We start from the raw sequence: 57,671 nt of genomic DNA on the forward strand, positions 1-57,671 counted from the left end.
GCAACAGCAACATTAGTATAAATTTTGTTTTCATATTCTATTATTTTAGACTTAAGAAATTTAGATTGATTACCTATTAATGTATAAATATCCTGCTTTCTCGAAACTTGTTCCTGCATTATCTTTATATCTCAAAATATAATAATAGGTTGCTTCAGGTAGCTCTTCAGCTTGTTTTACTGTTACTCTACCTTCTGAAACTCCTCTAAAAGCTCTATCGTCATTGTTGTATCCTGCTCTTTCAAATACCAATACTCCCCAACGGTTGTATATTTCTACTGTGTTATCAGCATAACATTCTAAACCTCTGATGCGGAAAACTTTGTTGTCACCGTTTCCATTTGGAGCTACTGCATTAAACACTTCAATTACACATCCTTGAATAGCTAGAACAGTTGGTCTATCACTAAGATTATTTGAATCATCTGATAAATCACTTACTATAGCACCAAGAGGTGTTACTCCTGTTGCCTTGGCTTGATTGGTTACACTTCCCAAATTGATGTCGGCTTGTGTCAATCGATACACTCCTTGATAGGCCGTATTGTTTGTCGCTCCTACTAGTAATAAAGGTATGCTATTACCTGATAATATCAAACCTGGTAGCACATCTGTTACCGTTACATTGCTTAATGGCGTGTTTCCTAAGTTGGCTACCGCAAAGCTATAGGTTATACTCTCGCCTGCTTGTGCAAATCCATCTCCATTTTCGTCATTGAAAACAGCTGTTTTAATGATGGCTATTGCTGGCACTTCACCTACAACTACAGTAGCTTGGGCTGTAGTACAGATCAACGGGTTAGAGCCTGTTTCACAAACTTGGTAAGTAATCGTGTAGGTTCCTGCTATTGTATTAGGTGCTACTGTCAAGTTTCCATTTGCGTCTATACTTAATGGACCATTTGTTACTGATGTAACATCAGTATTAGCTATGGTAGCTGGTGCTCCGTTAATGGTATCATTTGCAAGTACGCTTCCTCCTGTGGCCGGTATTGTATCATTAATAGCAACAATTGCATTGTTTACCACCACAGTTGCTGTAGCTCGTGTACAATTTGATGGTTTTGCTCCTGCTTCACAGATCTCATATGTAATGGAGTATGTTCCACTTGGTGTGTTTGGCGCTACTGTTAAGTTTCCATCAATATCTATACTCAATGGGCCATTTGTTACTGGTGTCACATCAGTATTGGCTGCGGTAGCTTGCATTCCATTAACCGTATCATTTCCTATTACATTACCCCCTGTTGGCGGGAAAGAATTATTATTGGCAGTAATTAAGTTATTGACAACTACCGTTACTGTAGCTGTGGTGCAATTTGCAGGTGTCATTCCTGTTTGACAAATTTCATAAACAATAATATAGGTCCCACTTGGTGTGTTTGGTGCTACTGTAAGGTTTCCAGACAAATCTAAACTTAATGGGCCTGCGCTTACTGGCGTTACTACAATATTGGTCATCGTAGCGGGTGCGCCATTGACACTGTCATTCCCTAATACATTTCCTCCTGTTGCTGTAAAAGTATCATTACTAGCAACTAATGGATTTACATAATTAATCGTTGCTGTAGCAGTTTTGCAATTTACTGGAATTGCACCTGCTTCGCAGATTTCATATACTATCGTGTACGTGCCTGCTGGCGTGTTTGGAGCTACTGTCAAATTCCCGTCTGTATCAATACTCAATGGACCATTTGTTACTGGTGTCACGTCAGTATTAGCTGCAGTTGCTGGCACTCCGTTTAAAGTATCGTTTGTTGTCACGTTTCCTCCTGTAGATGGAAATGTATCATTATTGGCTACCAATGGATTGCTTACCACTACTGTTAGCGTAGCTGTGGTACAATTCGATGGGTTTACATTAACTCCTGTGGTGGTGTCTGACTCACAGATGGTATACGTAACCGTGTAAGGTCCCGTTGGGGTATTCGCCGCAATGGTTACATTTCCGTCTGCATCTACTAAAATTGCTCCCGTAGTGATTGGTGTAACATTCGTGTTTGCAATCGTTACGGCAACTCCGTTTAAGGTGTCGTTTCCTATCACACTTCCTGCTGCTACTGGTGTAGTGCCTGAAGCTAATGGTGCTAATGGTGTTCCTAAAGTATCGTCATTTGCAATGATTTGACCCACTACGTTTACGGTTAGCGTAGCTGTGGTACAATTCGATGGGTTTACATTAACTCCTGTGGTGGTGTCTGACTCACAGATGGTATAAGTAACCGTGTAAGGTCCCGTTGGGGTATTCGCCGCAATGGTTACATTTCCGTCTGCATCTACTAAAATTGCTCCCGTAGTGATTGGTGTAACATTCGTGTTTGTAGTGGTCACGGCAACTCCGTTTAAGGTGTCGTTTCCTATCACACTTCCTGCTGCTACTGGTGTAGTGCCTGAGGCTAATGGTGCTAATGGTGTGCCTAAAGTATCGTTTCCTGCAATGATTTGACCCACTACGTTTACGGTTAGCGTAGCTGTGGTACAATTCGATGGGTTTACATTAACTCCTGTGGTGGTATCTGACTCACAGATGGTATAGGTAACCGTGTAAGGTCCCGTTGGGGTATTGGCTGCAATGGTTACGTTTCCGTCTGCATCTACTAAAATTGCTCCCGTAGTGATTGGGGTAACATTTGTGTTTGCAATCGTTACTGCAACTCCGTTTAAGGTGTCGTTTCCTATCACACTTCCTGCTGCTACTGGTGTAGTACCTGAAGCTAATGGTGCTAATGGTGTGCCTAAAGTATCGTTTCCTGCTATGATTTGACCTACTACGTTTACGGTTAGCGTAGCTGTGGTACAATTCGATGGACTTACATTAACGCCTGTAGTTGTATCGGACTCACAGATGGTATACGTAACCGTGTAAGGTCCCGTTGGGGTATTCACCGCAATGGTTACATTCCCGTCTGCATCTACTAAAATTGGTCCTGTAGTGATTGGTGTAACATTCGTGTTTGTTGTGGTTACGGCAACTCCATTTAAGGTGTCGTTTCCTATCACACTTCCTGCTGCTACTGGTGTAGTGCCTGAAGCTAATGGTGCTGCTGGTGTCCCTAATGTATCGATTCCTGCAATGATTTGACCTACTACGTTTACGGTTAGCGTAGCTGTGGTACAATTCGATGGGCTTACATTAACTCCTGTTGTAGTATCTGACTCACAGATGGTATAGGTAACCGTGTAAGGTCCCGTTGGGGTATTCGCCGCAATGGTTACATTCCCGTCTGCATCTACTAAAATTGATCCCGTAGTGATTGGGGTAACATTTGTGTTTGCAATCGTTACTGCAACTCCGTTTAAGGTGTCGTTTCCTATCACACTTCCTGCTGCTACTGGTGTAGTACCTGAAGCTAATGGTGCTGCTGGTGTGCCTAAAGTATCGTTTCCTGCTATGATTTGACCTACTACGTTTACGGTTAGCGTAGCTGTGGTACAATTCGATGGGCTTACATTAACTCCTGTAGTCGTATCGGACTCACAGATGGTATACGTAACCGTGTAAGGTCCCGTTGGGGTATTCGCCGCAATGGTAACGTTTCCGTCCGCATCTACTAAAATTGGTCCCGTAGTGATTGGTGTAACATTCGTGTTTGCAATCGTTACGGCAACTCCGTTTAAGGTGTCGTTTCCTATCACACTTCCTGCTGCTACTGGTGTAGTGCCTGAGGCTAATGGTGCTAATGGTGTGCCTAAAGTATCGTTTCCTGCTATGATTTGACCCACTACGTTTACGGTTAGCGTAGCTGTGGTACAATTCGATGGGTTTACATTAACTCCTGTAGTCGTATCGGACTCACAGATGGTATACGTAACCGTGTAAGGTCCCGTTGGGGTGTTCGCTGCAATGGTTACATTTCCGTCTGCATCTACTAAAATTGCTCCCGTAGTGATTGGTGTAACATTCGTGTTTGTAGTGGTCACGGCAACTCCATTTAAGCTGTCGTTTCCTATCACACTTCCTGCTGCTACTGGTGTAGTGCCTGAGGCTAATGGTGCTAATGGTGTGCCTAAAGTATCGTTTCCTGCAATGATTTGACCCACTACGTTTACGGTTAGCGTAGCTGTGGTACAATTCGATGGGTTTACATTAACTCCTGTAGTTGTATCGGACTCACAGATGGTATACGTAACCGTGTAAGGTCCCGTTGGGGTATTCGCCGCAATGGTTACGTTTCCGTCTGCATCTACTAAAATTGCTCCCGTAGTGATTGGTGTAACATTCGTGTTTGTCGTCGTTACGGCAACTCCGTTTAAGCTGTCGTTTCCGATCACGCTTCCTGCGGCTACTGGTGTAGTACCTGAAGCTAATGGTGCTGCTGATGTTCCTAAAGTATCGACTACCGCATCTAACGAATTTAAAACTTTAATGGTTGCCACAGCGCTATTACAATTCGTTGGTGTTACAGCCAATCCTGTTGATGGATTAACTTCACACAATTCATAGGTAATACTATAGCTTCCGCTTGGTGTATTTCCTGCTAATGTTACTACTCCATTCGAATCGATACTCAATGGTCCTGCAAAAACTGGGGTAACATTCGTATTGGTTGGACTTACTAAAACAGTATTCAATGTATCATTGTCTGTTACATTAAACACTACTTTTGGATTTACTCCTGTGTTTACTGCAACTGGATTATCATCAACTGCATCAATTGGATTTAAAACAACTACTGTTGCAGTTGCGTTTGTACAATTTACAGGGTCTGCTCCTGCTTCACACAATTTATAAGTGATGGTATACGTACCTGAAACAGTATTTGCAGCTAGAGTCAAATTTCCATCTGCATCAATACGCAATGGTCCAGTGGTTACCGGTGTCACATCAGTATTTGCCGATGTAACTGCTATTCCATTTAAATTATCTGCTCCATTACCATTATTAGAGAACACACTTCCAACTGTTGTAACCACTGTAGTGCTTGGCGCTTTTGGAGGGAAGGCATCATCAAATGCATTAATTTGATTACTAATACGAATTTTAGCGTTGGCTATATCACAATTGCCCGGATTTATCGCTTCACATATTTGATAAAAAACCATATAGGTACCCGAAACTTGTCCAGAAGGTACTGTTATCGTACCATTACTATTAAGCACAAATCCTGTAGGCGCTGTTCCACTTAATGTTAAATTAACATCTGCTGGATTTAAGACAGCTCCATTAAGGGTGTCATTATTCAATACTGATGTAGTAGTTCCTCCATTTCCTCCCGTATATGGTACTGCTGTAAAATCATCAACAATGGCATCTACTGCAGATTGTAAAACATTTACCGTTACTGTTGCTGTACTGCAATTAGCTGGATTCGAACCAATTTCACATATTCGATACTCTAATGTTTGAGGTCCTGCAGGTGTACCTGCTGCAATAGTAATAGTACCATTTGCATTTAAAGTTAATACCGGATTTAAAGCTGTTGTTGTCAAAATCACGTCTGCGGGTTCAACTGGTGGAATTCCACTTAATGTATCATTCCCTAATACAGAACCAGTTGTAGCTCCTGGAAGTCCTCCTGTTATATCCGGGTTAGCGATAATAGCATTTAGAACTACTATTGTTGCTGTTGCTGTTGTACAATTAACAGGGTTTGCGCCTACTTCACATATTTCATATGTAATACTATAAGTGCCGGAAACTATGTTTGCTGCTAAAGTAATCTCTCCATTACTTGTTATACTTAATGGACCTGATATTTGTGGAGTAACATTAGTGTTTGCATCTGTAACTGGATCTGCATGTAACGTATCATTTATAGTTACATTTAAAACAACTTTGGGAACTTCAGCAGTCGCTACTGTAAGTGGTCCATCATTTACTCCTACTAATGGGTTCTGTACCACAACAGTCACTATAGCCGTATTACAATTTGCTGGACTTGCCCCAGATTCACACAACTCATAAGTAATTAGATAAGTTCCTGAAGCTGTGTTGGCTGCTAATGTTAAATTACCATTAATATCAATACTCAATGGTCCTGTAGTAATTGGTGTTACATCAGTGTTTGCCCCTGTTACTGCAATAGTATTTAAAGTATCATTATCTGTTACATTTAAAATAACTGTAGGTGTTGTTGCTGAAGCTACAGTTGCTGGACCATCGTTTACAGCGTCTATTAGATTTAAAACTACTACTGTAGCCGTTGCATTATCACAATTCGCAGGGATCATATTTAATCCAGTTGATGGATCGGCCTCACATAATTGGTACGTGATGCTGTACGTACCACTTGGAGTATTGGCCGCTAAGGTTACTATTCCGTCAGCATCAATGCTCAATGGACCTGTGGTTAATGGTGTTACATTCGTATTGGTGGTAGTTGCTGCAACTCCATTTCTAGTGTCATTCTCTAATACGTTTCCTGCTGTTACTGGACTGGTACCTGATATTAACGGTGCAGCTAGCGTACTCAAGGTATCGTCATCAGCAACAATAACTGCTAATACCGTCACAGTTATTGGCGTTGTTGCTGATGATTCACAAGCGACAGTATTTAATGTTGATATAGTAATTCTTCTGTATTGAGTGGTGGATGTTAAACCTGTTGGCGCATCATATGTGACTACTGTTGCTCCTGATATTGTATTCCAAGTATTAAACGGACTTACCGCACTTTCCCATCTGTATGTACTTGTAACATCTCCAGTGCCTGCTGTTGTACTGGTAAAGGCTGCGGGGTCACCTTCATAATAAATTGTTTGATTGGCGGAAATAGCTCCTGCAGTTGGCGTTGATTGTACCGTTACGGTAACTGGCGATGTAGCTGCTGATTCACATGCTATTCCACTTAAAATAGACACCGTAATTCTTCTATATTGAGTGGTGGCTGTTAAACCTGTTGGAGCATCATAGGCTGCTACTGTTACTCCTGATATGGCACTCCAAGTGCTAAATGGGCTTACGGAACTTTCCCACCTGTACGTAATTATTCCATCTCCCATTCCTGCTGCTGTGCTGATAAAAGTCGCTGGATCACCTCCATTACATATTGTTTGACTATCCGCAATTGATCCTGCAGTTGGCGTTGCTTGCACCGTTACGGTAACTGGCGATGTAGCTGTTGATTCACATGCTACACTATTTAAAGTTGAGATTGTGATTCTTTTATATTGAGTGGTGGCTGTTAAACCTGTTGGCGCATCATAGGTGGCTGTTGTAACTCCTGATATGGCACTCCAAGAGCTAAATGGGCTTACGGCACTTTCCCATCTGTATGTAATTGTTCCGTCTCCAGTTCCTGCTGTTGTGCTGGTAAAAGTCGCTGGATCACCTCCATTACAAATTGTTTGACTAACCGCAATTGATCCTGCTGTTGGCGTTGCTTGTACCGTTACGTTAAAAATAGTTGTGCTACTTGCACATCCACCTGCATTTTTTACGGTAAGGTTTCCTGTATAAGTGCCAGATGTAGCATTCGCAGGAACTGCTATACTAATTGCACTTGCAGGTAATGCGGCATTTGTAACAGCAACAAAACTATTAGTTGGCGTTGCGTTCCATGTTATGCTATAAGTTGTAGGAGTTCCAGTTGTTGAGCTGTACGATAAAGGTGTAGTTTGAAGACTTGCACTAGAACAAACACTTACAGAAGCAGCAGCCGTCGTAATAGACGGTGCTGGTGCTACCGTAACTGTTGTTGTTATACAACTGGTTACCGAACAAACATTTTTATAACGAATATAATATGTGGTGTTTACAGTAGGGCTTACTACTAAAGAATTACCTGTACCTACAAGGGTTCCACCACAAGAACCAGTAAACCATTGTGCATAACCGCCACCGCCGCCTTTGTTACCGCCGCTAACAGTTAAGGTAGTTGAGGCACCAGAGCAAATAGACGTTCCACCTGTTATCGTGGTTGGTGCTGTTGGATTTGTGTTCACTTGAACCAGCACAATTGTAGTGGTATAATACATACCCGAAGTTACCGTTCGTCGGTACCATGTAGTTTGCGTGATACCACTAGGTATAATATAATCTTTAGAGGTACTTACACCAGGTGTCGTGGCATAAGGTGAATAAGCCCCAACCGTATTAAATTCCCATAAATAAGAATACACATTATTTCCTCCAGTGGGTGTTGAGCCAGTTATAGTTCCAGGATTTGTGCCCGAACATATTGGCTCTGCATACGATGCTACCACGTTTATTCGTTTCGGTGTACCTCCACAAGGATCGCCATATGCTCCATTAAATGTTGGAACTTTGCCTGTAGTGACACCTAAAATAACTTTATTAACTTCTGTAATACTAGTAAGTGCGTGGCAAGCTCCTAATACATAATTTGGGCTTGTACCTGTTGGCGTGCCGTAACTTGCAAAGTTTACATTAATAAAAACAAGACCATCAGGAGCGGTAACTGGTGATGAAGTTGCGCCTTCAGGATAGGATGCGCCTACCGTTCCAGAAGCACCACTGGTGTAGGATGCAAAATTATTTTCTATACGTGGGTACGGTGGCGTTCCAGTTACAGTAATTCTACCCGGACCTGTAAAATAAATGTTATTCCCATTTGAAGCTCCTGTATTTGAAGCACCCCATGTACTTAAAAGGGCTCCGTCACCACCTAAAGTTAAAGTGCCCGTTTGATGCGTGTTAATTGCATTTAAATTCATCTTAACACCCGCCACGACCATTAAATTAGTAGTTATAATAGTATTGGCTGCAAAGGTTTTTGTTCCGGTACCGCCGAGCGTTAAATTACTATAAGTCACTCCGGCAACTATTTGATTAGCACCAACAAAGCTGATAGTGCTGGCTCCTACTGAAGTGAAAGTCCCATTGTTTACAAAATTACCGCCTATGTTAAGTAAGCTAGTAACGCTATTTGTTAAGGTTAAGGATGATAAAGCATTAATAGTTAAATCAGCACAAGCAGCTGTTATACCTGTAATTATCGGTTTATTTGTTACGTTGGGTATCACAACAACATCTATGGCTGTTGGCACTGCGCCTGTACTCCAGTTTGAGGGGGTGTTCCAATCGGTATTAATTGCACCAGTCCAAGTGGTTTGACCAAAGCCATACTGAAAAATCGTTAACAGTAGTAAAAGTAAAAATTTCTTCATTTGTATTGTATATTTTTATTTGTCTAATTTAAGTCTGTTTTTTTAAATAAAAAAAGTAAATTTAACATATTTATTTAATAAATTCATTAAATCTAATTGGTTTTTATATTAATAATCCTATTGTAGGTGAAAATAGACAAAATATTACTAGTTGTATTGAGCTATTTTTAATAAATATAGTGTGTGTTATAATTTGTTAATTGACAAAGAAAGTATGTTTTTATAATTGCTACTGGAAATCTTTGAATATATTGAAATTTAGTACAATAGAAAAAGGAGATATTCTGCTTTGAATTATGCGACTATTGTAAAATTTAACAATCAAATTAATTACAAAAGTGTAGCTTTATGCTACAGGTTTTATTTGTATATCCAGAATCGAAAGAATTTAACAACCTTGAAATCGAAAAGAGATATTTAACCCATTTAGTGATGAAATTCTGGCATTGTATTTTAAAGAACAATTTAGAAAACGACAAAGCTGTAACAAAGTATTTCGATCAGGTTTTTAATTTCTATTATAAAGTGTAATTAGAATATTTTTAACGAACAATTTCCATTGCTAATTTAAAAGATGGTCTGTCTTCTGAACATTCGGGAAGATATGAGCAAATTAGGATATGCAAAAAGAACTTTTTAGTATCTGGAATTTTTTTCTTATATTGAATGTTGAAAGATTTTATAATAGAAAAGTCAATGACAAAGCTATGCATCTACAACAAGAAAATATTATTAATCAAAATAATGTTTCTTGAGACCTCTTATTGACATTCATTCATCAGCTATAATCAGTATTCTTAATTTATTCATTGATTTTGGAGAATTACAGAATGCTAAAAATTATTTGAAATTAGTTCTAGGACAAATTAAGTGTGCAAAAGAAAATTTAGACTTTAATCCTGTTGCGAATAACAGTATTGAAAATGTGATTAGATTCACTGTTACCGGTGTCAAACCGGTCTATTTTTCGGATAGTACTTCTCCTATTCTTATGATTATAATGAAATATCTTACTTTATTGGATATGGAAGAAGAATACGTTGTCATGAAAGAATTTATTCTTGTAAATAAAATTGATTTAGGATTATTTGTACCTTACCATTGCATAAATTCGGCTTCTAACCATTTAATCTCTGCTAAGGAGAATGACTTGGAAGTACAATTGTTTTCAAAATCCTTTCGGCATCGTTACCAATCAGAAACAAGACTGAAAAAAAACTTTGATAAAAATTTAAATTTTGAAGAAGTTAAAATAAAGATCGTTTATAAGGAAACAGAATTTGAGTATAATTATCGAAGCTATCAAGCAGGATACCCTTTCTTAAAAGATTTGGCTCATAATTATTTCAAAGCACCTTTCTTTCCTGATAAATAGAGGGATTTAATTATATAGTAAAAACATCACTGGCAATCAATAGGTCTCCCACCGGTCGTTCTCTTTGTTCGGCTTGGCATCTCCAAGCGATCGTCGGCAGAAAAAGCCTCCCCCCCCGATTACGCAAACACTATGCAGCACAATAAGAATAGCAGCTTGAAAACACGCCGTTGTTTTCATTACGGCGCTTTGTTGCTCATTTTTAAATGTTTTCTGGTAGTTATGATAATGATTTTGATTTAAGATATTCAACATTGCATGACAAGTACATTATCATTCAATGTTGAATAGTATTAAGATTACAAATCGCTTTTATCTAACTTAAATAAAGAAAAATGGTCAAATCAACTTTTAGTTTAAATAAGTTATTTTATTATGATTTTTTTTACTGATTTATTTTTTCCATTTTGAATTTTTACAAAATAAATTCCCGCTGTTATAGTATTGACTTGAAATTCTTGATTAAACATACCTGAATTTTGAAATATTTTGTTGTAAATATTCCTTCCAATGACATCATTAACAATAACTTCAATTACGTCATTTGTTTCTGGCTTAAACGATATTTTGAAACTACCATTATTTGGGTTTGGATATAGTACAAAATTTTCAAATTCGAAATCATTTGTTGCTAAATTCGTTGCAATTGCAAACTTTGTAGTATTGACTGCATAAAATATATTACCAACAGATTGCACCATTAATCTACAATCCAACGAATTAATAGTGTTTGGAATTGTAATCACTTGCAAACCATCGTTGGGTGTATTTGCCAGAAGTGTGGTTGTAAATGTTAATCCTTTATCTGTTGATAATAATATATTTACCAACGAAGTATTTATATTATTGGCTGTTGTTCCTGCTACATCCCATGTAATGGTTTGCGATGAGTTTCCCGCCCACGTTATTCCGGTTGTGTTTTGTGATGTTATTACAAATGGCCCTGCGTTGGCATTTACTGTCAGTATCATATCATCGCGTCTCACATTTGAACCCCGAATAACGGCATTGTCTCGAACAGTTACTGCAAAATTCTGTACTCGAGACACACTCGAAAGACGTTCCATTCTAGTGTTTAATTCTCCTGCAATAACTTTTTCAAGTTTAGGCATGTATCGATTGGGAGAAGCTGTAGGTTGGTTAAATTTAAAATTTGGTCCAGAGGTAGCCGTTGCGCTAGTTTCAGGTTGTACACCAGTATCTAAACCTTCCCATGAATACGTGTAACCTTCTGCATTTGAATTAGTAACTGCGGCTTTCAAAACGTAAGGTGTATCTTTTGGAATAGTGTAATCTGGACCAGCATTAACAACTGGTGGCGGCGTGCTTATAGTCATTAAAGTACCAGTATTTGATTCAGCCATAGCATCTTGCATTTCATTTATACTTGCCGTGTGATAATATGGATCGGAAATAGGTTGCCATCCATCTGAATCAACTGCTAATCCAGCGCATAACCTATTATAAGATAAATAAGTATTGCCTGCGTAAGGTTCTATTTGTATTGTACTATCTAAATTCTTACAGTCACTATTAGAATAGGTGTGATTCGCTCCTAAAACATGCCCCATTTCGTGAGCGAAATTGTTACTAAATTTGTCGTTATTTATACCTTGTTGTCCGTCATATTCGGTTACTCCGCGGGTTTTTGTGTCGCTATATCTAATTGCGCCAAGACTTGCTACTCCAGCACCACCTGTACCCAACACGTGTCCTATGTCAAAATTGGTAATACCAATAATTGGAGTAATTTGAACTGATTCTTCTAATAAGGTAAACTTATTTCCATTAGTAAAATTATCAGAGTCTACAAAAATTATGGCTTCTTGGTTGTCTACCAATTTCATTCGTACCGATAAGTCTCTCTCCCAATCACCATTTAATCGTGTAATCAAATGTGCCAATGATGCAATAACTACCGCTTTTTTCTGAGCTACTGTACCTGAACCCATTCCTGCTTGAGAAGCAATTGTATTCGAAAATTCGACAGTTGTAGCTACCGCTAATCTGTAAACTCGCAATTTTCCATCGGCAATTCTTTGGTTCGACTTTGGTAAATTTTTTAATTTATCGTAATTTAATTTATCTTTTTCATCAGCAAGACCGCATACAAAATCAGAGCTTTTTGCTGATGAATTTGAATTTCTATAATAAATTGAGTTACCTGGTGCTCTAAAATGTCTGTAAACAACGTAGTTAATGAGCGAATTGCTACGGTGCTTCTTTATTAAAAATGAGCCTACTTTACCAGAATTTGTTACTGCATCAAAGCCAAGTGGTGTAATACTAAATCGAATGGCTTGGGTTTTATCGTTAATCCCTTTTCCTATGTACGATTTTATATTCGGATACTTGTTTGCCAAAGATTGTTCCATTATAGCTACTTCAAAGATTTTGTAACTATCTTGACCGCCATCAGGATTTGGAAAGCTTACAATCACGTTAGAATCTGTGGCAGAATCCATTGGTGCCATTGATAGTTGAGTGCTTAAAACAGAAAGATCTAAAGTAAAAACCTTGTAGCCAGTTCGAGGCATATCTGAGAAAGGAAAAGCTGGCAGTTGATTAACTTGAGTTTGTGTCATGACCGTCCAAGGTGAGGTTTGACTTAAAGCATTTAATATGGAGAGCAATAGTATTGAAAACAGTAATAGTTTTTTCATAATTTATTTTTTAGTTTGGGGATGTTTTTAAAAGATTTATGGCCTCCTGACCATTTAAAAGTCCTGAACTAGCAGGATGTTTTTTAGTTGCAATTGATAACCGTTCATTAAACGTACCCTAATTAGTTCCTATATAGATAGCTTGTACTTGAGGAGTCCACAATGCAACATCTGCATTTGTTGCATTACAAGCATCATTCAAAATATCAATTTTATTTTGTGCCATTTCCCGCAAGAATCGCCTGTCTGGCGAGTTTGAATCAACTTCTGTAAAATAAACCGCAACTGGTATAATAATTTTTGCATTGGTACTTCTAGCCAATTCACTTTGTGAATTTTGAAGTTTTGCAAATTCAATTTCAAATCTATTTTGAAAATCAAAGTGTTTTTGTTTTGCTATTGGGTCATTCATCATTTTTTGTATGTGCATATCGGTTCCGCAAGTTCTTTGTTGTGAAAATCCCAATTAAAATAGGAGTAAAACGATGATTAATTTTAATTTCATATTTTGACTATTAATTGGTTGATAATTCTGCTTTATTTTTTTGACTTTTTGTAAAAATCTCTTTTATTCTACAATAATTCTTTTCACCATTTTATTTTCACCGTTCTGTATATTTATAAAATATACTCCCGATGAAGCAGTCTTTATTTGTAATTCTTGATCAAACATACTAGAATTTTGAAATGTTTTATTATAAATTTTTCTTCCACTAATATCGTGAACTACTATTTCAATATCGTCGTTTATCTCGCTTGTAAACGATATTTTGAAACTTCCGTTATTTGGATTTGGATACAATGCGAAATCTTTAAACTCAAAATCTTCACTACTTAAAACATTTGTATTAAATTGATTGGCAACTGTGTTGTAATAGGCTTTCATTCTAACGACCTGCCCTGTTGTAAACATCCATCTATTACCATCTAATGTATAGTCCATAAAATTCATTGTTAGTGCTTTAGTTCCAGGCACACAACCAGGTATAGAACCAAGTACGGGACCCCAATCTCTGGTCATTAAACATTGTGGTGTGTCTTCAACATAGTCTGTGTTTGAAGGCAAACATACATCATCTCCCGGAGATTTTCCAAAAGTATGTTCTAAATTAAAGTAATGTCCCACTTCATGCAATAATGTTTGTCCTAAATGCCATCCATTGGTAGGTACATGTCCAGGACATCCGTCGCCACTGCCGAAACAAATATTCTTTATAACAACCACATTACCCTCATTTGGAGTTCCTCCTGTATAATATCCTGCATAATTAGTATCTCTAACAACAATATTCAAACAACCTCTCCAATTAATGTCTCTAATTGCGCCGTTAAGAAAACTAGTTCCAAATGTTATTGCTGACTGTCCGTTGGTCAGACCTGTTCCAGCAGGATGGTTTCTGGTTGCTAAAACAAACTTCATATTTGAATTACCCACAGTAGTTCCTGGATAAAAAGCTTGCACTTGCGGAGTCCACAAAGATAGAGCAGGGTTTGTTGCGGTAAAAGCAGCATTTAAAATATCGAGCTGATTTTGCACCAATTGTATCAAACAAGCTTTATTGGGTGAATTTGCAGCAATTTCGGGAAAGTGAACCGCCACAGGGATGAAAGTAATTGCGTTGGTACTTCTAGCCGATTCATTTTGTGAATTTTGAAGTTTTGCTAATTCTATATTAAATCTTTTTTGAAAATCTAAATGTTTTTGTTTTGCTATTGGATCCGACATGATTTTTTGCATTTGCGCATCGGTTCCGCAAGTTCTTTGTTGTGAAAACCCTAATTGAAATAGTAGTAAAGCGATGATTAATTTTAATTTCATAATTTGATTAAAAATTGGTTGACAATTCTGCTTTATTTTTTTGACTTTTGGTAAAAATCTTTTTATTCTACAATAATTCTTTTCACCATTTTATTTTCACCGTTCTGTATCTTTACAAAATATACTCCCGATGAAGCAGTCTTTATTTGTGATTCTTGATCAAACATACCAGAATTTTGAAATGTTTTATTATAAATATTTTTTCCACTGACGTCATAAATTGTGATTTTAATTTCGTCGTTAGTTTCTGGTTTAAACGATATTTTGAAACTTCCATTATTAGGGTTTGGATATAGTACAAAATTTTCAAATTCGAAATCATTTGTTGCTAAATTTGGTGCAATTGCAAACTTTATAGTATTTACTGCATAAAATAAATTACCAACAGATTGTACCATTAATCTGCAATCTAATGCATTGATGTTATTAGGAACTGAAATAATTTGTGTACCATCATTTGGAGTATTTGCCAGCAGTGTTGTTGTAAAAGTTAACCCTTTATCTGTTGAAAGTAGTATGTTGACTAATGAAGTATTAATGTTGTTTGCTGTAGTTCCTGCCACATTCCATGTAATGGTTTGCGATGAATTTCCTGCCCAAGTTATTCCAGCACTGTTTTGGGATATTACCTCAAAAGGTCCCGCATCGGCATTAACAGTAAGTTTCATATCATCTCGTCGAATATGTGAACCCTGAATCATTGAGTTATCACGTACAATAACAGTAAAATTTTGTATTCTTGAAACGCTCGAAAGACGTTCATTTTTACTACTTAAATTTCCAGTAAGTACTTTTGCAAGTTTTGGCATATAACGAATCGGTTCGTTTGTAGGTTTAAAAAATTTAAAATTTGGTCCAGTTGTAGCGGTCGCACTAGTTTCTGCTTGAATACCCGTATCAGTGTTTTCCCAAGAATAAGTATAACCATCTGAATTTGAATTAGAAACCGTAGCTTTTAGCATATATGGTGTATCTTTGGGAATTGTGTAATCAAGTCCGGCATTTACAACAGGTGGGGTACTATTTAAAAGTATATAAGTACCACTGGTAGCTTGTGATAGAAGATTTTGCATCTCTTTGATACTTTCTGAATGATAGAAGGGATCATTAACAGGTTGCCAAACATCAAACAATGATGCTAAGTTTGTTGGTTGCAAACTACTGCATTTTCTGTTATATGACATAATCGTAACCCCAGCATACGGCTCTATTTGCGAACTACCACTAACATTTTGACAGTCAGAAGCAGAATAGGTATGGTTCGCTCCAAAAAAATGTCCCATTTCATGAGTAATACTATTCACAAATACGGCACCTGTTATTCCCTCTGTTCCATATTCAGCGACAACTCGTGTTTTTTGATTGTCCTGAAGAATACCCTGACTTGCTATACCACCACCACCAGTGCCAAGTACAAGTCCAATATCAAAATTAATATTTCCTATAATGGGTGTAATTTGGGTCGACTCATCTATCAGAGTGTACATATTTCCGTTGGTAAAATTATCAGTCTCAATAAAAATGAGTAATTCTTGGTTTGCTACTAATTTCATACGTACTGACAAATCTCTTTCCCAGTCACAATTTAAGCGTGTTACTAGCTGAACTAAACCCGCAATAATTGCGGATTTTTTTTGAGAAGTTGTACTAGCATTCATACCTAATTGGTCTATAATTTTTGACGAAAACTCAACTGTTGTTGCTATTGCCAACCGAAAAACTCTCAATTTATCCACCGTATTTATTTGATTTGACTTATGTTGTTGATGTGCTTTGTTGTTAATTATTTTTTTACTAATATTTTCAACACCACACACAAAGTCTGTTTTTATTGATGACGGAATTGAATTTCTATAGACAGGATTAATTGCTGATTGAGAATGTTTATATATAATATAAGTGCTAAACAAATTACTTCGGTATTTTTTTATAAAAAACGAATCTACTTTTCCTGAATAAGTTACGGCATCAAATCCGATTGTTGTTAAACTAAACCGTATAGTTTGAGTTTTATCTTTGATTGATTTACCTATATAAGATTTATTATTTGGAAAATTGTTCTGCAATGTTTGTTCCATTACTGAAACCTCAAAAATTTTGTAATCATCTTGCCCTCCTTCAGGATTTGGGAATTTCAGAATTACATTTGAATTTGTTGCACTATCCATCGGTGCATCTGATAATTGGGTTGCCAACAAGGCTAAATCTAATGTAAAAACTTTATAATTAAAAGGCATAAAACCTGAACCAGAGGGATATACCGGCAGCAGTGCAATTTGACTTTGTGTCATAACAATCCAAGGGGAGGTTTGTCCGATAGAACTTCCGATAGAAAGCAGTAATGTAGTTAGTAATAATAATTTTTTCATTTTTTTTATTAATGTGGTTAATATTGCGCCAAGTTACTTTTAAATTTTTTAATCATGAAAATAGAATAATTAAATAATTCGTAAAAACACTTAATTAAATATTTTATACTTAAAAATAATTATTGAATTAAATTAATTAAAAAATTGAAAATCAATATATTGAATCATTATTTTAAGCTCTCAAAAAAAGTTAATATAGGTATTAAATGTTCGATTGTAGTCCCGCTCAGTCCACAAAAACCTCATAATCTTTTGATTATGAGGTTTTTTTTAGTTGACAATGCAGTTGATTTTATTAGTATTTGTAAATCATATTGTTTTTATTGCTACCCCTATTTTGCTCGTTTGCAACGAGTACCTACTTACTTAATTATCAAAAATAAAGCGTTTGCAACGCGGTTTATTTAGACAGATTACCATAAAGGTTCAACATTTACGTTACAAAAAACAGTATTTTCTTCTTCATAATTTCTATAGCTGCTCTTTACATAATCTCTTTCATGAAATACAATTTCCGCTTCAACTGGATTATAATTGAGGTAATTTACTCGTTGTTCCATCTTTTCCAAAGTATCTAAAATAACGGGATGAAACCCATCTTTCTATAATTTATAATTTGTTGCTCTTCCTGATTTTTGAGGTTCAAAACTAAATTTTTTTTAATAATCATTCTCTTCTGCTTTAGGAATGTTCTTGAATTGCTTTAATTAATTTTTTTGAGATATACTTCTTAAAATCACGTGTTACATTTTGCAATTCCCCTTCAAATGCAATACCTATTAAATGAATATGGCTTGTCATATAGACATAGGCGTAGATGCGCTTTTAAAAATTGGTGCTCAAAAAGCATCGGCTGTGGCCAATGGTGTACTAGCCAAGGTGCGCAAAAAACAAGGATTCAAAATATAATTACCTATGTGAAATAACCGCGGATTCGCAGATTATAGTAATATTTAATCTGCTAATCTGCGATACAATACAATTTAAAATGTCGCGAAGTCAGAGACATTCGCGCAGCAACCCGCAATCTTTAAGTACGTTTTTTTAAGGAGACTTCGAGCAGCGGGGTATTATGAACGAAAAAAAGGAGAAGGTAAAAATGCGATGCTAGTTTTAAACAATGTAAAATGTAAAATTATTGGTCGCGTTTTTTCAGTAATTAACAGACAAACTCCATACATAAACACATATAAATTTGCCTGTTAATTTTTAAAACATCACTTGTTTTTTATCATAGAATGCGCGATCAATATCGAGAATACTCGTCATATCCGAGCCATCGGGATTCGCAGATTATAGTAATATTTAATCTGCGAATCTGCGCTTCATTACGATTTAAAATGGCGCGAAGTCAGAGACATTCGCGCAGCAACCCGCCGTCTTTAAGTACATTTTTTGTGAATACTTCGAGCAGCTGAGACTTTGACACGTTTACGGTCTTTAAGCACTTTTAAAAAAAACGCAAAAGTCATGAGACTTTGCGGAGCGGGGTAAAGGCGGAATTGCAATCCGTGCCCACAACGATAACCCAAAGCCATAATTCATGCCTACAAAGCAAATCTAAACCAAAAGAAATAAATTAAAGCGATGTGATTGTTTTATTTGTAGCTTTTATTGTATTTTTAGATAAAAAAAATGTCAACAAAATATAAAGCAACAACAGATCAGGCATATTTTATAACTAATACAACAGTAGGTTGGGTTGATATATTTACGCGACTCAACCAAAAGTACAATATTGTTAATGCTTTGCAATATTGTCAGGAGAAAAAAGGACTTGAGATTTATGCGTATTGCATTATGCACAGTCATATCCATTTAATGTGTAAAGCCACAAGTGGTTTTATTTTATCTGATGTCATGCGTGATTTTAAAAAATTCACTTCCAAGAAAATTATTCAAACTATTATAGAAGAACCAGAGAGTCGCAGGGAGTGGCTTTTGGCTTATTTTGAAAAAGCGTGCGCGCATCTAAAGAGAGACCAAAGCTATAAAGTATGCTTCGCCAATTCGCACTTTCAGGCTCGGGTGGCAAGACGGCTATCACGCTGAAATAATTGAAACCAATTGGTTCATAAAACAAAAAGTGAATTATATACACAACAATCCTGTAAAAGAGAAAGTAGTTAGCTCACTAGAGGATTATTATTTTAGTTCTGCTAGAAATTATGCGGGCTTAGACAATGATTTAGATGTTGTAATGTTGGACTTATTTTAGATTGTTGATGCACGGTGTGGGCACGGAATGCAATTCCGCGCGATCAATATCGAGAATGCTCGTCATATCCGAGCCATCGGGGTTGACTTTGATTGTGGGTACGGAATGCAATTCCGCGCTATCGTATGCAAAGTTGGAGAGACATTTCGCCAGCTGGAAATTTCAAAAAAAAAAAGCAACAATTTTACTTGTTGCTTTTTTGTTTTTAATTGTATTATTTGACTTTGATTGTAGGCACGGGATGCAATTCCGCGCTATCGGGGTATAATGTTCTATAAATCGTTAGCAGTTTCTTCATGCAAGCCATTTATAAATTCTTCAAAACTATTAGCTATTTTACGTAAAGGTTCATCATCTCCTAAACCAACTAAATCATAATAAATTACTCCTTCATCATTACTTCCAATTGAGACATAGAAAGGTCTACCTCCAGGATCAGTAGCAAATGGTATTAAATCATTTCTTCCTATGCCCTCATCTTCGTCTCGCACTGCTGGTAAAATTAACTCAACTGAAGCATTCCGATTTTTGAGTAATGGAAGAAATGAATTTATAATATAATCAACTTTATTATAGTATTTGTACTCTTTAGTTGATGCTCCATTATATTTCACAAAAAAATCTTTTAAATAATTCGGTAAAACAATATTGTTTGCTAGTTCAAAATACTCTATTTCATCTTTATTCACTGGAATAAATGAACTGTCAATTGTTAAATGTCTCATTATATATCATTTTGTTTATTAGTAACCACTTCCATTAAACGTTTTATATTGTGCTACACCACCCGAATGTCCCATTCCTACTACTTTTGTATGAGCTGACTGATCAACTAATTGTACAGAAACTTTACCAGTTATAGGATTAAAATCATCTAAATGATGCCAAGTAAATTGAACCTCTCCTAATTTAGGAGCTTTATATCCAAAGCTCGAAAATCCTGCTGCTTCATTGGCAGCTTTAAAGTCTTTTGCCATATCTCCAGTCATGGTAATTTCGACAACATTATTTTGTCCTGACTGTAGGGAATTTTTAGGATATAGGTATTTACCTCCTTTGGTAGTATAATCCGGAGCTAACATTCCTTTACTCAAATCAACATCAATATCTGTATTTGCAGTTGGTTTATATGATGGTGCATATTCCTTTACTACAACTTGTCCATTCTTATTGATTTCAATACTTAAAACTCTGTTTGAATTTGTTCCTCTTTCTGTTTGCACCAATAATCTCCCATTGGTATCAGTGGTAGTTTTTAATACTGCTTTACTTCCAATTGACGTTTCTAATTTCACGAAGATCTTCGCTTCTGCATTCGCACCAGTTAAAACAGTTCCTGCTTCATTAACAAAACTTAAACTTTTGCCACTTGTCCAAGCCTTTAATTCAGTTGCTCCTTGTTGTGTAAGCTTTGTAATTAAGCTATTTGGAACGAGACTCCCCGCCCCATTAACACCATCTCCAAGTCTTAAATATTCGACTCCTTCAGGAGCATTGCCTTTAGTATAATTACTACCTTTTGCTCCTTTAGTACCTCTGTTGTAAAGATAAAAATCTTTTTCAGAAAAAACATCACCGTTTTTATTTATTTCTACCCAACCATCACTGGCATAAAATGGTTTTTTTGTTTCAATTGAGAGGGCTATTGCTGCTGCTTCATCGTTACAGGACAATAATCTTGCTGTCTTGCCAGTAGGTGCATTGTCTAGGATGCTAATTATTTCTTTACTGCTTTTTTCTTGTACTACACCTTCAACAACTACATAAAATTTATTACCCTTTGCATGAATAATAATGTCTAAATAATTATCCGTGCTTTTAAAAGCAAATTTTGTGTAGTTTATGGTGTTTTTTATTCCAAGCTTGATGGCTGCAATATTTTTATATTTACCAATATCTTGTAGCGCTAATTTTAAAGAAGTAACAAATTCAGGCTTCAAAAATTTGCCTGTACTTTTAAGATACGATATGCTTCGCATTCTCTGCACAAGTCCGCCTAATGTTTTTGCAAGCTCTGGAGCGTTTACTAGTCCATCTACCATCATTATGCTGTTATAGACTAGATCCCATTTTTCATATAATTCTTTATTTCTTTGATATTGTTCAAAGGTGACATCATCCTTAGACATCATCATCAATTCGTCAAGAACCGCTGCTTCGCCACCTAATATAGCTATTGCAGCAACTACACTTGTCCCTCCTGATGGTACCGCAGCGACTATTGCACCTATTACCGCAGCACCATTACCAACATGGCGCCAAATACGGGCTTTTTTATGCTCTGCTATTGCTTTTTCTATACAAAATCCCCATATTGCTGGCATTACAATAACCTTGTCTTTCTGTAAGCCTAATTCGTTATTATCAATACCTATCAAGAAAATAGTAGCTTCAAATGGATCTGCTGTGGGATTATCATAAAGAGACGGAAAGGTCATATCATCAATCCCTTTGCCTTTAAAATATTCAGAGTATGACTCTTTAAGATTAATTGTTCCGTTTGAATTAAATGTTATTGGCAATTTGCTGAGTACTGTATATTGTGCATTCAACTGGTCTTTATCACTTGTGATAGACTCATTAGGTTTTAGCCCAATGATATACGGCATGAGAGAAGAAGGGTAACGGAGTGTTTCACCTAAAACTTCTAGCGCTCTTGTGGTATTAGCTACATTTGGATTTGCCATAAAGGCAATACTTACTTCGTCTATAAATGGATGTGTAACTTCGTCAAAGTCACATTCACCAAGCATTTTTATTAATAACGCGTAATTATTCTTTTTGACAATATTGATAATCTCTCTTTGAAAGTCATTATTTTCTACACCGGTACTTGTTAGTTGAGCAATGGCTCTTCCTACATCATATTGATCTCCTGCATTAAAAACATTTGAAACGAAGTTTTTAGTATCGCCTATTTCCCTGTTCATTGCCTCTAAAGCAGTTTTGCTTTTTGCGTCTTCTATATTTCCAAGATAGGGAAGCAAAGCATTAATCATAGACACTCTTTCGGATGTTTTTATTGCTTCTAGACATTCTTTTACGGCTCTATTTACTCTAAAAGCAATAGAACCAGGGTTGTCTATTTTTATTTCTGCAATTAGACTACAATCTATGGTGCCTCCGTTTACTGCTACTTCATTTAGCAATATTTTACTGCAATTACTGGCTGTTTTTGGTACTTCAGCAGGAAGAATTGTTAAAACAGGATTTAATAAATTAGGTTTTTTTCTTATAGCTAGATAGTAATTACAAGAGTTTGCAGCTTGTTGAATTAACAATCTATAGCTTTGTTCCTCAAAAATTTTACTAAAGGCATTAGTATAAGCAATATCAGAACCTTTTTCATAAAATGCTTCGGTAGTTTTTTTAGAATCAAACCCAAATTCATATTCTTTTCCATTTATGGTAAATGCATATAAAGTACCATTTGGATGACCTCCATTATTGATGTGATTAACGTTTATTATATCTGAATCCTTTTTACCATCATTTGTTTGAAACCTAAATGATTTATGATTTGGCATTATATAGTTAAATCCTTCTGCAATCTGAGCCCCCGCACTACTTCCTTGAGTAAACTGATACAACTGCAATCCTGGTGCGTGCGTGATTTCCCAATCATTATGATTGAGTGTAGTACCATCACCATAATCCATAAGTAGATCTGTGCTCCCTTTAGAAGTTCCATATTGTTTAAAAGGATGTTGTAGCCCAAATACACCATGACCCAACTCATGCGCGAGTGTTTTATTTCTACCATCAAATACAAAACCAAATTGTCGTTTCAAGGGCATAAACCCTGCATCCTTCTTTACTGTTCCTTCCTTAGTGTAGAGCATGTAGTAGGTATCAGTGGCGTACTCTGCGCCGAGCTCCGTTTTTAAAGCCATGGTTATGGCTTGTTGTTCAGCGGTGTAGGTGTTCAATAAGTCACTGTTGCCCGTTTCAATTGTATCTTCCCAAAATTGGTTTAAGAAAACGGGGATAGTATTGACATTAAACGTTATTCCTGTAGGTTCATAAATTTGATTTAGCGTACTGGCTGCATCTTCTGGTATTGCAGCTCCATTAACGCTTACTAAAGTTACATTAACTTTTTTATGGGTTAAATGCCATAAATTAAAAGTACCAGCTATGTCGTATTTAGGACTGTTTTTGCTATCCGTGGGTTTGACTGTGGTAGCAGCTGCTGGTTGTGCACTGCCGGTAGTATTTTGCTGTACAGCAGGTGTAGGTCTTACTGCCGCAATAACGGTTTCTTTGGCGTAGTCTAAAGTACGTTTTAGTTTTAAAATAGCTGTATTTTCGTTCCAATTACTTTTTATTAAAGTACCATTTTGGGTTTTGAATACGATATCATCTTTCGTTTTTCCGTTTTTAAAATCTACCGTGGCTATAATAACATCTGTGGAGTCTAGACTATTAGAAATGGCTTTGAAAGGAATGCTATACGTGCCACCGCTCTTTTGAGGAATTGATTTGTAGCTTTTGCTTAGTTTACCATTTTGTGTGGTAGGTGCTGTATCAAAAGCATATTTTCCGTCGCCTTTTGTGAAAACAACGCTCACATCTGTTGAAGAAATTTGTTTTACAACACCGCCTGCACCCATACCATTTGTGTTTGCAGCCGTAGGAACTCCGCCGGGCGCCAATTGTCCTGATGGTTTTATAGGTCCAGCTGGAGCATTGGCAGGAATTGTATATTGTGTACCATCTTTATCAGTAATAACAATATCATTAACTGTTTTATCTAGTACAGTAACTACTCCTGTGGTACTAGTAATTGTTATGGTGCCGTCTTGATTTTTTATAACGGTTTCAATGATAAAATCAATTTCATAATTGACTACGTTGCCCGCATCTCCAAAAACTTCGTTAAATGCAGGGTCAAGATCAATCATACTTTTCCACTCGGGGTCATAACTTGCTATAATGGAGCCCGATATGAGTTTAAAATCAGTGTTTACACCAATATCACTAAAGCTAACGGCGATGCGGGTATACTTTCCTATATTTGTGGAATAATCCGGTACCATTCCCGCTAGAGCATTAGCCTTGTCACTTACTAATGCTGCAGTGCTTTTAATTTGATCTGTAACCGCTTTCGTGGGGTCATTTATTGTTTGACCCGTTATGTGTTCTACTTTAGTTACTACATTATTAACTTGGGTTGCACCGTGGTTTGCAAGTGCAGTAGCTACTGTGGCAGCATCTGTTACGATACCTGCAGCTTTTTTTGGAATTTCTCCAAGGTTATCTGCAGCGTCAATTAGTTTTCTATATCTTTCTAAGAGCGGTAGTGTTACATAGCCCTCACCGCTAAATCTGCCGTTACCACCTGTGGCTTCAATCACTACAATAGGGAAATCACCCGCTTTGATCACATCATTTGGGACCAAATTGTCTAACGGACTTAGGTTACTTAAATCAACTGGATCTGGTATAATACCGCAGGTTACAAGGGCAATTTCGTCTTGAGCCAAGGTGGTAAATTCTTGTATGCTGCTGTGTATGTATTTCCCTTTTTCGCAAGAGGCTCCTACGGTATATTCATAGGTGGTGTTTGGTTTTAAATTGGCTAAAGTGGCATACTCGCGCGGGGTTTCAAGAGGATACCATTGTGAGTCGGCATTTTTTTCGCGGTAGTTTACTTGGTAATCAAAATTATCAAGGGCGCCGCTCCACGTTATTTTGGCTTGGTCTTGGCTTACACCTTCAGTGGATATTAGTAAAGGTGGCGTGCAATATACTTCATACGTAAAAGCAAAGATTTCGCTATAACCATTGTTCTTGAATACTCCAATCTCTTCGGCGCCCACAAGCGCTTTGGCTTTTATGCGCCATGCGTAGCGTTTACCGATAATCAATTGCGGTTCTGCCACACCATATTGCAGCGTGGTAGCTTTAGTGGTGGTGGTATAAATAGGTTTAGAGTAAGCAAAAGCGTTTTGAACTGGAGTGTATTGATCCCAAATTTCAATCAAATCAAACTGATATTCTACATTGCTCACATTGATTTGTCTAGGTGTCCAGCTAAAAAGAATGTTTTGGATGTTTTGCTGAATGATGCTAACTTGGTTCAAAGGCAAATTGAGTAACGGTGACTCGTTCTGGAAAATAATAACCGTTACAGTACTTTTTCTGGATAGTTTTTGTCCGGTAGCTACATCATACACTTCTACCGCTAAGGTATAAATACCCTCGGGCATAGCTTGTGCATATTGATTTGGTGTTATCCCCACTATGTTTTGAAACTCAAAATAGGGCGCTAAGTTCACATTGGTCAATTGCAATGGTACACCACCTTCTAGGAAAAGTGGTTGGGCACCTACCACAAAGTCATTATTCATAAATGAGATTCCGTTGCCTTGCCAATAGCATTTTAAGCGTACTTGTCTTCGTGCAATTGTTAAGTCGTTCAGCACAATTTGCATTTTTATGGGGCTATTGCTGGTGGTAGCATCAGCATAATTGCTCCAATAAATTGGCGAAGGTTGATTGATCTGGGTGCTTATAGTAACTGGAAAGGTTTGTGAAAAGCCCGTAATTCCTACTAGCAAAAGTAAAAAGATAAAAAAGCAGGTGTATTTTTTTAGCATTTTATTGGTGTATTGGTTGTCTATGCAGGGTTTGTTTTCAGTACGTGAGATGTAATTTTTTTTGCCCATTTTATTTCTGAAGGTATTTAATGTTAACATCATCATTACTTGTATTTTTTGAAGCTAAATCATGGTAAAAAGGAATTAGTTTCATTTCAATGGCACTTATGATTTCTTCGGATGTTTTTTTATTTTTTATCAATTCAAGTGTACTATCTATTATTTGAGAACTAAAAACTGAGACATACTTGTTTTCTTGAATAGCATTAGGTTTTGTTTTTGCGGCCAATGAAATTTCGTTGTACATCCAGCGGTGTCTTACTAATTTGTTTTTATTTTGTTCACTTTTTTTAAGCAGTACTACATAAGATTTATACCCGTTTTTATTGCTTATTTCTTCCTCTTTTTTGTCGTGAAATGGGTGCATGTTTATTCGACCCACTAGAGACAGGTATTCTTTTTCAAGGCTTTCATCCTTGTTTTTCATATCGTTTTCCAGCTTTGTATACGCTTGCATTAAGTACTCCTCATACTTAACACTGTTTTTAGTGCTCATATCTTGCGCCATTAAATAATCTAAGACTTTGTTTTTAAACTCTTTATCCGTCTCAGCTTGATTTATAGCTGAGAATAATTGTTTTAAATTAGATTGGTCCGCATTAGATAAAAGAGCTGTATCGGGCTGTTTAGTAGCCAATTGCTCTGTAATTTCGGATCTATTGCCTTGATACGTTTGGCCTTTATAAAGAATCCTTATAGCTGGCTTAGCAGAAACACTGTCTTTTTGCTCTTTCGTTTCGGCTGTTTTAGTAGGTTTCAGTTTAATTTTATCAAAAGAATAGGAATAAGATAATGTGGCCGTAATATCTTTGTTTTGAGCTGTTTTAGTATTGTTAAACAGGGAAATAGCATTGAAACTAAAATTGTGTTTTTCTTTATAAATATAAGATCCATTGAGTCTAAAATTAAAGACGTCATTTTGTTTCATGCCATTATTACTGCTTGTATTGTAGCTTATTGCGGCCGATGTATTTAGTTTTTTATCAAAAAAAAGTTTGTTTGCTGCAAGTGTTGGTCCTAGTATCAAGCTTCTACCATTATCTGTTATTCCTAGTGTATTATTTACAGATGCAGTAAGATTTAAAGCCCTTTGAGGGAGTCCCACTAAATAGGAAATAGCGTTATTGTAATACGTTGTTGCGCCACCAGCAATGGTTTTTCCTTGTTGTTGATTTATGGCGTCTTGCATGCTAAAATTAGCATTAAAGGTGTGTTTAATTTTCTTTGTATTTTTTAATAAATAATTTACAGACAATGAGGCGCTTTTATTGACTTGTCGAAAATTAAGGGTATCGAGGTTCTCAAAGTTGGAAGTTTGATTAATAAAGTCAAATTGATTGCGACTATTAGTAAAAGACTGAAAATTGGAGTAATTAGCGTTTAAGTTTAATTTCTGATTTACCTTAACATCAGCAGTCACAGATGATACCAATCGTTTCATCTGACTTTGTTTTTGTTTGTCTAAATTGTCTTTTTGTAACCCAAAATTCATGGCAAGGTTTACTTTGTTTTTTAATACGGTTTGTGTAGCATTTACAGTTATGTTTTCTAAATCATTGTTAAAAAAATAACCTCCTAGGGTTCTGTAATTTGGATCGATACGCTCATATCCTAACCCTAAGGTTCCGTTACCAGCTGGGTAGGCTAGTTGTCCTCTAAAAGCATTATAATTTGCGGTTGTTGAATTAGGGTTTAAAAATAATGAGGCATTAATTTTTCTTGTAGCTCCTGTTTTTTCTCTGATGTCTTCGGTGACACTACTGGTGGCAACTTCAGTAGTAATTTGTACTTTTTTAAGGAGTTTAAATGCTGTTTCTAAACTTATGGCTGTGTTCTCTTTTGGTGTAACTCCTAATTCAAATGGAAACAATGGATTAATGGAATTAACTTGGTCTTTTGCTTTAAAAAATGTAAATCCAATGTTTACTTTTTCTAAAGCATATTGCGTTTTAAATCCGTAACCAAATCTTTTGTAGGTAGGAAGTAGATCCGGGAGGTTGCTGTTGTACTCATTGCTTCGTAATAATCGTCCGTACATGGCACTGATTTTGAACTTTCCTTGTGGGGTCAAATCAACACCAAACCCTGTGAACTGATGTCCACTTAAAGTATACGGAGAAAAACTCATACTGGCATCTCCTATATGTGCCGTAATCCATTTATATGATGGATGAATGCTTAATCGATTCATTAGCACAGGTTTCCCATACCCTAATTTTTGATTGGTATACGAGAAAGAAAACGGCAAATTGTATAAGCCCGCAATATTTAGATTGATATTACCATTTAGAAAATAATTAAAGGGATCACGGGTAGCACTACCAGCGTAAAAAATACTACTTGCTGATGCTCCTCCGCTTACGTTTATTAATTTGCTTTTACCTACTTGCTCAATATTAAAGTTTTGACCAAAACTTACTGCGCTTTTCAAAAAAAGTAGTACTATTATAATTCGATTCAAGTTCATTATTTTATTCGGTAAGACTTTAATAAATAAGGTCTTTTTATTATTTATAAATTTCGTAGGCTATTGAATAATTATTTTTCTCAATTTACTTCCCTGCTGAGATTCAATAAGAATGAAATAGACTCCTGGTATCATGCCATTCAAATTAAAATCAAAAATATACGTTTGTTTGCCGGTTTCTGATTTTGAAGCAATAATGCTATTGTTTATTAAACTGAATATTTTAACAGTAGCTGGCATTACTTTATCTAAGGTTACATCAACTGTAAAAATACCATTCGATGGGTTTGGATAGATTTTCAAATCAAAATTTTTCATAGTATCCGTGCTTTCTGGATCTTTGTATTCTCCGTCTATTATAAGTACATTCTTAGTTTGAAAAGCAGTACAATTTCCTTTTTTGCTCGTCATGGTTATTTGGTATTCTCCCGTTTTTGGAAAGCTTATTTCAGCGAAGTCTTTATTCTTTGTTTTGACTATTGCTTCCGCTGGTAAAATCCATTCTATACTGTCTGGTCGGGGATTACTGATATCAATAATAGTAAAAATCTCATTTGTAAACACTTGTGACGACATAGCAAATTCAGCGCTAATAGGAGTATTTTGGCTACTAATTGTAATGATATCTACAGCTTTACAACCTAATTTATTGGTGATTGTTAGGGTATAATTTGCAGGTTCTTTTAAGGTTACAATAGGTTTATTACTAGTGAATCCTTTATCTGATTGCCAAAAATACGTGGCTTTATCATCATTAATAGTAGCATTAATTGTCAAGGTTTGATCGAGACACAACGTCACATCTTCACCAAGATTTAACAGGTCCTTTGGAGGATTTTCAATTTTATACTCTTCTTTAATAACACATCCTTTTACATCCGTAATTGTTACAGAATAAGTACCTGCCTTTGCATTACTCAATTGGCTTGATTGTGCTCCTGTACTCCATATATAGGTGTATGGGCCCTTTCCTCCTGCCGTTGTCAATACAATGGTAGCATCATCTCCTTCAAAGCAGGTCGGTTTTTTTATTTGAGCTGCTGTTGTAATTGGCTGTGGAGCGGTAATCGTAATCTCATTGGTTACACGACAGCCATTTTTATCAGTAATAACAACACTATACTTCCCTGGCGGTACATTTTGTATGCTCGGGGTTTTATCTCCAGTGTTCCAGCTGTAATTGTATGCAGTTGTCCCGCCTGTTGGAGCCGTTGTAATGGTCCAGTCGTTAGCATCCCCGCACAACGTATAATCAGCAGATAATGTGTTTTTTAAAATATCTGGTTCCGTCATGGTTATACTTTTACTGGTCGCTTTATTGCCGTTAGAATCCGTTACAATCACATAATACGACCCTTTCCCGATGTTATTCAGAATAGTAGTTGTGGCTAATGCTGTTGCATTTCCGTCTGCAAACCATTGGTAGGTATAGTTTTCACCTGGTTTCAAGAACCCTCCTAAAGTGTTAGGTCTTAGACTTCCGTTGGCATCACCATTGCACAAAATGATATTTTGAACTGCCGCTGAGGTAATTAAAAGCGCAGGTTCTGTTACTTCGATTAGTAGGGAAGTAAGCTTACATCCTTTTGCGTCTGTCACATTTACAAAATACTTTCCTGCTGCAAGATTGTTGGCTGTAGCAGTATTGTCAATAGTTGTTGTTGAACCGTTTTTGTACCATTGGTAGCCATAGTTACCGTTTCCACCACTAGCTTCAACAGTAATAGAACCGTTAGCTAAACCAAATCCTGAAGCAGCTGTAACAATTGTTTTTGAATTGACTAAACTTATTGGAGCTAAGGGCTGCGCTATGCTAACCTCTAAATTTGGTACATTGCTGCATAAAATTCCATTTTTGTCTTTTATTTGAAAAGTGTACTTTCCAGCTTTAAGCCCTTCTTGAATTGTACTGTTTTTAGAAGTAAAAGAGATCCAATTCCCATAACTATCGTTTTCTGGTTTGAAACGATATTCAAAAGTATTGCTTCCTCCTGACGCTTTTAATGTTACACTTCCATTTTCTTCGCCAATACAGTTCACATCAACAACTGTATTACTTGTAAGAATCAATTCTGGTTCTGTGATTGTTACTGATGTACTGGTAGCTGTATTTCCGTTTTTGTCTATCACTTTTAAATAATAATTTCCAGCACCTACAAAAGGTGACGTAGGATTAGTCCCTATCATAAAATTGGAACTATCATACCATTCAAAGTTATAATTTGGCACACCTCCAGCAACAGTTGCTGTTAATTGGATACTTTTATCGCCATAACAATAAATTACTTGGTTTATTGGATTAATAAGAGTAGTAAGTTTTTCTGGTTGTGAAATCGTTATTAATTCTGACGTAATACTACAATTTTTTGAATCGGTGATTTCAACATAATATTTACCAGCTACTAGATTTATTGCTGAACTAGTTGATTGGTTGATGTCAATTTTATTTTCATTAAACCATTTATACACATAGTTTCCGTTACCACCATCTATAACCACAGCAATACTTCCGTTGCTTAGTCCAAAACCAGAAGTACTATTTGTATTTATTTTAGAAATGGTTAAGATAGAGGGTTGTTCTATCTTGGCTAGAGCTGTTGTTATTGCATTACATCCCTTAGAGTCTTTAACATATATTGTATAATCTCCCGTTGGAAGATTATTAATAATTGCGGTAGAACTTGCAGAGAAAGCAGTCCAATTAGTAGCATTTAAACTATACAAATAGGAGCCGCTACCACCCGTAACGTTTATAGAAATAGTACCATCATTAGCTCCGTTACAAGTTGAATTAGTCTTCAAAATACTTTTAATTTCTACTACATCAGGTTGAGTAATAATGATCGTATTACTTATCACTTCTAATTTAGCTGTATCTATACAACTAAACTTATACTCACCCGGGCCATAATTAGTTAAAGTTGTTCCGTTTTCTAGTGGTATAATTTCATTGTTTTTATACCATGTATAGGTTTTAATTCCTAGACCGCCTGTTACGAGTGCTTCAATATTTGCTCCCTCACCATTGCATATGATTTGCTTGGTTTGCTGAATTGAAGCTGCTAATACATTATTAGTTAAATCAATAATTTCTGTTTTAGTACATCCTGTATTATCAGTGACACTTACAGTATAAATATCTGTTGGTAATTGATTGATCAATAGAGATTTGTCCGAGACTACTTTTTCTAAAAGTGTATTTCCACTACTATTTTTAATACTGTATTTGTAATCATTTTGTCCACCTTTCATTACCACATTAATCGACCAGTTTGTTTCTGGTAAAATTGGTTTAGTTAATGTGAATTTTTCTTTATTAAAACCAAAATCTTCCGGTTCTGTAATTGTAAATGTGTTACTTTGAACACAATCATTACTATCTGTTACAGTTAAGGTGTAGGTTCCTGCTAATAAGTTTTCAATAGCTGAATCATTAACTTGAGATGAGGTGTTTTTATTTACGTTTAATAAAGTGTATTTGTAATTTGGTGTACCTCCACTTGTTTCAAAAATAATACTACCGTCGGCTTCGTTAGGACAGGTGGCATTATTCTTTTTGATTTCAACTAACGTTAGTGCCTTGTTAGGTTGTTCAATAACTACAGGTATTAAATCATTTAAATTTGAAGGAGTAGTATTTAAATTAAAATCAGTTACTTGAATGTAATAGGTGCCAGCAAATTTAGTGTCAAATTTTGCTTCTAAAGCTTTTTGGCTTTCTAATACATTTTTATTCCTATCAAAAAGGGTATAGGTATAAAAACCATTGTTGTCTTTTACACCACCTGTGGCTATGGCATTAATACTACCGTTTTGTTCACCAAAACATAAAACTTTAGTTATTAGAACTTTAAATTCTAAAAGTTTTGGTTCATTAATGGTGAAAGTTTTTTCAATAGAACAAATAAGATTTGCATCTGTTATGATTACTTTGTATGCACCCGGAGCTAAGTTACTAAGATTTTTATTGCTCTGATTATTTATAACGGTACCATTAAAAAACCATTGGTATTGATAAGTTGGTGTTCCTCCGCTAGGATTTACTTCAATTTTTCCATTGTTAATTTGATAACCTGTAGCATCTGTAGAAGTAAATGACTCAATTGCTAATTCATCTGTAGGTTCAGAGATTGATGTAGTTGCAACATTAACGCAATAAGCCGTTAAATTAGAATTATAGTTGCTATCTCTTATTTCAAGTGTGTAATTACCTTTAGAAAGGCTTTCAATTTTTGATGTATTACTTCCTATACTTGCAGTTTCTTTTTTCCAAATATAAGTATAAGGACCTGTGCCGCCAATTACAACTGCTTCTAGTGATCCGTCATTTCCATTATAACAAGAAACATTTTTTTGAATTAAGTTTACTACTATGGGAGCAGGTTGCTTAAAAGTAACAGGTATAGTATTTGAAATTATTCCAGCCACATCTGTAGCGGTTAGCTCATACTCCCCGTCTGCTATATTTTCAAACTTAGCTTTAGTTCCAACAATAGATTCAGTAATTCCTGTTGTTCTATTTTTTAATTTATACGTGTATGTTTTTTCAGATTGCTTTTGCTCAAATGTTGCTCCACCTGTGGCAGTTGCATCTAGAGATCCCGTTAATCCATTGCATTTTGCTTGTAGATGCGTTTCACTTACTATAGGTTTTGTTGGTTGTAAGACAGTAAATGATTTAGGCAATTCGCAACCCTTAGCATCAGTAATCACTACAGAATACTCACCCGCAGCAATGTTACTTAGGGTTGGACTATTAGTGCCAATTGTACTACCAGCATTATTTTTCCATACATAGTTGTAAGTTGGTGTGCTTCCATTTCCTGGGTCTATAGGTGTGCCGCCGTCTACGCTAATTTCTATTTTTCCTGTAGCGAGACCAAAACCTGTGGTTGGAATACTTATTTCACTTGCAATAAAAAGAGCTTTTTCGGGTGCTGAAATTTCAATATTTTGTTGGGCAGTTTGGCAACCATTTGCATCCGTCACTTTTACAATATAGCTGCCTTTTGCTAATCCAGAAATAATTCCGTTTTTAGTATCAATTGTTCCACCACTGCTAGTAATTGAGTATGGATTATTAGGATCGGTACTTTTTGTCCCTCCTGTTATTATAAGTTGAATGCTTCCATCAGAACCACCAAAGCAAGAAACGGGGGTTGGTGTTGTTGTAAAAGAAAGTTTTTTGGGCTCATCAATAAGCAAATTGTCTAAAATAGCAATACAGCTAGATGGTTTTATTGGATCATAATTAGCATCACGAACTTCAACAGAATATTTCCCTACCAAAAGATTACTTTGTTTTGGTGCATTGGTTCCTATGGGTTCATATATAGTTGTAGCACTATTGTATTTTTTCCAAATGTAAGTATAGGGAGAGCCAGTCGTAAATGCAGTTCCTCCTGAGACAGCAACGCTTAATATACCATCATTATCGCCATAACAATTCAGTAGTTTCTTTACACCGATTACTTTTTCTTCTATAATTACAATTGGTTTAGGTTCTGTAAGTTCCGTATAACCGATTGTTATAATACTTCCATTGCCATATTTAGTGTTTACATCCGTCGAAACATTTTGTTTTGAATCTTTTGCCACTACTTTATATTGACCCACTTCTAATCCATTGAAATTGGCGGTGTTTCCAACAATTGTTTGTTTTGATACATTGTTATGAAATAGTTCATAAGTGTATATTCTTTCATTTTGTTGCTGTGCTATCTCGGCACCACCCGTAGCAACCGCTGCAATCGAACCTAATTCAGCATTACATTGGGTATTGTTAGCAACAACATCCAGTTTTAAAATGGTTGGTTCTTTTATTTCAAAAGGAATTGGTGCTAAGGAACAACCCACTCCATCACTGTTTTTATCAGTAACTATTAGTGTATATTTACCAGCAGGTTTGTCTTTAATTTGGTTAGTTGTTTCAGAGGAAAGCAATTTACTGTTATCTACGGTACTTCCTTCATACCATTGATAAAAATAATTTCCCCATCCACCAATGTTTTTCGCAGTAATACTCCCATTAGTAAGCGCATACCCACTAACGTTTGTAATTACTGCGGCACTAAAACTAAATTGATCGTTTGGTTCCTTAATCTCAATTTCTTGTACTACAGTTGAACAATTATTATCGTCAAAAACCGATACCCTCCAAATGCCAGCTGAAAGCCCAGTTATTTTTTGATTGGGAATATCAATTAATGGTTTAGGACTAGAAACAATTGGTTCGCATGAAATTGTATAAATGGGTTTATTATTACTATCCGTTTGAAACGTTCCCCCACTGATATTTAATTGTATCGTTCCATCATTTGAATTTTTACAACTTACTTCAGTTTTTTTGGATTTGAATTTTAATTCAGTTGGCTCGCTAATGATAATGTTCTCTATTCCTTGGGAGCAATTATTAGTATTATTTAATTCAGTAGAGGTATAGACCTTGACAGAATAGTTTCCAGCACTAAGATTTGTTGGGTTTAAGTCATTATTCACGGTTATAGGGGCATTGTTTTTTTCCCATTTAAAGGTATAGTTTCCTATGCCACCGTTAGCACTAATTTTTATAGAACCATTGGTATCACCATTACATTGTAGGTTCTTAAAGCTACCTAACTCCTCTTTTACTACAATAGGACTTGCGGAGTCAACTGTAACATCAAATGGTGTCTCGCAAAATCCATCTGTAACTTTTACTTCATACGCTCCTTTTGTCAAGCCTGAAAGTGTTGAACTACTTGCTACAGTAGTAATATTACTCTTTAATTCCGCAAGGGGTTCCGTTTTTTTATACCATTTAAACGAATATTTCTTGTTTGAATTGTAGTTTGTAATTGCTATAGAGGCGGATCCGTCACTACCATCAAAGCATGTTACATTAGTTGCTGCTGTATTTGCCGTTATAATAGGATTAGACGATTCGGGTAGGTTGATTGTAGTCGATGCTGTATTATTTGAATCTGTTACTACAACTTTATAGTTACCTGCTTTTATGTTGTTTAAAGAATTGTTTTTTGAAAGTTCATCTCCCACCACTTGATCACCAATCAGCTTATACCAAGCATAGTTGATCGTTCCTTCACCACCTGAGGCTGCAGCAGTAAGGTTTGTTGTGCCCCCTTGACAGCTTATTGGCTGAGGTGTCGCAATTTTTACATTTAATGCTTTTAATATAATTTCATTACTGTTAACGAGACATCCTTCTGCTGTATCAACGCCTTTATCGATAACACTTACTTGGTAAGTACCATCGCCTAAGCCAAATACCCTACCTAATACGTCTCGTGTTGGTTGAGGATTCATTAGTTGTCCATCTTTTTTCCAAGAATAGGAAGAGTAGTTCCCGTAGCCACCACTTACCGCTAACTGCAAAATACCGTCATTATTGCCAGGTGACGGTTGTCTAGCTTTTGTTAGGGAAACGTTTACACCTTGGGGGGGTGTTTTAATTATAATTTCATTTTCAATGCGTAAACCATTGTTCTTATCACTTTCTATATTTCCAGTCGCTTGTTTATCAATAATGATGTATTCATAGGTTCCGGCTTGTAAACCTGTTCTTTCGGAATCAGTAAGGGTTGTATTGTTCCATTGTATAGTATTAGTTCCGCTACCGCCTTTAATGGTAAGAGTAATACTTCCGTTATTGCCACCAAAGCATTTTATGTTGCTTTGAACAACACTAACATTTAACTTATCATAAATAACAAAGGAATCACTTACACCTACTGTGCAGGTGGCATCTTTTATTGTTGCTCTATAAGTTCCATTAGGAAGGTTTGAAAGAATGACATTTCCATTGGCATCAATTGAAATGGTTGCGCTATTTGGCAAAGGATTCTCCCAAGTTAAAGTATATGGAGTATCACCGCTTATTTTATTCCCACCACTGATGGAGAAACTAATTTTTCCGTTAGGTGGAGATGAATTCGAGTTGTTTTCGGTTATTTTATTATTGATGGTAATAGTAGCAGGATTTGTAAAAGTTACAGTTCTTGCACCATCTACAGCTATTTCTGTTACAGTTGCTTGTGTTTGTGTTTGTGAATATCCCCAAAAGTTAATCAAAAACAATAGTAGTAGGAGTAAATATTTTTTCATAATAGGTGTTTAATATAGGATTATCTTTCAATACAAAATTTTGAATCAGCGACTTTTATGTTATATACACTTTTTGGATTTAGTAGTGGTATTGAAACTTTATTTGATTTCTCATCTGATGGGTTGAATTGTATTCTTTTAATTTTTGTTTCCCCATTAATTAATTCTGTAGTGCCTTCTAAGTCATCATAAAAATAGGGTGGGCTGCCGCCAATAGCCTCTATAATTAAATTAGTCGCTCCATTATTACATAAAGGATTATTGGCTGATACTGTGAATTCTAAATTAGTTGGAGATGATATTGTAAAGCTTTTTTGTGCTGGCTCACTCATAAGCTCGAAGTTTCCTATAATTTTTTTTGTTTGATACGTAAGAATATACTTTTCAGCATCTAAATTATTCCAAGTATAGGTTGTTGGAGTAGTCATCGAATCTTTAGGAATTCTTTTATTCCCATTTAAGACAGCACGACCATTTTCAAACATAAGAGTCATTTCATATTGCTCTTCATTTTGAAGTTCTCTCTCAAATGTGAAGGTAACAGATCCATCTTTCGAATAGGTGCAGCTAGTAAAATTGGGAGAAGATGTTGAGATAATTTTCGGAGCTTTTCTAGTAACATTGTATGAAATAATATTTGAATATACATTTTCTTCGGTAATAGACGGATCCGAATCAATGACTACTCTAAAGTCTATAAAACCAGTGTAATCTAATGGGATAAAATTTGCAGTTATAAATTCAAATTCTTCATTAAAAGAAGTACTAATATTCATTTTTTGAAATTGACTTCCATTAAGTTTGTACTCCCAATGAAACCTTTGTGTTCCAGTACAACCTGTTGTTTTTAATTTGATTTTATCTGTTAACACATTATTTACTCCTGGTGATGTAAGTACTTGATTACTGATCAATTCAAAATAGGGAGTATCTATTGACTGACCATTTTGATTTTTATTTGAAAAACCGACAGCTGATTGGCAATCTTTAGTTATCGTAACAACAAGAGAAGCTAATGATTCATAGATATTTGTTTGATCATAATCCGTGTAAGTCTCATAATCTAGTGTATATGAGCTTGGTTTTTTATCGAAAATTAAATAAGGCCCCACTTCTCGTATTGGACACAACCAAATACCATCATCCGATCTAATATCATAAGTAAAACTTGTTATAGCTCCCCCATAATAGGTTGTTGGCATACTATAATTGCTGCATCCCCCATAGTTAGTTTTCATTATATATAAAACCTGCGCTGTGGAGCTGGTAGTTGTTATTAAAACTAATAAAATAAGTAGTATTTTTCTTTTCATAAACATATTAATTAGTATCAATACAGTTATTGGCATCAGTAACTTTTATGGTATATACACTTTTTGTATTTAGTAGTGGTATTGAAACTTGATTTGATTTCTCATATGATGGGTTGAACTGTATTCTTTTAATTTTTGTTTCTCCATTAATAAATTCTGTAGTGCCTTCTAAGTCATCATAAAAATAGGGTGGGCTACCGCCAATAGCCTCTATAATTAAATTAGTCGCTCTATTATTACATAAAGGATTGTTGGCATATACAGTAAATTTTAGCTCAGGAGCGGGAGATATTGTAAAACTATTACGTAGTGCTGGACTGTTAGGATAAACCGTTGTGTCGACCGTTTTTGTCATATAGTAAGTGAGCTTGTAATTTGCAGCATCTAAATTATTCCAAGTGTACGTTGTTGGGGTAGTCATCGAATCTTTAGGAATTGTTTTATTCCCATTTAAGACAGCACGACCATTTTCATACAAAAGAGCCATTTCATATTGTTCACCATCTTGCAATTCTCTCTCAAATGTGAAGGTAACTGCACCGTCATTCGAATAAGAGCATTTAGTAAGATTAGGAGCTGAGGTTGATACGATTTTAGGAGTACATGGCGATATATCAAAAGGTAAAAAATTAGTAAATTGCGTACCAAATCCTGCTTGAAAATATACTTTTGTTTTATTTTCGAAGCCAGCCAATTCATTAATCTTAAATGATATTGATCTTTGAGCTTGAAAGTTAGTAGCAAAATCTTTCCAATCTTTACCATCAAAACTATACTGCCAATTCCAGCCGTTATTTAACTCAATTACATCTTCTGGACATTTGCTCTTAAGTGCATCTGTTGACGTTACATGTATTACATATAAATATGTCTCTGCAATACAACCAGTAATTATTTTACTTGGTTCAGTAAGTAAATTCCAATTTATTGTACCTGACTGGTAGCATAGATTATTATCGCTACTATCCTCAAAACTATAATCAATATCTGTTTCATTGTTATTAACCGTCCAGAACTCTTCAAAATATTGTGTTTGACCTAATACATTAGTATACAAGTTTAATGAATTTGTTTCGATATATATGCTATGATTGGCTTTAACTAATTGGAGGTTTCCATTCGGAAATGCGGGAGGTTGTATAGTCTTAACTAATATACCATACTCACTTTGTGAATAAGCAGTATAATTCGCTAGTAAAACAAGCAGTAGAAAGGTAATTTTTTTCATACAACTAGTCATGTTTATTTTCATCAATACATCCATTACCGTCTACTACTTTTATTTTATAATCTTTGGGTGCTAAGTTTTTTAGATAGTAAAAACCGTCAGTACCTTTAATTGCTGTAGGAATTATTTCTATTGTGTCATCATAAAACTTATAAGTACCTGTACCGCCTTTTACACTAATGACAATTTCAACAGTACCATCGTGGCATAAGGGGTTTTGAGCAGAGATAATCTCGAATTGTACAGCTGTTGGATCCTGATATTGAAAATCTTTATCGGTTTCGGGTACTCCTCTCTCCTTTACTCCTTGAAAAGCTTGGTATTTTACCGTATATATTTCTCCGTTTATTAAACCTGTAACATTATTATAGGTATATTGTGTCGCGTTGCTAGCGTCAAAGGCAAATATTTCAGAAATTTGGTTTCCAGTAAGTTGTCCATTTTTTTTAATAATTTGAAAATTGGTTAATTTTTCATCTTTCTCAAGATCTAATGGTCTATCAAAAGTTACAATGACAGTCATAGGATCACCAATACAATTTGGTTGAATTGGGTTTAAATTCGTTATTACTGGCGCACAAGCAGAGTAAGTTATTGTAATTGGATCTGTAAAAGGTCTGTTTTGATAGCCCAATCTGAAATAGAGTTGCTTATCAAAGTAGTTTACATGACTGTCTCCTAAAACATCTTTAACTGAAAAATTCGTAGTTGGATTATTGTTGAAATTTGTCGGCACATCTATCCAAGTTTGTTGATTGTCTAATGAATATTGCCAGTGGTAAGCTTCATCAGGAAATCCGACAGGAAATCCAGCTAATTGTAATTCTTCTCCAGAACATATCGTTGTAGAACCATTAGGAGCTACGTTCTTAACGGTTACATTCGGTTTGAAACTTGTAGTTCGGATATTGGCATAACATCCTGTTATGTTTAATGTGGAACCTTTAATTAATTGAATAGCTGTTTTTTCATCGTTATATACGCTAACTCTCTCACATGCAGGCGTTATAGTTGTGGCGGGGCAAAAGAAAAATGATGACAATTTAAATGTTTCAAAATTTGGTATATCTGTATATGTTTTAGTTCCTATTGTAATGTCATCCTCTACAATATAATCGGAGAAAGTCCAAAACACTTCATTACATGCTATTTGTGGTTTTCTAAACAGGAGCTCCATTGTATATGTTTGTCCATATCCTTTTATGGTTAAAACCAATATCAAGGGTAAAAATAGTTTCTTCATTCCGTCTAAAATTTAACAGTATAAAAATCAATTTTAGACATTCTTCCATCTTTGAAAATCGCTCTAATCCCGTACTTGTAATTGGTGTTTATGGTAATGGTTGGATCAGACAATTGTCTTTTTTTCCCATCTACAATTTGTATTAACTGTAAAGCATCTTTCTCAGAGGCTTTGTAGATTTCAAAACTATCGACCAAGGGATTGCTGTAATTCCAAGATAGATCAATGGTGTTACTTGTTTTGTTAGCTTGAACAAAAAAACCTTTTATTGCTTCCATGACGCCATTTAAAGGAACAAAAGTGGATAGGTTAGGCGAAGGTAGCGATTGTAGATTTGAATCATCTTTTGCAAAAATGGCATAGGTATAAATATTCCCTTCTTCAACAGACTTGTCTTGAAATTGTTCTTCTTTGTTTTTAGTTTCATAAACAAGTTTCCATTCCTTTTGATCTTTTTGTTGTCGATACAATTGGTGTACTGCCACATCTTCACTTTGGCTGTTAAACCATTCTAAGAAAACCCCTCCTTCTCTAATTTTATACTTTGAAAAAACGGGCGATGCGGGAGGAATAATATCTGGCTTTTTTAGAACGAGTGGCTCTGAAAATTCAGACATATTGTATCTGTGATCTACAGCAATCACTTTGTAATAGACTTTACTATTTAAGGTTTTAAGTATTACTTTATCTTCAAAAGCATTCTTTTCATTTGGGCTCACTGTCAGCTGACTGTATTCCTCAGATGCATTGTATGCTTTATAAATTCGATAACCTAACAAGTCTTTTTCTTTATTGCTATCCCATAAAATTTTTACAACGCCCAGACTGTCAATAGTTCCTTTTAAGCCAACTGGTTTACTTGGGGGAATAGAATCAATGGGCTGAACAAGCATTGGGAATGAGGTTCTACTATTTCCTTGTTTGCTCACTGCGGTTATTGTAAAATAGTTTGATGGATTTAATTTATTGTAAATTACGTTGCGAGCCTTTGGCGAAATGTTTTTGACTACGGTAACATAATTATTATCTTCTTTATCAGAACGATTAAGCTCAAAACCAGTTATTTCTTCATCTCCTTCTTCTGGAAATTCCCAAATTAAGTTAACAGTTGTATCGTCCTTAAATTCCTGTACCGTAAGGTGAGGAACATATTTTAATAATGATTTTCCTTTTCCACTAACAACTTCAGAATAAGGTCCTAACTCTCCAAATACAGAAATTCCTTGAATGCGATAACTATACTCTTTATTGTTGGCGATAGTGTCTACATAAAATATCCTATTATTATTTGTGTTTTCTTGATTTAAACTTGTGTAGGGTTTATTGGTAATACGTTTAAATATTTTTTTATCTTCTGAACGTTCTATGTAATAACTACCATACGCGTGCGCTAGTATATTGAAGTTCCAGCTTAACATGGTGCTGTTATCTGTAAAATTTGCTGAAAAATCCATTGGTTTTGGTAATGTCTCCACTTCTTTAGTATCTATAAAGACACCTCCATAATCAATATCTAATTCTTGCTTAGGAACATTAGAAGAAATACGATATAAGTACTTTTCGTTTTCTTTAATAGTAGTATCTTCAAGTCCTAAACCTGCCTTTTTAGCAATTTCAAAGTCTTTATCGGCAGTGTATAAAGCAAATGTGAACCGCTGCTCTGTTTCTTCAGAAAGGTTAATGATCGATTGTAAATTATCAGTTCCATTAACTGAAAATTCCTCACCATAAAGTGCTTGAGCAATGATAGCAGCATTTTCATTGGTATCTATTATGGTTTCCCAAGATGCTAAAGGCTCTGGTTTAATTTGTTTGGCTAAAACAACTTTTTCTGGACTTGATAGCGTTTTATTGTTTCTCGCAATAGTGAACCGCTCTACTAAGTAGCCGTATTTGTTTAATTTTTTCCAAGCCATAGCATCGGTCACGGCCCAACGCAGAAGTATCTTATCTTTTTGAACTCTGGTAAGTACTTTTATTTCTAGTTTATTTTCAGCTAGTTTAGGCTCTTTAACTAATTGGTTTTGAGCAAACCCTAAATTTATAGCAGTTAAAATAAGGAACATTAAAAATTTGGTCTTCATTTTAATTGGTTTTATTAAATGTAAAAATAGAACTTGTTCCTTGTTGACCACCTGGTAAAGTGTATTTCAATTTTATGTTGTAGTTCCCTTTTTTGAGGTACGGAAATTGTCCGTTGATGATATAATCGTACTTTGTTTTCATAACTTGATTGGCAGTATTCAGATATTTGTTGACTACTTTATATCTTAAATCCACAAAGTCTGTTTTATAATAGAAAGGTAAATTATATCGGTATGGTAGGTACTCTTTCAGCATGTAACTAGTTGCATTATTCATAAGATCATCCTGATACCAAGCCAGTGTTTCAACACCTTTTGTAGGCGGTAGCCCTAATGTATTTCTATTTAATGTTAAATCACTTTCTAGAGGATATCCTTTATATATCAATGGAAAAATCTCATTGATATAATAATTATCGTCAAGTATAGCCTCAGTAGTCACTAAAGGAATATTTAAAGTCTTGGCATTACCAATAAGTTCAATTTCATCAAATGGTTCTGACGAATTATTGATAGAATGTAAAGCATGTACATCCGAGTAGATGATTTCTACCAAGGTTTGTCTTGGTCTTTTTACATTCATTTTTTCCTCAAAAGTATTGTATTGACTGGTATTAAAATTGTATTGCAATAGTTCAATACCTTGTCCTCCAGTTATGGTTTCTTTTAGCTCATTCTTTTTAGTTTCAACACTAGTTTGTGCGTCCAAATTTTGAGTTTCATAACTTTCCTTTAAATTGTTATTCGCTTCTGATTGCGTTTCTAAGGTCATTAAAGTAATATTATAGGACTTCGTTTTCTCTAAAATTGGTATATCTATACTTACTTTTTTTAAACTAGGCGAATAGGATAATGTACTATTTACAGTTTTAGTTCCAGTTTTGTATAATGCTTTTTGAGTCTGACCTGGTTTTAATTCAAATAAATAAGATTGACCTTGTTTAAGGACTACATAAGCTTGTTTACTCTCGTTCTGATATACATATTTTTGATCAAAAACAGGGTAACAATACGCAATATTGTTTACTGGTATGTTGTTTGGTGCTGTCCCTGTTGTAAAATTAACAGTCTCATCTTCAGTAGCTATTTGGCCGTTATCATAAATGGTTTTCCAGTTACCATTAGTATACTCTTGGAAACTTACTTTTACACTTAGTGTTAAGTCGGAATTTTGCGGTAATACTTCTGTTGCATTGAAACTAACTAAATCATTGGTTGTATTCCAGCTGGTAGAACCAAGTACTGGATTACCGTTTTTCTTTACCATAAATTCTTCAAGTTTTAAACGGTATGTTTTTAGGCCGCTATCCTCTTCTATAGTAAAGTTTTTGTTAATAGGCATGTTAAATCCTACTTGTGGTACTGCAAATACATTTACATCTTTTGTATCCTTTGCAGGTGTAATATCTGCTATGGCTTTTAAACCGTTTAAAGGGGTATTGTTTATAAATTCACATTCTTTTCCAAATTCGACCTTAAATCGGAAACGTCCTTTCACTAATCCTCCGAGCAAATTAAAGTGACCACCAAGATACCCTCTAATCCATACTGGATTGGGTAGTTTAGCTTGTACTAAAACGGCTCCTCCTCCTTCAATAATTTTTATTTTCTTTTTTACCATAAAGAGTTTTACTTTGATACCTAATTCCCCTTTTAAATAGGCATAAGCTTGACCATTGGCATACCAACCGTTAATACCGATAGGTCCAGAACCCTGACAGGCAGCATCACCATAATCCTTCAACATAATATCAAAACCAAAACCAGCTTGAAAATTAGCGTAAAACAATAAAAAGGTTATATCCCCAGTTTTAATACTAAAATCTGATCCAAAAGCAAAACCTTTCCCTCCGCTAAGACTGTTTTCATTTCGCATATAATCTAATTGCTCGAGTTTTAATCCTAAAAGATCTGCAACAATAGCTGGTGGAGGCGGACTAGCTGGTAGATCGTCTCCCATCATGAAATATCCACCAGATTCAACCTCTACAGGGCCTATAGCCATTTTCAAGCCTAAACGATCTTTTGGAGTACCCATGTGTATATACCATTTATCAGGACCAAAGTGCAATACAGCCCAGCCAGCTCTATTATTACTTCCACGGCCTTTAATTATGCCTCCTGGTGTATTGACATACATATCAAATGTACCATGTAATATTTTTGATGTAAAATCATATTGTATCGCAGCAAAAGCATTAATACCCATGGAACCTTTGATCTCATTTGGATATAAATCTTCAGCAGCTTGAGATAAATTCCCTATTTTTAGTTTTTCTAGGATTTCTTTTGAAAATTTAGCTTCTTTTTCACTAACTTCCTTCAAAGCTTTTTTAAGTTTATCTGGCACAGGAATTTCAAAAGGTTGCATCACATGGCCCTCACCATAAATACTGATTCTGTTGATGCCGAACTTATTATTGAAAGCAATTTCAAAACCTGCACCTCCCCAAAATGCATCTGCCGAAGCTGTTCCCGAAAATTTAATCATAGCTTTTACGCCTAAACCAGATTCAATATCTGGAACATAATTAGACCCTGATGCTGTAAAATTATTACTGAACCCTTCCTTTTTCATTCGGTAGGAAGCACCACCTCCAAAACCTTTAAAAGTTATTGCTCCTGATGGAATATTTAAATTATCTACCATCGCATCAACGTACCAATATCTAAAAGTCGTCGCTCCAAAAATAGCATTTGCTTCCACCTTGATACCTCCCGTAAAATCACAACTTAACATTCCTTTAAAGCCTTTACCATAAATAGGATCGTGGTCCATGATTGCAATGCTACCATTTAACTTCATCCCTCCTATATCCGCACCAATATTTATCTGTTCAAATTTAAGACTGTCGTATTTCCATTTTTGAATACCTTCCTCTTTGCTAAATTTTCCAATGACATAAAATTTAGTTTGACCTGTAAATTGATTTTCCATTATATTGATCGCCAAATCAATTTTTAAACTAGCACTTTCAGGCGCAGTAATTAAAGAAATTTCATTGACAGTTACTGGAAAATTACTAAGGCTAGCATCTTTACTTTGGAGATTTTTGTAACCAAAATAATCAGCAGTTAAGTAAGGAGTTACTGTTTGTAATGTTAGATTTTCAAAAATAATCCCTTTAAAATCAACAGTTTCCTTACTTTGTGTATTTACTTCTGATTGTGTAGTACTAACCGATTTATTACTCGCTTGCAATGACAACGTCCCGAATAAAACTGCTTTTGGAAAAAATTTACCGTCTTTTACTTTTAGTTCAACATATGAGTTTTCCTTAATTGTAGCAGTTGCTTTGAAGGCATGAAAGCATATATCATTACTAACTTGTGCATTAAGAATATATTCATCTTTTATTGGATCTATGCTACCCTTGTATTTTAACTCAGATCTTTGTCCTTGGCTACAAGTAGATTTTTTATCAGATACAGGTAAAAGAATTTCGCCATTAAAATCAGCTGAAACTAATGAATTTGCAGCAATTTTTACATCTAGAGAGTCTAAAGACATTTCCCACTCTGAAGCATCACCTTCATCTAAGCTAATTAAATTAGTTCCTAAAAAATGTCCAGAAACTCCCATGCGGTCAATTAGTAGATCTTTTGCATTAAAATGTACTCTAGCCTTACTATTCTTTTTTTTAAATTCCTCAGGTAACACAACATTAAGCGTTTCTACATATATACCCCGCCATAAATTTTCATTTCCTGGTATTAGATATTTGGCTTCATAATTAATTGGCCAGTTTATATTTTTAGAATTTCTTAAATCGCTAAAATCCAGTACTGCATTATTGAGTTCGAAACAAAAACCTTTTTTGGAAGCCAATTCAAATTTTGGTATGGATATTTCTACCAAAATATCATTCCAATTTGACACAACGGTTTTAAAATTAGCAGTAACATGTGCTGTAGTATCTTGAGCAATGAATTTGTCATTAACAGGTACTATTAGTTTTCTAGAAAATTTTAAATCAGCAGTAATCCCTAGTTCTTTAAAACCGTTGCAATCAATGGTGACATAAGTTTTTTTATCAACTTCACCAGTTGCCATATTCATACCTCCCTTTAAAATCAATAAGAGATGTTCACCATTAATTTTTATAGGTACATCACCAAGTAAAGCTAGATTAGTATCACCAACTAATCCGCCCTTGTGAGATAACTTGATATTATTTGCACCAAAAAATAATTGTTTTGACTGCCCATTAGCATCTTTTTGAGGAATTATAATTCGTACAAAAGCTGTTAATTCAGTATATTCAGCTTTAAATGTGGCCTTGCTAATCCCTAACATGTACTGAATTCCTCCAATAGTTTTTTTTATGCCTATTGGTAACATCGAAAGTTTTTTAGGCTCTAAAAAATCCGTTAAACTGCTATTTTTTTCTATTTTTTCTATTGTAGCTTTTGCAAGTTCTAAATCTTTTTGAGTCTCTTGTGAAAGAGGAAAATTATGATCTAAAAAGTCTTTTGTAAACTCACTTTTCTGTTGATTGTAATGAAAATTAGAAGCTACTTCAGGAGTATGTTTTTTAGTCAAATTAAAATTAGAATAGATAGAATTTTTATTTTGACTTTTTAATATTGTATCATTATGAACTTTTGCGTAAGAATTGAAACTAACAAAAAGAAGGGATATAATAAATGTAAAAATATTTTTTTGTAAAGTAATTTTTTTCAAGTTCGGTATATTTTAATGGTTTTAAGCCTTTTTTTTAATTTTATGGTCAAATTTTTTTTATGCTTTAATTTTAATAACGTTAATGCTAAAAAATAACTACTTTTAATAACAGTTACCATTTAGTTATTCGTTTTGAGAACAATTTTTGTGACTTATAGAGAAAAATCATTTCAAGAATTTTATATTTATCAATCTTTAATTAAATATTTTTATGAAAAAAACTTTCATTAAGAGATTTTCCTAATATTTAATAAAACTTTAACGGTTGCAAATGTAAGTTCTTTAATTCAAAAAATAATAATGTTTTTATAAATAGTCATTGCTATCCGAAAGTTTTAATAAAGCCTCAAATATCAATCTGGATAGCCTGTAAACAGGTTTTTATTAAAAAATTACGCTGAAAATAAGTCATAACTGAATTCTAATTTGGGTTGTGACCTTATTTTTTTAGCCCCATTTCCAATTTCATTGCATACATAGTCTAAACTTAGATAATAAACTAAACAGATTCTTATTTTTTCAACTAAATTACTGAACGATTTATTCTTTTTTGCTATTGTTCTATTAATCAATTCAACCAATAAATAACTGATCAAAGCGATGTAAATTTGTGATTTAACCGCATTTTCACTTGTCCCTAAAAATGTTTTTATTTGTAGATTTTGTTTCATTGCTTTGAAAAACAACTCAATATCCCATCTCTTTTTGTACAAATCAGCAATCGTCCTTGCTGACCATTCTAAATTATTGGTTATTATCTCAATAACCTTGTTTTCATCTTCTTTATATACGCGAACTAATCTTAATTGATTCTTGCTAATGCCAGTTTCTACTGCTTTATTGCTAATTAAAACGATAATTTCGTCTTTTAAAATATCTTGATCTTCTTTCTCAGGCAAGTCCAATTCTTGGACAATTTGATACAATGTATTGGTCTTGATTCGAGTTACAAAAATATTTTCGGCTTGAATCCGATGTAACATCAATGTGAAATCAAAATATGCCCTGTCTTCAATGACAATTGTTCCCTTTGGAAAAATTAACTGACCAATACCGTATCGGTCGTGTGTTTTTGCTGGGGTTATATTTACCAAGTCTGGAATCTGTAAATTATCATCCCAGCAAGTGTGTATTTTTAAACCACCTTTTGCTGTCCGAAACTTTGCCCAGTCAAACATGTTCAAACACAGACTGATTGTGGTACTATCAATGAGTTTTATAGTTTGCTCTTTAATTTCGGCAATTATACTACGTTCTGATTCACTTTTTAAAACCCTTTCATAATGCTTTAAAACCCTATAATACAACGATTCAAAAACTTTCCAATCCCGTTTTTTATTGCCGTCACTCATCGTGGATCTTGCCGAACTTTGGTTTAAACCTAAATCTCCAATAAAAGTCTCGCTAACCCCAATTCCAGTGGAAATGTCGTTTAATGTGTAGCATTTATTTAGCTGTCCGTAAGTTAAAGCAACAAATTGATCGTACGTCTTGTATTTACTGCATCCCTTGTCTGAATTGTGCTTTTTGCTACAAGATTCAATTATCCATCGAGGAACTAGGTCAATAATTTGTCGAATAACTGGTTTTTTAATATTTTTGTTTCGCCTGAAGAGTCCCATAAAATTATTTTATTTTTCGCAAAACAAAAATAAGGGAATCTCAGGCACTTTTTATTTAACACTTTCGGATGGTAGTGATAAATAGTAATTTATTTAATAGAAAATTTCTTTTTAAAATTGATCTGTTTTCTCCTTCACTGCATTACTGCAGTTAAAAATTATTTGTTATCAACAATTTATAAAAAGCACTACCATTCAATATTGTTCTACTTTAGGAGGTGATTTTATAATATAAATATGCTAACCTCCAAAAATTCTGACAATATATCCAGACTAATTTAGATTCGCTATCCATCGAGGAACTAGGTTAATAATATGTCAAATACATGATTTTTTGGTATTTTTGTTTCGTCTGAACAGTACTATAAAGTATTTATAGTTTCGCAAAATCAAAAATATGGGATTTTCAGGATCTTTTTATTTTAGGCTTTTGAATAGCAGTGCCAATAAATAAAACAATTGAGAAATTTATTCAATTAAATACTAATTCCTTACAATTAGATTGATATAAATCAAAACTTTGAAAGTAAACCTAATGTTGAGTATAGTTCTTAAAAAACATACCGAAAGCTCATTAAATATTGAGACTTGTATAACGGCATTGGAGCCTCATTCTGTACAAGAAAAAAAGCTTAACGAATCATTTTATTTGGCTTTAGACTTAATATTTAAAATCATAATTTTAAGCTCTCAAAAAATGTTAATATCGGAATTAGGTGTTCGATTGTGATCCCGCTCAGTCCACTAATTCATTTTCAATTGAAACCAAAAGCCTGTAAATCTTAGGATTTACAGGTTTTTTCGTTTTTATTAATTTCAAATAAAATCATTAAATCATATTCGGAAGGGTGTTTATTCGGTTACCCAAGAAAAAGTAATTTTTAGGCACCCGAATTTCAAACAAGACCTTGTTTAACAAGTAGTTTGAATAATGAACATCTTGATAATAGAAAATTTATAATCTAATTTAATAATCTTCAAAAGTCCCTGCTACCGCACGAATACTTTCGAGTGGTACGTTCTACTTAAACACCGTTCGGCGAAGTCTCCCGACTTCGACCTTTTCTTGAATGTTCTTGTTATAAGTAAATCTAATAAAAGTCTCCCGACTTTTTCGTAGATGTCTTATTAAACTCAAATCGTTAAGTGATAAATCATAATACTCCATTTTAAATAAAACCAAAAAACTACAAAATACCCCAACGGTTACTTTGTAGTTTTTTATCCCTTTTGAAACGCTAATTATTATAAGGATAGTTATAGTAAAAATTCGTGAGAATTTTATCACGTTTACGGATGGCAAAACGATTTAAAATGGCGCGAAGTCAGAGACATTCGCGCAGCAGCCCGCGGTCTTTGAGTACATTTTTTTTAAGGACACTTCGATCAGCGGGGTATTATGAACGAAAAAAAGGAGAAGGTAAAAATGCGATGCTAGTTTTAAACAATGTAAAATGTAAAATTATTGGTCGCGTTTTTTCTGTAATTAACAGACAAACTCCATACATAAACACATATAAATTTGCCTGTTAATTTTTAGATTATCACTTGTTTTTTATCATAGAATGCGCGATGCGGATTATATATTATATTTAGGTTCTAAATTTTCTAATCTTATTTTTAATTTCTCAAAATAAGGCAGATAATCATCAGCCATAGATATAAGAAGAGATGCAATATACGATAATTTTTTGTCATATTTTGCATCATTACATAGTTTGGAGATGATCAATCCTCTGAACAAAAATTCGGGACCACCAGCTAATAATTCATTCCAATATTTCCCTTCACTTTCTAATTTATCCATTTCCGATAACACATTAGGTAAATAACTATATCTTTCTATAAATTTTTCGCCCTCGATTTTAAGATAATTTGTAATCCAATTTGTAAAAAAAGATAACTCAACCTCATTATTTACGTCATAACCTATTCCACTAAAATATCCCTCTGGCATTAGTGTATACTTATCTTGAATAGTAATTAGAAAATTCTTTTTTTCATCTATAAAAGAATAATCTTGATTTGGCTTTTTTATTTCAAACATTATATCTTCTACAATTGGCAGGGAAATGAGAATCTTTGAAAACGAAATTTGTCCTCCATCTTTAAAGTTGAAAAAAAACGATATTATTTGATTCTCTTTTTTTAAAACAAAAGTAGGATCTAAACCTGTTTTTACTAAATAATAGCCTTTTGGTTTTAGTAATTGTAATAATTTTTCAAATACAAATTCTTTTTTATCTGATTTTTTCATAGTCTAGTTTACTTTTATTATTTTTTCAATAATAACATTTGCAATATTATCTGTGCCAGCATCTGCAATTTTAAATATCTTATTTTTCGAAACAGTCAATGGACCTTGACTAGGTATTAGCCAGTCGACTTTATATTTAATCGTCATATTAGTTTGCCCGATCGCCCGGATATGTAAAAAAATCTCTCATGTACGATAGCGCGGATTTGCAATCCGTGCCCTCAATAATGAGCCACAACGATGAGCCACAACCATAATCCGTGCCCACAAAGCAAATCTACACGAAAAGAAATAAATTAAAGCGATGTGATTGTTTTATTTGTAGCTTTTATTGTATTTTTAGATAAAAAAATGTCAACAAAATATAAAGCAACAACTACAGATCAAGCATATTTTATAACTATTACAACAGCAGGTTGGGTTGATATATTTACGCGACTCAACCAAAAGTATAATATTGTCAATGCTTTGCAATATTGTCAAGAGAAAAAATGACTTGAAATATATGCGTATTGCGTTATGCACAGTCATTTACATTTAATGTGCAAAGCCACTAATGGTTTTATTTTATCGGATGTCATGCGTGATTTTAAAAAATATACCTCTAAGAAAATTATTCAGACTATAATGGAAGAGCCCGAGAGTCGCAGGGAATGGCTTTTGGCTTATTTTGAAAAAGCGTGTGCTCATCTTAAAAGAGATCAAAGTTATAAAGTATGCTTCGCCAATTCGCACTTTCAGGCTCGGGTGGCAAGACGGCTATCACGCTGAAATAATAGAAACCAATTGGTTCATTAAACAAAAATTAATTATATACATAACAATCCTGTAAAAGATAAAGTAGTCACCTTGCCCGAGCATTATTATTTTAGTTCTGTAAGAAATTATGCAGGCTTAGAAAATGATTTGGATGTTATGATGTTGGATTTGTTTTAAATTGTTGATGCACTGTGTGGGCACGGATTGCAAATCCGCGCTATCGTGCGAGTGACATATCCGCGCTATCGGGTTGTGGGCACGGAATGCAATTCCGCGCTATCAATATCGAGAATGCTCGTCATATCCGAGCCATCGGGGTTGCAAATCCGCGCTATCGTGCGAGTGACAAATCCGCGCTATCGGGTTCATAAAACAAAAAGTGAATTATATCCACAACAATCCTGTAAAAGAGAAAGTAGTTGGCTTACCAGAGGATTACTATTTTAGTTCTGCAAGAAATTATGCGGGCTTAGACAATGATTTAGATGTTGTAATGTTGGACTTATTTTAGATTGTTGATGAACTTTGTGGGCACGGATTGCAAATCCGCGCTATCGTGCGAGTGACATATCCGCGCTATCGGGTTTTTTTATTCTATTTTATATAAGGTTTTTGTATTAAATATTTTTTATCCCATTCATACAAAGACTTTGTCTTTTCTAATGTTTTTATGATTTTGATATACTTATCATAATCTTTTTTTAATAATTTGTCCTTAGGAGATTCCTTGAGTTCCTGCATAAATATCTCGAACATTTCCTCTATTAATTCATTATATCCAGGATGTGAACATAGTTTCCAAATAATTACTTTTTTATAAAAACCATCTCCCGAAAATAGATCTGCAATAAAACCATTATTTTTTGTTTCTAAAAATGGCAAAAAATCGCGAATATCCTGCCAATAGTTAAAAAAGGGAATAGCCTCTTGTTCTATATACTGTTGTATAAGTTGACAAGCTTTATCTATATCAGCTTCATTATCTAAACTTACAGGTAATTGATTCAAAGTACTTTCTCTTATTTTATGGTTAAAGAGATGTTTATTGATATTGATGTTAATAGTTGTAATTGAAAATTGATCTTCATGTGGATGCAATATATTTTCAATTTCTTTAAAATTTATACTCGCAATAATATTTGTGGTTAATAAATCATCTATGCTTCCTAGGAAGATTCCTTTTATTATTTTTCCATCTTCGAAAAAACCTTTTAAATATGCGTCTTCCATTAATTTGATAAAGAAATTATTGGGTAACATTTTTTCAAATTTTTTAATGATAAATTCTGTGTTCATTTTCTTTTATTTAAATACATTAATTGTTTTTGTTATGCTTTTTCCATCGCCATTGCTTATAGATTTGTATATATCAGTTTTGTATATTCTAATCTTATCACCTGTTTGTAAAAACCCCGATCGCTCGGATATGTAAAAAAATCTCTCATGTACGATAGCGCGGATTTGCAATCCGTGCCCACAATGATGAGCCACAACCATAATCCGTGCCCACAAAGCAAATCTACACGAAAAGAAACAAATAAAAGTTATGTGATTGTTTTGTTTGTAGCTTTTATTGTATTTTTAAATAAAAAAGGATGTCGACAAAATATAAAGCAACAACAACAGATCAGGCATATTTCATAACCATTACAACAGTAGGTTGGGTTGATATATTTACGCGACTCAACCAAAAGTACAATATTGTCAATGCTTTGCAATATTGCCAAGAGAAAAAAGGTCTTGAGATTTATGCGTAGTGCATTATGCACAGTCATATCCATTTAATGTGCAAAGCCACTAATGGTTTCATTTTATCGGATGTCATGCGTGATTTTAAAAAATATACCTCTAAGAAAATTATTCAGACTATATTGGAAGAGCCAGAGAGTCGCAGGGAATGGCTTTTGACTTATTTTGAAAAAGCGTGTGCTCATCTTAAAAAAGATCAAAGCTATAAAGTATGCTTCGCCAATTCGCACTTTCAGGCTCGGGTGGCAAGACGGCTATCACGCTGAAATAATAGAAACCAATTGGTTCATAAAACAAAAAGTTAATTATATTCACAACAATCCTGTAAAAGAGAAAGTAGTCACCTTGACCGAGAATTATTATTTTAGTTCTGCAAGAAATTATGCAGGCTTAGAAAATGATTTAGATGTTGTAGTGTTAAATTTGTTCTAGATTGTCGATGGATTGTGTGGACACGGATTGCAAATCCGCTTAAAATAAGTTTTCAGAATCATTGATTTCCTCACTAAAAAAAATGAAGAGTAAATAAGTCCTTCCATTTATTTTTATAAAGTAACAACTTTTTATTAAACTGCCTTTTAACGCTATTATGTATACCGCTATCACTAAAGAAATAGTTGTAATTAGGAATTTAAAAGGTAAATTCTTTTATTTGATACCTATTTTACAATCAAAATCAAGATATACTTCATGAAATCCTACACCATTCAAGAAATAAATGATATTCTTAAGGGAGAAATAATTGGGAATACTTCTCAAAGTATTACTGCACCAGAACAGCTTGAAGCTGCCAGCGAATCTGAAATTTCATTTATTGGAAATAAAAAATATGAAAAATTTTGGGCCGACTCCAAAGCTTGTGTAGCCGTTGTCAACGAGGATATTGGAATAAAACCAGGAGAGGATCGTGCATTTATTAAAGTTAAAAATGCAGATTTGGCTATGTCACAAATTTTAGAACTTTTTGCTCCACCTACTCCATTTTTTGCGGTAGACATTCACCCAACCGCAGTGATTGACCCAACCGCAACTATTTGTAGTGGTGCTAGAATTGGTGCGGGATGCTACATTGGTCCTAAAACTATAATTGGAGATAATACTACCCTTTATCCGAATGTGACTATTTTGGATGAATGTGTAATTGGAAAAAACACGGTGATATGGTCCGGTACCGTTGTTAGAGAACGTTGTCATATTGGAAATGACTGTATTTTGCATCCCAATGCAACAATTGGGGCTGATGGTTTTGGGTTTCGTCCTGATCCGCAAAGAGGTTTGGTAAAAATTCCACAAATTGGTAACGTAATCATTGGTAATAGTGTTGAAATTGGTGCAAACTCTTGTATAGACCGAGGAAAATTTAGTTCAACTGTTTTAGGAGATGGTTGCAAAATTGATAATTTAGTTCAAATAGGACATAACAGCAAATTAGGTAAATTTTGCATTATGGCTGGAAACAGTGGTCTAGCAGGCTCTGTAACACTTGGAAACGGCGTTATCATTGGCGGTAGTGCTTCTATAAAAGACCACACCACCATAGGTGACGGCGCTATTGTAGGAGCAGGATCGGGCGTTACTGGGGATATCCCAGCTGGAAAAACCATGTTAGGCTACCCTGCTGTCGAAGCACGCGATGCATTGAAACAATGGGCCATTTTAAAAAGACTGGTTAACGAGTCTAAAAAATAAACAACCCTTTTTTATTAAATTCATAAAAAAACAGAAGTAAACTTCTGTTTTTTTGTTTTAATAGTAAACTTACACTCTATTTTCTTTACAAACCAATTAAAATAATAAAATTTATTTAGTTGGATTTTGTATTTTAGCACAAATTTTTAATACATTTTGATCATGGATTTGAACTTCAATAAAAACGAAGACCACAATAAACTTTTACTTTCTGCTTTGCGACAAAAATTAAGCATCGTCAAATTGGGAGGTGGCGAAAAACGCATTCAAAAACTGCATAATGAAGGCAAAATGACTGCCAGAGAACGCATTGATTATTTGCTTGACGCCAAAGCTAAAAGTATTGAAATTGGTGCTTTTGTTGGTGAAGGGATGTATGCAGAACATGGTGGTTGTCCATCTGGTGGCGTAGTCGTAAAAATGGGATACATCAGAGGAAAGCAATGCATAGTTGTGGCCAATGATGCGACTGTAAAAGCAGGTGCATGGTTTCCCATCACAGCCAAGAAAAATTTACGTGCCCAAGAAATTGCTATGGAAAACCGTCTACCAATCATCTATTTAGTAGATAGTGCCGGCGTTTACTTGCCTTTACAGGATGAAATTTTCCCAGACAAAGAACATTTTGGTCGTATTTTTAGAAATAATGCACATATGAGTAGCATGGGAATTACCCAAATTGCTGCAGTTATGGGAAGTTGTGTGGCTGGTGGTGCTTATTTACCTATCATGAGTGACGAGGCCATGATAGTCGATAAAACGGGTAGTATTTTCTTAGCCGGAAGTTATTTAGTCAAAGCGGCCATTGGCGAAAGCATCGACAACGAAACATTAGGAGGTGCCACTACACATTGCGAAATTTCAGGAGTGACTGATTATAAGGCAAAAGATGACAAAGACGCTTTAGACAGAATAAAGAATATAGTTGATAAAATAGGTGATTTTGACAAAGCGGGTTACAGTAGAATTAAAGCTATGCAACCTGCATTAGACGAAAAAGAAATCTATGGTGTATTACCCAAAGCTCGTAATGAACAATATGATATGATGGAAATCATCAATCGACTGGTTGATAACTCCGAATTTGAAGCGTACAAAGACGGTTACGGCCAAACCATAATTACTGGGTATGCCAGAATTGACGGTTGGGCAGTAGGAATTGTTGCTAACCAAAGAAAAGTGGTGAAAACCAAAAATGGCGAAATGCAATTTGGTGGCGTAATTTATTCTGATTCTGCTGACAAAGCGACTCGATTTATTGCCAATTGCAACCAAAAGAAAATTCCTTTAGTTTTTGTGCAAGACGTTACTGGTTTTATGGTAGGTTCAAAATCAGAACATGGCGGTATCATTAAAGATGGTGCAAAAATGGTTAATGCAGTTTCTAATTCAGTAGTGCCAAAATTCACGGTAATTGTGGGTAATTCCTATGGAGCAGGAAATTATGCAATGTGTGGAAAAGCATACGACCCAAGATTAATATTTGCATGGCCAAGTGCAGAATTAGCAGTTATGGGCGGCACTCAAGCTGCAAAAGTACTGGCTCAAATTGAAGCTTCTTCGCTTAAAGCAAAAGGAGAACTAGTAGATGAAGCAAAGGAAAAAGAATTGTTTGATAAAATAAAGGCCAGGTATGATGAACAAGTTTCACCTTACTATGCAGCATCACGATTATGGACAGATGCTATCATTGATCCCCTTGATACTCGAACTTGGATTTCAATGGGAATTGAAGCGGCCAACCACTCGCCTATTGAAAAGAAATTTAATCTAGGTGTAATTCAGGTTTAATTCAAGTTTATATTATCCAAAGAAAATTACTTTTTTAAATATTTTTTCTCCAAAACTAGAAAAATAGTACAAACACGATCTATAAAAAAACGGATAGAAAATTGCTCTTATTTTAAATAATGAAGAAAAAAAATTATATTATTTACAATTAAAAACAATAGATTTCCTATTGTTTTTTTTTTGCCCTAAAAATCTGTTCAAAAATTAATAGCTGCTTTTAATACTGCAATAAACAGTATTTTTGCAGTAAAATATAAAACCTATGCTATTTTTAATTCTAAGTGTAATTTGTAGTGTAACCGTGGGAATTCTTTTTAAAATTGCTCGAAAATACACTATCAATCACGCTCAAATTGTAGCCTGGAATTATGTATTTGCAATACTGTTTTGCTATGCTACCTTCAGTCCAGATATAACTAAAGTCAATGCAACAGCACCCTGGGAACTCTATGGTGTCATTGGTTTTTTGTTACCTATAATTTTCCTTTTTTTGGCAGCATCCATTAA

At 34.8% G+C, this 57,671-nt stretch carries 23 protein-coding genes and 3 pseudogenes (1 of these 26 running past the window's edge); 8 read left to right on the forward strand and 18 right to left on the reverse strand.

The features are described 5' to 3' along the window. Positions 1-69: 69 nt before the first annotated feature. Positions 70-9,069 (reverse strand): T9SS type B sorting domain-containing protein, encoded by a 9,000-nt coding sequence (locus ACNQGO_RS09540; protein WP_417985110.1) that lies wholly within the window; start codon positions 9,067-9,069, stop codon positions 70-72. A gap of 751 nt (positions 9,070-9,820) precedes the next feature. On the opposite strand from ACNQGO_RS09540, the gene ACNQGO_RS09545 reads away from it, so the two are divergent. Beyond that, a complete protein-coding gene (locus ACNQGO_RS09545; protein WP_417968236.1) occupies positions 9,821-10,444 on the forward strand; it encodes a hypothetical protein in 624 nt (207 codons plus the stop codon). 365 nt (positions 10,445-10,809) lie between these two features. Here ACNQGO_RS09545 and ACNQGO_RS09550 read toward each other — a convergent pair whose 3' ends face one another. The 5 genes from ACNQGO_RS09550 to ACNQGO_RS09570 all read right to left on the reverse strand — a co-directional run bounded on the left by ACNQGO_RS09550 (position 10,810) and on the right by ACNQGO_RS09570 (position 17,855). Further along, on the reverse strand, positions 10,810-13,107 hold the full coding sequence (locus ACNQGO_RS09550; RefSeq protein ID WP_417985111.1) for a zinc-dependent metalloprotease: 2,298 nt from the start codon (positions 13,105-13,107) through the stop codon (positions 10,810-10,812). A gap of 118 nt (positions 13,108-13,225) precedes the next feature. Then, entirely contained in the window at positions 13,226-13,537 is a 312-nt protein-coding gene (locus tag ACNQGO_RS09555; RefSeq protein WP_417979186.1) for a hypothetical protein, read from the reverse strand. A 138-nt stretch (positions 13,538-13,675) separates the two neighbouring features. Then, positions 13,676-14,926, reverse strand: a complete 1,251-nt coding sequence (locus ACNQGO_RS09560) for a zinc-dependent metalloprotease (protein WP_417985112.1) — start codon at positions 14,924-14,926, stop codon at positions 13,676-13,678. A 62-nt stretch (positions 14,927-14,988) separates the two neighbouring features. Continuing rightward, entirely contained in the window at positions 14,989-17,295 is a 2,307-nt protein-coding gene (locus ACNQGO_RS09565; RefSeq protein WP_417985113.1) for a zinc-dependent metalloprotease, read from the reverse strand. Positions 17,296-17,708: 413 nt separating this feature from the next. Further along, positions 17,709-17,855, reverse strand: coding sequence for a hypothetical protein (locus ACNQGO_RS09570; RefSeq protein WP_417947986.1), 147 nt, complete (start codon positions 17,853-17,855; stop codon positions 17,709-17,711). Between the two features lie 1,075 nt (positions 17,856-18,930). On the opposite strand from ACNQGO_RS09570, the pseudogene ACNQGO_RS09575 reads away from it, so the two are divergent. Then, positions 18,931-19,513, forward strand: a pseudogene (locus tag ACNQGO_RS09575) (REP-associated tyrosine transposase). A 272-nt stretch (positions 19,514-19,785) separates the two neighbouring features. Here the strand turns inward: ACNQGO_RS09575 and ACNQGO_RS09580 are convergent. The 11 genes from ACNQGO_RS09580 to ACNQGO_RS09630 all read right to left on the reverse strand — a co-directional run bounded on the left by ACNQGO_RS09580 (position 19,786) and on the right by ACNQGO_RS09630 (position 51,176). Then, positions 19,786-20,238, reverse strand: a complete 453-nt coding sequence (locus ACNQGO_RS09580) for an SMI1/KNR4 family protein (RefSeq protein ID WP_417946039.1) — start codon at positions 20,236-20,238, stop codon at positions 19,786-19,788. An 18-nt stretch (positions 20,239-20,256) separates the two neighbouring features. Then, positions 20,257-26,220 carry an HNH endonuclease gene (locus ACNQGO_RS09585; protein ID WP_417946037.1) on the reverse strand — a complete coding sequence of 1,988 codons (5,964 nt, stop codon included), beginning with the start codon at positions 26,218-26,220 and terminating at the stop codon, positions 20,257-20,259. Beyond that, positions 26,186-28,636: a TonB-dependent receptor gene (locus ACNQGO_RS09590; RefSeq protein WP_417985114.1), complete on the reverse strand. Its 2,451-nt coding sequence runs from the start codon at positions 28,634-28,636 to the stop codon at positions 26,186-26,188. Before ACNQGO_RS09590 ends, ACNQGO_RS09585 begins: the two co-directional genes overlap by 35 nt. Positions 28,637-28,702: 66 nt before the next feature. After that, positions 28,703-36,745 carry a T9SS type A sorting domain-containing protein gene (locus ACNQGO_RS09595; protein WP_417985115.1) on the reverse strand — a complete coding sequence of 2,681 codons (8,043 nt, stop codon included), beginning with the start codon at positions 36,743-36,745 and terminating at the stop codon, positions 28,703-28,705. A gap of 20 nt (positions 36,746-36,765) precedes the next feature. Next, positions 36,766-38,058: a hypothetical protein gene (locus ACNQGO_RS09600; protein WP_417985116.1), complete on the reverse strand. Its 1,293-nt coding sequence runs from the start codon at positions 38,056-38,058 to the stop codon at positions 36,766-36,768. A 7-nt stretch (positions 38,059-38,065) separates the two neighbouring features. Further along, positions 38,066-39,286, reverse strand: coding sequence for a hypothetical protein (locus ACNQGO_RS09605; protein ID WP_417985117.1), 1,221 nt, complete (start codon positions 39,284-39,286; stop codon positions 38,066-38,068). Positions 39,287-39,290: 4 nt separating this feature from the next. Continuing rightward, positions 39,291-40,529 carry a hypothetical protein gene (locus ACNQGO_RS09610; protein ID WP_417947464.1) on the reverse strand — a complete coding sequence of 413 codons (1,239 nt, stop codon included), beginning with the start codon at positions 40,527-40,529 and terminating at the stop codon, positions 39,291-39,293. A 5-nt stretch (positions 40,530-40,534) separates the two neighbouring features. Then, a complete protein-coding gene (locus ACNQGO_RS09615) occupies positions 40,535-42,613 on the reverse strand; it encodes a hypothetical protein (protein WP_417985118.1) in 2,079 nt (692 codons plus the stop codon). Position 42,614: 1 nt separating this feature from the next. Then, complete coding sequence (locus ACNQGO_RS09620; RefSeq protein WP_417985119.1) at positions 42,615-47,156, reverse strand: hypothetical protein; 4,542 nt, start codon at positions 47,154-47,156, stop codon at positions 42,615-42,617. A 533-nt stretch (positions 47,157-47,689) separates the two neighbouring features. Next, positions 47,690-48,919 (reverse strand): IS4 family transposase, encoded by a 1,230-nt coding sequence (locus ACNQGO_RS09625; RefSeq protein WP_417947968.1) that lies wholly within the window; start codon positions 48,917-48,919, stop codon positions 47,690-47,692. 1,579 nt (positions 48,920-50,498) lie between these two features. Next, positions 50,499-51,176: a hypothetical protein gene (locus ACNQGO_RS09630; RefSeq protein ID WP_417968229.1), complete on the reverse strand. Its 678-nt coding sequence runs from the start codon at positions 51,174-51,176 to the stop codon at positions 50,499-50,501. A gap of 351 nt (positions 51,177-51,527) precedes the next feature. Here ACNQGO_RS09630 and ACNQGO_RS09635 point away from each other — a divergent pair. After that, positions 51,528-52,112, forward strand: a pseudogene (locus tag ACNQGO_RS09635) (REP-associated tyrosine transposase). Between the two features lie 202 nt (positions 52,113-52,314). Next, positions 52,315-52,446 carry a hypothetical protein gene (locus tag ACNQGO_RS09640; protein WP_417968226.1) on the forward strand — a complete coding sequence of 44 codons (132 nt, stop codon included), beginning with the start codon at positions 52,315-52,317 and terminating at the stop codon, positions 52,444-52,446. A gap of 83 nt (positions 52,447-52,529) precedes the next feature. On the opposite strand, the gene ACNQGO_RS09645 is transcribed toward ACNQGO_RS09640, so the two are convergent. After that, positions 52,530-53,231, reverse strand: coding sequence for a hypothetical protein (locus tag ACNQGO_RS09645; protein ID WP_417948072.1), 702 nt, complete (start codon positions 53,229-53,231; stop codon positions 52,530-52,532). Positions 53,232-53,530: 299 nt separating this feature from the next. On the opposite strand from ACNQGO_RS09645, the pseudogene ACNQGO_RS09650 reads away from it, so the two are divergent. The 4 genes and pseudogenes from ACNQGO_RS09650 to ACNQGO_RS09665 form a co-directional block, all read left to right on the forward strand. After that, a pseudogene (locus ACNQGO_RS09650) lies at positions 53,531-54,116 on the forward strand (REP-associated tyrosine transposase). A 258-nt stretch (positions 54,117-54,374) separates the two neighbouring features. After that, on the forward strand, positions 54,375-55,373 hold the full coding sequence (gene lpxD / locus ACNQGO_RS09655) for a UDP-3-O-(3-hydroxymyristoyl)glucosamine N-acyltransferase (protein ID WP_417985120.1): 999 nt from the start codon (positions 54,375-54,377) through the stop codon (positions 55,371-55,373). 162 nt (positions 55,374-55,535) lie between these two features. Further along, positions 55,536-57,164 carry an acyl-CoA carboxylase subunit beta gene (locus ACNQGO_RS09660; RefSeq protein WP_417985121.1) on the forward strand — a complete coding sequence of 543 codons (1,629 nt, stop codon included), beginning with the start codon at positions 55,536-55,538 and terminating at the stop codon, positions 57,162-57,164. Positions 57,165-57,426: 262 nt separating this feature from the next. Further along, positions 57,427-57,671, forward strand: the 5' end (the start) of a protein-coding gene (locus ACNQGO_RS09665; protein WP_417985122.1) for an EamA family transporter. It continues 607 nt past the right edge of the window; only the first 245 of its 852 coding nucleotides appear in the window; the start codon lies at positions 57,427-57,429; its stop codon lies off the right edge, out of view.

Source organism: Flavobacterium frigidum (assembly GCF_048286735.1).
In the GTDB taxonomy this organism is placed as follows: Bacteria; Bacteroidota; Bacteroidia; order Flavobacteriales; family Flavobacteriaceae; genus Flavobacterium.

Bases quoted from the DNA above. Each gene is read 5' to 3' on its own strand.
- ACNQGO_RS09540 (WP_417985110.1), bottom strand. From the start codon at position 9,069: ATGAAGAAATTTTTACTTTTACTACTGTTAACGATTTTTCAGTATGGC.
- ACNQGO_RS09550 (WP_417985111.1), bottom strand. From the start codon at position 13,107: ATGAAAAAACTATTACTGTTTTCAATACTATTGCTCTCCATATTAAAT.
- ACNQGO_RS09555 (WP_417979186.1), bottom strand. From the start codon at position 13,537: ATGCACATACAAAAAATGATGAATGACCCAATAGCAAAACAAAAACAC.
- ACNQGO_RS09560 (WP_417985112.1), bottom strand. From the start codon at position 14,926: ATGAAATTAAAATTAATCATCGCTTTACTACTATTTCAATTAGGGTTT.
- ACNQGO_RS09565 (WP_417985113.1), bottom strand. From the start codon at position 17,295: ATGAAAAAATTATTATTACTAACTACATTACTGCTTTCTATCGGAAGT.
- ACNQGO_RS09570 (WP_417947986.1), bottom strand. From the start codon at position 17,855: ATGGAACAACGAGTAAATTACCTCAATTATAATCCAGTTGAAGCGGAA.
- ACNQGO_RS09580 (WP_417946039.1), bottom strand. From the start codon at position 20,238: ATGAGACATTTAACAATTGACAGTTCATTTATTCCAGTGAATAAAGAT.
- ACNQGO_RS09585 (WP_417946037.1), bottom strand. From the start codon at position 26,220: ATGATGATGTTAACATTAAATACCTTCAGAAATAAAATGGGCAAAAAA.
- ACNQGO_RS09595 (WP_417985115.1), bottom strand. From the start codon at position 36,745: ATGAAAAAATATTTACTCCTACTACTATTGTTTTTGATTAACTTTTGG.
- ACNQGO_RS09600 (WP_417985116.1), bottom strand. From the start codon at position 38,058: ATGAAAAGAAAAATACTACTTATTTTATTAGTTTTAATAACAACTACC.
- ACNQGO_RS09605 (WP_417985117.1), bottom strand. From the start codon at position 39,286: ATGAAAAAAATTACCTTTCTACTGCTTGTTTTACTAGCGAATTATACT.
- ACNQGO_RS09610 (WP_417947464.1), bottom strand. From the start codon at position 40,529: ATGAAGAAACTATTTTTACCCTTGATATTGGTTTTAACCATAAAAGGA.
- ACNQGO_RS09615 (WP_417985118.1), bottom strand. From the start codon at position 42,613: ATGAAGACCAAATTTTTAATGTTCCTTATTTTAACTGCTATAAATTTA.
- ACNQGO_RS09625 (WP_417947968.1), bottom strand. From the start codon at position 48,919: ATGGGACTCTTCAGGCGAAACAAAAATATTAAAAAACCAGTTATTCGA.
- ACNQGO_RS09630 (WP_417968229.1), bottom strand. From the start codon at position 51,176: ATGAAAAAATCAGATAAAAAAGAATTTGTATTTGAAAAATTATTACAA.
- ACNQGO_RS09645 (WP_417948072.1), bottom strand. From the start codon at position 53,231: ATGAACACAGAATTTATCATTAAAAAATTTGAAAAAATGTTACCCAAT.
- lpxD (WP_417985120.1), top strand. From the start codon at position 54,375: ATGAAATCCTACACCATTCAAGAAATAAATGATATTCTTAAGGGAGAA.
- ACNQGO_RS09660 (WP_417985121.1), top strand. From the start codon at position 55,536: ATGGATTTGAACTTCAATAAAAACGAAGACCACAATAAACTTTTACTT.